The organism is Variovorax robiniae, assembly GCF_037889955.1.
Taxonomy (GTDB): domain Bacteria; phylum Pseudomonadota; class Gammaproteobacteria; order Burkholderiales; family Burkholderiaceae_C; genus Variovorax; species Variovorax robiniae.
The window spans coordinates 338,044-393,350 of sequence record NZ_JBBKZS010000005.1; the positions used below are offsets into that span (position 1 = coordinate 338,044).

Sequence of the window (55,307 nt, forward strand, 5' to 3'; positions counted from 1 at the left end):
ACGCGCGAAGTCGACCTTGCGCCATCTGCGTGGCGAGCAGGCGCCACTGCGCGACATTGCGCCCCAGGGCGCCGGAGCGCTCAAGACCAAACCTAGCCTCCAGCGTCCGTTGCAACACGCCCCGGTCTTCGAAGCTCAGTGGACCAGCTATCTCGGCCATCATCGACGTCGGGCAAAGCCAGCTCCACGCCCAAAAGGATGCGAGGGCATCCTGCACAGCATTGCCGGCATGCCGTCCAGTGATGAGCACGCGCTCCTGATAGCGCACAAACTTCGGCCCCCCCGCCAGTAACTCCAGCCACGTCAGCACTGCCTCGCAGCGAGCATGAAACATTTCACGCTCTTGCAAGAACCCAACAACCATTTGCGCAGCAAGGGCGTCCACCACCACCGGGGTCAGCCCTTCGCGCGCCAAGTCTCCAGACACCGCCAGGACGAGGGCATCCAGTTGTTGCGCATCCACCCAGATGCCCCACGCTTCTTCGGCATGGAGGTGATGCGGGGCATACCAGGCAACAAGTTCGACATGCGAAACGCCTCGCTTTGCATGAGCAGGCGGTGCAGCGTCTGCATTCCCCATGCCGAGCTTCCAATCCTCACCAAAGGCGTTGAGCCACTTCAGATCTCTCGGGTCGAAAGTGCCCACAGTTTGAACCTGCTGGACGAAGGGTGAAGGTTCGCTGTCCAAGTCGGAGTGTTGGACCGCCGCGGCTCGTGGCGAGGCGAAGGCTTTCGGTTGGCCACGCTCCGTGGCTGCGCGAATTTCGCTGTAACCTGGCAATCCAAGATGCGGCTTCCAAGTGACCCAAGCAAGTACGCTTTGCGCCGGGCCCGAGGCCATGGCGACCGTATAGATGCCGTCGCGTGGCGGGGGATGCCTCGCATCGGGTGTGTTCAGGATTTTCTTTGCGATCAGGGCCTCCGCGTCCGCGACGCCCGTCACATTCACCACCAACCCCGGCGGGAACAGGTCTAGCATCGACAAGAGCTGCGAATCGACGCGCGGCCCGGTCGACACAGGCTCGCCCATCAACTGCAAGGCCTCCTGTTGCAGTTCATACGCACGTATATCTGCCATCGCCTTGCTGGCGCGGTTGAGCAGCTTTGGGGGAAGCGTTGAAGTGCCTTCGTCGAACGCAGAAAGTCCAAAGACCAGGGCAATCTCTCTTTCCCCAGGCGGTGAGGCGACACCTCGGCAATGCCACATCCACGCATCCCGCGGGGTAGCACTGGAAGCTACGAGCCCTGCTGAAATTTCGCAAAGTTGCGTTCGAAGTGACTGCTTGTTCTTGGACGAATAGCCGCGAGCAGACCTCGGGCCGGCTTTTTGCAAGGGCACGATCTCCAAGCCGCCATCGGCGATGGCCGGCAAGATGTCAGGATCCGTCAGAGGCACGACCGCGATGAACAGGTCTGGGCGCTTCTGTCGATAGATCGCGACCTCTTGCCAAAGGTTGAGTCGCACTCGAGTCGCACTCACGTGCGCACCTCGTCCGCTACACTCGCCGCCCGCATCGATGAAAATTCTTCTGATAGTTGATGACATGTCTTCATGTCATCATGCTAGCCCGGCACGTGCTGCGCGCTAAGCTCAGCGTCCGCACATGCGCCCGGCCCAAATCTGTACTGCCGAGCTCGCTTGCAGAGCGACCTCAATATCGCGAGGGCGACGGCAAACTCGCGAAGCATCGGCTGCGGGCTCACCACTTCGAAGAGCTCTACGGCCTGCACAGACTGGTTGCCGCCATTTGACCCGAGATGCAAGAGCTTCCGCTAAGCGGCGGATCGCTTTCCACGCCATAAAACACAAGCGCCAGGACCACGAGAACCCCAATCACGGCGAACCGAAAGTGGGGTTTGTGGAGAGTGTGGGATTCGAACCGACGAGGGTTTTGCAGCCCCAGCGCTTTGAAGGCCACTGCCTCAACCCACTCGAGCCAACTCTGGAAAGCAGACGCTTTCCGCAGCTCGCGGTTGGCCATGCTAGAGCCTACCCAGGGGGCAGTTTCCAACTGCAGTCCAGATCAACCGTCAACGAGACCGCGTCTGTCGACACCGCGTAGCGGCGTCTCTGAAGCGAATTCGCCGAATGCGGAAGGCGACCGTTCAGCTGCGAATCTCCTCATGCGCGATCAGGCGGTAAGCTGCAGCTCGATGAGCCACCCCCAAAAACAAGGCCCTCAGGGAGATGCCCGAAGCGCCACATTTCTTGTTAGCAGCGCCACGCGCCGGGGCTCAGCCATCGAGGTGTTCCTGGCCTTCCTGAAGCTAGGCCTGACCTCCTTCGGTGGCCCCGTCGCGCACCTTGGCTACTTTCGCACCGAGTTCGTCGAACGCCGGGCTTGGCTGGACGACAAGAGTTATTCCGACCTGGTCGCGCTATGCCAGTTCCTGCCCGGGCCGGCGAGCAGCCAGGTCGGCATCGCACTGGGACTGGGTCGCGCAGGTTGGCTGGGCGCGCTTTGCGCATGGCTCGGCTTCACCCTTCCATCCGCCGTTGCGCTGATCCTGTTTGCGGTGGGTGTCACCCAGTGGGCTACGCTGGCGCAGTCGGGTGTGATCCATGGACTGAAAGTGGTCGCGGTCGCGGTCGTCGCGCAAGCCGTCTGGGGGATGGCCAAGACGCTCTGTCCGGACCGCTTGCGGGCCGCCGTTGCCATCTTTGCGGCGTTGCTGGTGCTGGCCGTTCCTTCGACGATCGGCCAGGTCGGCGCCATCGTCGCAGGCGGCATTGCCGGTCGATGGGCAGTGAAGCTCGGAGCCCTCCCGGTCACAGAGCACCGGGACTATGGCGTGGGCAGGAAGACAGGCGCGGCGATGCTGGTGTTGTCCGGCTTGTTGCTCCTGCTCCTGCCGCCTCTCGCGGCACTGGCCCAGGTACCGGCGCTGTCGGTCATCTCTTCCTTCTACCAGTCGGGTGCGCTCGTATTCGGAGGGGGCCACGTGGTGCTGCCATTGCTGCAGGCGAGCGTCGTACCCAACGGCCTGGTCACGAACGACGCTTTCCTCGCTGGCTACGGCGCCGCCCAGGCCGTGCCCGGCCCATTGTTCACTTTCGCGGCATACCTCGGGGCGGTGATGACAGGCCCGTTGGGGGGATGGGTCGGTGGACTGACCCTTCTCGTCGCGATCTTCATGCCCGGGTTCCTGATCGTCGTCGGAGCGCTGCCGTTCTGGGAACTGCTGCGCCAGCGCACGGGCGTGCAGCGCGCGATGGCAGGCGTCAATGCTGCGGTGGTCGGGGTGCTGGCCGCCGCTCTGTACGACCCGGTATGGACGAGCGCCATCCATTCGCGTGCCGATTTCGGCTTGGCCCTGGGCGCGTTCGGCTTGCTGGTGTACGGGCGGCAGTCGCCGCTGCTGGTCGTGGCGCTCGCAGCGGTGGCGGGATGGCTGTTCGCAAACTGAGGCCGGCGTGGGACTTGAGCCAGCATGCCACGCACGCATGTGCGGATGTCTCGCCTGGGAAGACTGATCCGATCCGCTGATCTGCGCTGACTGACGCCCGCGTTGCGCGCAGCACAATGAGCGCGATGAAAACGCTCTTCTTGTTGTTGATCACGGCCCTCGCCGAAATCGTCGGCTGCTATCTGCCTTATCTTTGGCTCAAGCAGGGACGGTCGGTGCTTTGGCCGTGCCTGCAGCATTGAGCCTCGCCCTTTTTGCCTGGCTTCTCACGTTGCATGAAACCGCTGCCGGTCGGGTGTACGCCGCGTATGGCGGCGTCTATCGGCGTCGCCTTGATGTGGTTGTGGGCCATTGATCAGGTTCGGCCAACGGCCTGGGATTTGGCTGGTGCGGCTGTCGCGCTCGTTGGGATGGGTCTGATCATGTTCCAACCCGCACGCTAGCCGTCGACCACCGACCGGCTAGGACACGCGACCGAATCAGCCCGTCGCCTTCGCCGCGCCGCGCTCGTACCACCCTTGCGAACGATTGACCACGGAGACCACCAGCAGCATCACGGGAACCTCGATGAGCACGCCAACCACGGTCGCGAGCGCCGCGCCCGACTGGAAGCCGAAGAGGCTGATAGCTGTGGCGACCGCCAGTTCAAAGAAGTTGCTCGCGCCGATCAGCGCCGACGGCCCGGCGACGCAGTGCGCGACGCCCATCTTGCGGTTGAGCCAGTAGGCCAACCCTGAATTCAGGAGCACCTGAAGCAAGATCGGAACAGCCAGGATCGCAATCACCATCGGCTCCTGGATGATGGCCTCGCCCTGGAACGCGAACAGCAACACCAGTGTCAGCAGCAGCGCGGAGATCGACAATGGCCCGAGCCTTGAAGCCATCTTCTGGAGATGTGCCGTCCCCTTCTTCAGCAGGCGCGAACGCCAGACTTGCGCGAGGATCACCGGCACCACGATGTACAGGCCGACCGACGTCAGCAAGGTGTCCCAGGGAACCGTGATCGACGACAACCCCAGCAGGAGCGCGACGATCGGCGCGAAGGCCACCACCATGATCGCGTCGTTCAACGCCACCTGCGACAGCGTGAAGTACGGATCACCCTTGCAGAGCTGGCTCCAGACGAACACCATCGCCGTGCAGGGTGCCGCGGCGAGCAGGATCAGGCCTGCGACGTAGCTGTCGAGCTGGGCCGGCGGAAGCATGGGCGCGAAGACGTGGCGGATGAAGATCCAGCCCAGCAGCGCCATCGAGAACGGCTTGACGGCCCAGTTGATGAAAAGCGTCACGCCGATCCCGCGCCAGTGGGCCTTGACCTGTCCCAATGCGGCGAAGTCGATCTTCAGCAGCATCGGGATGATCATCACCCAGATCAATACGCCCACCGGCACGTTGACCTTCGCCATTTCAAGCGCAGCAATGCCCTTGAACACGGAAGGGAACCACTGGCCGAGCCCGATGCCAGTGACGATGCACAGTGCAACCCACACAGTGAGAAAGCGCTCGAAGAAGCCGATCGACGGCTGCGACGAAACACGGTCGATGGCTTGAGCGCTGCTCATTGGCGGGATCACGTCGTGGAAATGGTTGCCAGCGCCCTCTGCAACTCAGCATCCGTCATCGATTCCAGAGGCAACGCGAGCAGTTGGAGCATTCGGTAGCCAATGGCCTGCCGGGTGAGTTCGAAGGCGATGCGCTTTTCCTCTTCGCCACCAACGGCGTTGGACGGATCGGCGTAGCCCCAGTGGATCTTCACGGGGCTGCCGGGCCAGTAGGGGCAGGCCTCGCGCGCCGCGCTGTCGCACACCGTGATGACGACGCGCATCTCAGGCTTGTCGGCGCCGACAAATTCATCCCAGCTCTTGCTGCGGCAGGAAGACACGTCGACGCCAGCGTTCGTCAACGTTTCCAGTGCGAGGGGGTTGAGCCTGCCACTGGGCGCGCTGCCTGCGCTGAAAGCGCGAACGTCTTTGCCGGCCTTGCCCGCAAGGTGGTTCAACATGCCTTCGGCCAACACGCTGCGCGCGGAGTTGTGGGTGCAGAGGATGAGAACGTTGATGGTCATGTCGAGGGACTTGAAACTGGAGGGCCGACGTTTTCGGCGCTGGCCATCCGGAAGTTCATCGCTCAGCAGCAGGCCGAAGCCGACTTTGCCGGCACTGCGACCGTGCTGCGGGGTGCAGCGGCCGCGCAGCATCCGCCCACAGCGACTCCTTGCTCGACGTCGGCCGGGCGGCGATCGCTGTAGATCTCCGCACGCTCCAGCGTCCTGAACTGCTCCCAGGCGATGCCTTGGGGGTCGGTCACCCAATGCTTCTCGCTTCTCGAATAGCAGCAGACTGTCTCGCCCTCGTCGAGCAGCGTTCGATCGACCGACAGGGCCCGCGCCTTGAGTTCAGCGAGTTCGACCTCGTCCTCTGCCTGGATGCCCAGGTGGTCCACGCCGTGGCCTTCGCCGCGCGTGGAGATTGCAAAGTTGACGCGTGGATCTTCCAGCATCCACTTGGCATAGTCAGTCTCGACCCGCGTGGGTTCGCTCGCGAACAGCTTCGAATAGAACGCGACGCTCTTGCTCAAATCGTCGACGTGAAGATGGATGTGGAATCGCTTCATGGGGTTCTCCTTCAACAAGCACAAGAGGTCGCAGGGTCGACTGCGCAGGCTTGGCCCTGGCAGCAGTTTTCGGTGAGGTAGCCGATCAGGCCGCCCATCCGTTCGAAGCTCGCGCGATAGATCAGGTAGCGCCCATCGCGCTCTTGCGATACCAGCCCGGAGTGCACCAGTTCCTTGAGGTGGAACGACAAGGAGGTGGCCGCAACGCCCAGGCTCTCGACCAGTGCGCCGGGTGTCAGGCCGCCGGGCCCAGCGACGACCAAGGCGCGGAATACCTGCAAACGCACAGGCTGGGCCAAGGCAGCGAGGGATCTGACGACTTCGTTCTCTTCCATGATTCAATAATAGTTGAATCATTGAATGTATGCAACCAGAATCTGAACGGCATGGGTCGGATGATGGATCGCTACAGCGAGCGCCGCGAGAGCGCAGGGGGAACTGTCCATGCGGATGAACCAGCGTTCGATCTGAGCGACAAGCAGGGCAGGCGACGCGAGGGCGTGCAAGCGCCTCCGCGGCCACGGCACCCGCTAATGCGTTCCGTGAACGTGTCGTCGCCCCGTGGCTCTTGCCAACACGGCCGGTGATTCGCTGGAGAGTTCCTTGAGGATGCCGCAACTGGACGCGGCATTCACGTCGCAGCACTGTTCGCGCAGCGACTTGAGCAGTTTTTCCAGCACGCGCAGTTCACGAATACGCTGCGCCACGTGGCCGATGTGGTCGTCCAGCAGTTCGTTGACGCCCACGCAGTTGTCCTCCGGCGAATCCTTGAAGCGCAACAGGGAGCGGATCTCGTCGAGCGCCATGTCCAGGGAGCGGCAATGGCGGATGAAGGTCAAGCGCTCGACGTGCTCCGGGCCATAGGAGCGGTAATTGTTCTCCTTGCGCTCAGGCGCCGGAAGGAGCTTTTCCCGCTCGTAGAACCGGATGGTTTCCACGGGCGTGTCAGTGGCTTGGGCCAGTTCGCCGATCTTCATGTGGACCTCTTCCAGAAAAGGCTTGACTCTATACCGGCTACAGGGTTTCCAATAGTCCTGATGACAAAGACCCCGACAGACATCCTCCCGCTCAACCCCGCTCCCGACAGTTGCGCGGCGGACGCGTGTTGCGCCCCTGCCATTGCGCTTGCCCCGCCCGTCGAGGCTCGCGAAGGCGACGCATGCTGCGCGTCGCCCGCCGCCGCCCCCGGCCCGGCGCGCGCCGCGCCCGCCGGTGCGACCGTTTTGCGCATTCCGGCCATGGATTGCGCGGTGGAGGAAAGCGACATTCGCCGCGCGCTCGACAAGGTGCCCGGCATCCGGAGTCTCAACTTCCAGCTCGGTGCACGCACAGTTGCCATCAGTGCGCCGGACGATGTCGTGGCCCTTGCGGTCAAGGCCATAAAGAGCGCCGGGTACGACTCCGCGCCGCTGCCTGCCGGTGGCCCCGCCGCCGATGCGCCTGCGGGCGCCCATGCCGGGGACGATCACGACGCGCACGACGACCATGGCCATGGCACCGGCGTGAAGCGCCTGGCGGCGGCCCTCGTGCTCGCGATCGGCGCCGAAGGCCTGCATTACATCGCCGGCGACGTGTCGGCCATGAAGTACCTGGGCCTGGCTGTCGCGGCACTGGCGATCTGGTTGTCCGGCGTCGAGACTTATACCAAGGGCATCAAGGCCCTGATGCGCGGTCGGCTCAACATCAACGCGCTGATGAGCGTGGCCGTGACCGGCGCATTCATCATCGGCCAGTGGCCCGAGGCCGCGATGGTGATGGCCCTGTACGCCATCGCTGAATTGATCGAGGCGCGAGCCGCCGACCGGGCGCGCAACGCGATCAAGGGACTGGTGGCGCTCGCGCCTGAAGAAGCCGACGTGCTGCAAGCCGACAAGAGCTGGAAGGCAGTCCCCTCAAAGAGCGTCCCCCTTGAAGCGATCGTTCGCATCCGGCCCGGCGAGCGCGTGCCACTGGACGGCGTCATCACAGAAGGCCGCAGCGCCATCAACCAGGCGCCCGTTACCGGCGAGAGCCTGCCGGTCGACCGCACCATCGGCGACCCGGTCTTTGCCGGAACCATCAACGAGACGGGTGAGCTCCAGTTCCGCGTCACCGCGGCCGCATCCAACACCACCCTCGCGCGGATCATCCATGCCGTCGAGGAAGCGCAAGGCACGCGCGCACCGACACAACGTTTCGTCGACCGGTTCGCTGCGATCTACACGCCTGCTGTCTTCGTTCTAGCGCTGGCCGTCGCCTTGCTGAGCCCGTGGCTGGCGGGCCTGGACTGGCTCGACGCGATCTACAAGGCCCTGGTGCTGCTCGTCGTGGCCTGCCCCTGCGCGCTGGTCATCTCGACGCCGGTGACGGTGGTGAGCGCCCTGGCCGTCGCCGCGCGGCGCGGCATCCTCATCAAGGGTGGCACCTACCTGGAAGAGGCCCGCAAGCTGAAGGCGATCGCGCTCGACAAGACCGGCACGATCACCGAGGGAAAGCCCAAGCTCGTCGAGTGGAAGTCGCTGCGCGAAGGCGACGACGCGGGCCCGATTTCCCGCATCGCAATGAGCCTGGCGGACCGGTCGGACCATCCCGTCTCGAAGGCGATTGCGCAGGGGCTGTCGTTGCCGGTGAGCGCCGTGTCTTCCTTCGCCGCCCTGGCCGGTCGTGGCACGCAAGGCGAGGTCGGCGGTCGCACCTACGTGCTGGGCAACCATCGCCTGATCGAGGAGCGCAAGCAATGCTCGCCCGACATCGAGGCCGTCCTGAAGGCGCATGAGGAACAAGGCCGCACAGTGACCTTGCTGGCCGACGATGATGGCGTGCTGGCCATCTTCGCGGTGGCCGACACCATCAAGGACTCGTCGCGCGAGGCCATTGCCGAACTGAAGGCGCTGGGCGTGGCGCCAGTGATGCTGACTGGCGACAACGTCGCCACCGCGAGGACCATCGCGGCACAAGCTGGCATCGACGAGGTGCGCGGCAACCTGCTGCCGGAAGACAAGCTCGCCGAGATCAAGAGCCTCAAGGAGCGGCACGGCATGACCGGCATGACCGGCGACGGCATCAACGACGCGCCGGCGCTGGCCCAGTCCGACATCGGCTTCGCGATGGGCGGCATGGGCACCGACATTGCGATGGAAGCCGCCGACGTCGTGGTAATGAACGACGACCTGCGCCGCATCCCCGAGACCATTCGTCTTTCCCGCAGGACGCACACCGTGCTGATGCAGAACATCTCGCTCGCGCTGGGCATCAAGGCCGTGTTCATGGTGCTGGCGATCTTCGGCACGGCGACCATGTGGATGGCCGTGTTCGCCGACATGGGCGCGACCTTGCTCGTTGTGGCGAACGGGCTTCGCCTGATGAAGGTCAAGGCAAAGGCATGACAGAAACCGGCCTGCATCGGGGGGTCATCGCCGCGTTGGGCGCGGCGGTGCTCTTTGGCGCGGGCACGCCGCTTGCCAAGCTGCTGCTCGCTCATGCCAGTCCCTGGATGCTGGCCGGGCTGCTGTATCTCGGATCGGGCCTGGGGTTGTGGCTATGGCGTTCGGTGTCGGGATCGCCCAAGGTCGTGATCCAGCCCGGCGATGGGAAGTGGCTCGGCGGCGCGGTGGTGGCCGGCGGACTGGTCGGCCCGCTGTTGCTGATGACGGGCTTGTCCGGCATGGCGGCCACCGATGCCTCTCTTCTCCTCAATGCGGAAGGCGTGTTCACTGCGTTGCTGGCCTGGTTCGCATTCAAGGAAAACTTCGACAGGCAGATCGCCCTCGGCATGCTGGCCATCGTGGCCGGCGCCGTCGTGCTGAGCTGGCCCGGCGAGGCGCGCATGGGTGCCCTCTGGCCGTCGCTGGCCGTGCTCGGCGCGTGCGCGGCCTGGGCGCTGGACAACAACCTGACGCGCAAGGTGTCGGGCATGGATGCGTCGTTCATCGCGATGACGAAAGGCCTGGCCGCCGGCGCCACGAACCTGGCCGTCGCGCTGGCCTTCGGTGCGAAGCTGCCCTCCGTGGCAGTGCTTTCCGGCGCCGCCGTGCTGGGGCTGCTGAGCTACGGCACGAGCCTGGTGCTCTTCGTCATTGCGTTGCGCCACCTGGGCACGGCTCGCACGGGCGCGTATTTCTCGGTGGCGCCATTTTTTGGGGCTGTGCTGTCGATCATGCTGTTGGGCGAGCCGGTGACCCTGCAGCTGATCGTTGCGAGCGCCTTGATGGCCTTTGGCGTCTGGTTGCACATTCGGGAACGCCACGTCCATCCGCATGTGCATGAGCCGATGGAGCACGAACACGCACACACGCACGACGAGCATCACCGCCACCACGCCGATGGCGCGCAGGCCAACGTCCGGCACTCCCACTGGCACCGGCATGAACCGCTGGAACATGCTCATGCGCACCATCCCGACATTCATCATCGCCATGACCATCCGCACTGAAGCGGTCCGCATGGCCCTCCGCGGCGTAAGCCTTCGCGGCGGCCCGTCCTTCGGCCATTGCTAGACTTCCCACCGATGCGCCGCCTGCTGCTCGTCTTCCTGATGCTGCTGATGCCGCTCCAGTCCGTCTGGAGTGCGGCGGCGTCCGTCTGCGCGCACGAGCAGGTCAATGCGGCTACACGCCATTTCGGTCATCACGATCCGCATCACGGCGACGTCGCGACAGCCAAGGCATCGCCCGATGCCACAGGCGACGAGCAAGCCGGCGAGCAGGGCGTGATCAAGGCCATGGACACCGATCATCACCACGCGCTGAGCGTGAACCCGGTGCCCCACATTCCCTTGCTGGTGCCCCCGCTTGTTGGCGCCCAGCGCGATCCCCCAAGCCCTGTCGATTCATTCCACAGTGCCCTGATTGCCTCCCTCGAGCGTCCTCCCAAAGCCTTCGCCGATTCCCTTCGGCAGGGCTTCTGAGGCGGCGCGCGATCTCGACAACCATTCACGAAAGACGCACACCCGCCTCGCCTTGCCGAATTCCCTCGTTCAGTGACCAACGGAGAATTCGATGCGCAGGTTTGTGTTGCCGTTCGCGGCGGCGTTTCTCGTGGTGCCCGGGGCCTTTGCCCAAGGGACACCTTCCCCCTCTTTTTCGCCACCGCCTGAGACGGCCAAGGCCGGCAGCGCGCAGGCCCGTCCGCCGCTGACGCTGGCTGCCGCTGTCGACCTGGCGATGGCCCTCAATCCGGAACTGGCTGCCGCCAGCCTGGAGGTGGACGCGGTCGCCGGCGCGCGACTGCAAGCCGCGGCGCGGCCCAACCCGGAGCTTGCGTTCCTGCTTGAGGACACGCGCCAGGCCACGCGCACCACCACCTTGCAGATCAACCAGCCGATCGAGCTTGGCGGCAAGCGCGATGCGCGCATCGCCGCGGCCGACCGTGGCAGCGATGTGGCCCGCCTTGAACTGCAAACGCGTCGCCAAGCCGTGCGTGCCGCGGTGGCCACGGCGTACTTCGACCTGCTCGCCGTGCAGGAGCGGGTGCGCGTGGCGGAGGCCGCGCTCGCCGTCGTGCAACGCTCCTCCCGTGCCGCGACGCAGCGGGTCGCGGCCGGCAAGGTCTCGCCGGTGGAAGAGACGAAAGCGCGCGTGGCCGAGGCCGGCGTGCGCATCGAACTCACGCAGGTGCGCAGCGAGGAAATCGGTGCGCGTTCGCGGCTGGCGACCGCGATCGGCCAGCCCATCGACGGCTACGCGCTCGATGGCTCGCTCGGCACGCTGCCGCCGATGCCCTCCGACGAGACGTTTCGCAGCAAGATGGAGAACGCCCCGGCCGTGAACCGTGCCGAACTCGAGGTGGCGCGCCGCACGGCGCTGACGGCGGTCGAGAACTCGCGCAAGTTTTCGGACGTCACCGTCAGCTTGGGCGGCAAGCGCAACAACGAACTCGGCCTGAATCAGGCCGTCATCGGCGTGACGGTTCCGCTCCCGCTGTTCGATCGCAACCAGGGCAACATCCTCGAAGCCTTGCGCCGCGAGGACAAGGCCCGCGACGAAGCCAACGCGACCCGCGCCATCGTGCGCAGCGAGTCCACTCAGGTCCGCGAGCGTTTGCTGGCGGCTCGTACCGAGGCGATCGCCCTGGGTGCCGACGTGCTGCCTGGCGCGCAGAGCGCGTTCGACGCTTCCACCCGCGGATTCGAACTGGGCAAGTTCAGCTTCCTGGAAGTGCTAGATGCCCAGCGCACGCTCTTGCAGGCGCGCACGCAGTACCTGCGCGCACTGGCCGAGGCGCATCGCGCGGCGGCCGACCTGAACCGAATCCTCGGCGTCGATGCGATGCCGGCCACCCCCTGAATCGCGGAGCAGCTTCCATGAACAACACCCCACTCAAAAAACAATGGATCGCGATCGTCGCGGTGCTCGTGATCACCGCCGTTCTGGGCGCATTGATCCTGCGCGACAAGAAGCCCGCTAGCGGCGGCGACGGACACGGCCATGCAGAGGCGAGTCACGGCGAAGAGCACAAGGACGAGCACGGAGAAAAGGACGGGCATTCTGAAAAGGACGGCCATGTTGAAAAAGACGGGCATTCTGAAAAGGAAGAGCACGCTCAAGAGGCAGCACCGGCACCCACCAAGGGCCCGCATGGCGGCAAGCTGCTGAAGGAAGGCAACTACGCGGTCGAGGTGACCATCTTCGAAACCGGGCGGGAACCCCAGTTCAGGCTCTACACCTATGTCGACGGCAAGCCGGTCGACCCCGCGCAAAGCCAGGTCCAGCTGACGATCGAACGTCTCGGCCAGCCGCCTCAGGCCTTTGCCCTGGCCAAGGAAGGCGACTACTTGGCAGGCAACGCGACTGTTACCGAGCCCCATTCGTTCAAGGTGAAGGTGACCGCCACCCATGCGGGCAAAACGCATCAGATGGGTTACGAACAGGTCGAGGCCCGCGTGACGATGACGGACGCGCAGATGAAAGCGGCGGGCGTGGACCTGGGCACCGCGGGCCCGGCACTGATCGGCAGCACCCTGCGACTGACGGGCGAGGTGAAATACAACAGCGACCGCACGGTGCAGGTGGTGCCGCGGCTGGCGGGGCTGGTCGAGGAAGTCAAGGCGAGCGCTGGCGATACCGTGCGCAAGGGTCAGGTGCTGGCCGTCATCAGCAGCCAGGGCCTGTCCGATCAACGGGCCGAACTGCTGGCCGCGCAACGCCGCCTCTCGCTCGCACGCACGACCTACGAACGCGAACGCAAGCTCTGGGAAGAAAAGATCTCTGCCAAGCAGGACATGCTGCAAGCCCAAGCTGCGATGGAGGAGGCTTCCATTGCGGTGCAGAGCGCGCAGAACAAGCTCGCGTCGCTGGGCGGAGTCGCCGCGAGCGGCAGCCTCACCCGCTACGAACTGCGCTCGCCGATCGACGGCGTCGTCACTGAAAAGCGCCTGTCGCTTGGCGAGTCCGTGAAGGAAGACAGCGCCGTCTTCACCGTCTCCGACCTGTCGACTGTCTGGGTCGAGGCCGCCGTGGGTGTGCGTGATCTGGGCAGCGTCGTCACCGGCCTGCCGGTGGTGGTCAAGGCCAACGCCTTCGAGGCGCAAGCCAACGCGAAGATCAACTACATGAGCGCGCTCGTCGGCGAACAGACGCGCAATGCCGTGGCGCGCATCGTGCTCGCCAATCCCAAGGGCATTTGGCGGCCCGGCTTGCCCGTCACGGTCGACGTGCTCATCGAGGAGAAGCAGGTCGCGGTCGCGGTGGCGGCCGATGCAGTACAGGACCTGCGCGACTGGAAGGTGGTGTTCGGCCGCTACGGCACGGCGCTGGAGGCGCGGCCGCTGGAGCTTGGCATCAGCGATGGCAAGCACGTCGAAGTGCGCGCCGGCTTGCGCGCCGGCGAGAACTATGCGCGGACCAACAGCTTCGTCGTCAAGGCCGAACTGGGCAAGGCTGGCGCGAGCCATGACCACTGAAGGGGGCAATCACATGAAACAAATCACCGCGGTCATTCGCCCCCATCGCCTCGACGCCGTCGAGGCCGCCCTGCACGGGCTTGCACATCTGCCCGGCTTCACGGTATTCCCGGCGTTCGGCCATCCACGAGGGCATGGCCACCAGCATCGGTACGCAGACGACGAGTGGAAGCCCGATGGGCATCAGCAACTTGTCCTGCTCGTGATGTGCACCGACGCGGATGCACAGGGCGTCGTCGACGCCATCGCAACCGTTGCCCGCACCGGCCAGCCGGGCGACGGCGTCGTCGGCGTGACCGAGCTTGTCGATGTCGTGCGCATCCGCACGGGTGAACGCGCCGACGAAGCGCTCTGAGGCACGACCCAACATGTTTGAACGAATCATCCGTTTTGCCATCGACCAGCGATGGCTGGTCATGCTCGCCGTGCTCGGCATGGTCGGCCTGGGCATCTTCAACTACCAGCGGCTGCCGATCGACGCGGTGCCCGACATCACCAACGTGCAGGTGCAGATCAACACCGCCGCGCCGGGCTATTCGCCGCTCGAGGCCGAGCAGCGCGTGACCTTCCCGATCGAGACCGCGATGGCGGGCCTGCCCCGGCTGGAACATACTCGCTCCATCTCGCGCTATGGGCTCTCGCAAGTCACCGTCGTCTTCAAGGAAGGCACGGACATCTACTTCGCGCGCCAGTTGGTCGGCGAGCGCTTGCAGGAGGCGCGCAGCAAGCTGCCCGGTGGGCTATCGCCCGCCATGGGCCCCATCGCCACCGGCCTTGGCGAGATCTACATGTGGACCGTGGAGGCCGAACCGGGCGCGCGCAAGCCCGACGGCAGCGCATGGACGCCCATGGACCTGCGCGAGATCCAGGACTGGGTCATCAAGCCGCAGTTGCGCACCGTGCCGGGGGTGACGGAGATCAACACCATCGGCGGCTACGCCAAGGAGTTTCAAGTGGCGCCCCTGCCGGACCGGCTGGTGGCGCATGGGCTGGCCATACCCGACTTGATCGATGCGCTGGAACGCAACAACGCCAACGTGGGCGCGGGCTACATCGAACGCCGCGGCGAGCAATACCTGATCCGGGCGCCGGGCCAGGTCAGCGGGCTGGAGGACATTGCCAACGTCGTGGTCGCCACGGTCAAGGGTGTGCCGGTGCGCATCCGCGATGTGGCCGAGGTCGGGCTGGGCAAGGAACTGCGCACGGGCGCGGCCACGGAGAATGGAAGCGAAGTGGTGCTCGGCACCGTCTTCATGCTGCTGGGCGAGAACAGCCGCGACGTTTCCACCGCGGTGGACAAGCGGCTGAAGGACATCAACAAGAGCCTGCCCAAGGGCATCGTCGCCAAGACCGTGTACGACCGGACCATCCTCGTGGAAAAGGCGATCAAGACGGTGCAGAAGAACCTCGTGGAAGGCGCGCTGCTGGTCATCGCCATCCTGTTCTTCTTCCTGGGCAACATCCGCGCGGCCATCATCACCGCGACGGTGATTCCGCTGGCGATGCTCTTCACCTTCACGGGCATGGTCAGCAACAAGGTCAGCGCCAACCTCATGAGCCTGGGCGCGCTGGACTTCGGCATCATCATCGACGGGGCGGTGGTCATCGTCGAGAACTGCATCCGGCGGCTGTCGCATGCGCAGGCGACGCTTGGCCGGACCCTGACGCGCAACGAGCGCTTCCACGAGGTCTTCGCGGCGTCGAAGGAATCGCGGCGCGCGCTGATGTTCGGCCAGCTCATCATCATGGTGGTCTACCTGCCGATCTTCGCGCTCACCGGCGTCGAGGGGAAGATGTTCCATCCGATGGCGTTCACCGTGGTGATCGCGCTGCTCGGGGCCATGATCCTGTCGATCACCTTCGTGCCCGCCGCCGTGGCGCTGTTCGTTACGGGCAAGGTCAGCGAGAAGGATGGTCGGCTGATGGCGTGGGCCAAGCGCGGCTATGCGCCGGCGTTCGACTGGGTGATGACGCGCAAACCGCTCGTACTGACCGCGGCCGCTGCCTGCGTGCTGCTGTCTGGCTTGCTGGCCACGCGCATGGGCAGCGAGTTCATCCCCAGCCTGGACGAAGGAGACATTGCACTGCATGCCTTGCGTATTCCGGGCACGAGCCTGACGCAAGCCATTGGCATGCAGACGCAGCTCGAGAAAGTCATCAAGGAGTTCCCCGAAGTCGACACCACCTTTGCCAAGCTCGGCACGGCGGAGATCGCAACCGACCCGATGCCGCCGAACGTGGCCGACAACTTCGTGATGCTCAAGCCCCGAGACCAATGGCCCGACCCCGGCCGCAGCAAGGAAGACCTGGTCTCAGCCATGCAGGAGGCCGTGAGCAAGGTGCCGGGCAACAACTACGAGTTCACGCAGCCGATCCAGATGCGCTTCAACGAACTGATCTCCGGCGTGCGCAGCGACGTGGCGGTGAAGGTGTTCGGCGATGGCATGAACGAGATGAACGAGAGCGCCGAGCGCATCTCCAAGGTGCTGGAGGGCATACCCGGCGCGGCGGATGTGAAGGTGGAGCAGACCACCGGACTTCCGATGCTGACGCTGCACATCGACCGCGACAAGGTGTCGCGGCTCGGGCTCAACGTCTCCGACATCCAGGAGAGCGTGTCCGCCGCGCTCGGTGGCAAGGATGCGGGTGCCGTGTTCGAAGGCGACCGGCGTTTCGACATCCTGGTTCGCCTGCCCGACGCGATGCGCAGCGACATCGAGGCGATCAAGCGCCTGCCCGTGCGTCTGCCCGCGCCCGAGAACGGCGGCGCGCGCAGCTTCGTGCGGCTGGGAGATGTGGCGACCATCGAGTCGGCGCCGGGGCCCAACCAGATCAGCCGTGAAGACGGCAAGCGGCGCGTGGTGGTCACGGCCAACGTGCGGGGACGCGACATCGGCAGCTTCGTGAACGAGGCGCAGCAGAAGATCAACGCGGAAGTGAAGGTGCCCAGCGGCTACTGGACGCAATGGGGCGGCACCTTCGAGCAATTGCAGTCGGCGAGCAAGCGGCTGCAAGTGGTCGTGCCTGTGGCGCTGCTGCTGGTCTTCACGCTGCTCTTCGTCATGTTCGGCAACGTGAAGGACGGACTGCTGGTGTTCACTGGCGTTCCATTCGCCTTGACGGGTGGCGTGGTGGCCCTGTGGCTGCGGGACATTCCGTTGTCGATTTCCGCAGGCGTGGGATTCATTGCGCTGTCGGGCGTGGCGGTGCTCAACGGGCTGGTGATGATTTCGTACATCCGCAGCCTGCGCGAGGACGGCGTGCCGCTCGACGAGGCGATCCGCGAAGGCGCATTGACGCGGCTGCGGCCCGTGCTCATGACCGCGCTGGTCGCATCGCTGGGCTTCGTGCCGATGGCCATCGCCGTGGGGACGGGTGCGGAAGTGCAGCGGCCGTTGGCGACGGTGGTGATCGGCGGCATCATGTCTTCCACGGCCCTGACGCTGTTGGTGCTGCCGTTGCTATATCGGCTGGCGCACGGGCGATCGGCAAGGCCTGCTTCGATCCAGCCGCGCGGCATGCCCGCCGCGGACGCGGCAACGGGCGGCTGATGCGACGCCGGGACGAGGCCGTCCCGGCGCACAACGCCGGTTCTCGCCTCGCCATTGACGAGTACGATGGTTTCCGCATTCTTGAGGAGTTCACGCATGAACGATCAATCGCATTGGGACCGCGTCTACACGACGCGATCCCCGCAGGAAGTGAGCTGGTTCCAGCCGCATGCGCAGCAATCGCTCGACCTGATTCGACGCATCTCGGGCGACCGGCCAAGCCATGTGATCGACGTCGGAGGCGGCGCTTCCACACTGGTGGACGACTTGCTGCAGCTTGAGCAGTTCGACCTCAGCGTGCTGGACATTTCGTCCGCCGCGCTCGACGTTGCGCGGCAACGGCTCGGGGCGTCGGCCAGCCGGGTGCACTGGCTGGTGGGCGACATCACCCGGGCGACGCTACCGGCCAAGGCCTTCGACATCTGGCATGACCGGGCCGTGTTCCACTTCCTGACCGACCCCGCGCAACGTGAAGCCTATGTCTCCCAAGTCCGGCGGGCCGTGCGCCCCGGCGGACACGTGATCGTTGCAGCCTTCGGTCCCGATGGGCCATTGCAATGCAGCGGCCTGCCGGTGATGCGCTACGCACCCGACGCACTGCATGCCGAATTTGGCGGTGCTTTCGAGCTGCTCGAACACATGACGGAGTCACACCACACCCCGGGCGGGGCGATCCAGCAGTTCGTGTACTGCCATTGCGTCATGCACTGAGCACGCCATGCCATCAACCGGATTCGTCCTCGGTCCCAAGCCACAGGCCGCCGCAGCGCGCGGTTGATCCAGGAGACATGTTGCAAGCGGTCGGCTTTACTTTGATTCCCCTGCTCGCGCTCATCATCGGCGCGGTGGCGACCGTCTGGCGCAGGCCAGGGCCGGGCTTCACGAGCGGCGTGCAGCATTTCGCGGCCGGGGTCGTGTTCGCGGCGGCGGCCAGCGAGATCCTGCCCGACCTCAAGCACGGCACTTCCGCCTGGCCAATACTCGTCGGCGGGATCGTGGGCATCGTCTCGATGCTGGCGATCAAGCATTTTGGCGCCAAGGCCGAAGGGCCCGTCGCGATCGCCGCCGTCACGGGGATCGACATCTTCATCGATGGCCTGGTGCTCGGCATCAGCTTTGTCGCGGGCGCGCGGCAAGGTCTCTTGCTGACACTGGCCCTGACCGTGGAGGTGCTGTTCCTTGGCCTGACGCTGGCCTCGGGGTTCGCCGAGACGATGAAGTCGCGCTGGAAGGTCGTCGGCCTCACTTCGGCGATCGGCCTCGGCCTTCCGCTGGGCGCACTGCTCGGCGGACCCGTAGGCTTGCTCCCGGCGCCCCTGTTGACGGCCTTCTACGCGTTCGGCCTGATCGCGCTCTTGTACCTCGTCACGGAAGAACTGCTCGTCGAGGCGCACGAGCACCCCGATACACCGCTCATTGCGTCCATGTTCTTTGTTGGGTTCCTGGCATTGCTGATGCTGGAAGAGTTGCTGCCGCAATGAGTGCCGGAGCGACTGCGGATCAAGGGGCGGCCTGATCGCGATGCGATCGAACGGCTGCATTGCGAGTTCATGTTCCCCGACGCCTGGATGCATTTTTTCGCGCGATATGCGCTTCGCCGAGGGCGTGTTTCGCTTGCGATGACGTTCATCGTCCTGTCGTTGGTCGGCTGCGCCGGGCTGCCGCCACAGGCTGGCGAGCTTCCACATTCCTACGCCATCGCCGACCATGCGGGCACGTCGCTGGGTCAACTCGCGCAGCGACATTCGGATGGCTCAGCGACGAACTCCGGCTTTCGGCTGCTCCCAGAGGCGGCATTCGCCCTGGACGCGCGTGTTGCGCTCACGCGCAATGCCGAGCGCTCACTCGATGTGCAGTATTACCTTATCCGCAATGACGATGTCGGGCTGCTGTTGCTCAGAGAGCTTCGCGACGCGGCCGCTCGGGGCGTGCGCGTTCGATTGCTCGTCGACGACCTTTACACGGGTGGCGAGGAGGAACTCTTTGCCACGCTGGCGACGTTCCCGAACGTCGAGGTACGGCTTTTCAATCCACTCCCTTCGCGCGCGGCGGCACTGCCCGCACGGCTGACGCTCTCATTCTTTTCCTTGTTGCGCATCAATCACCGCATGCACAACAAGCTCCTGGTGGCCGACAACAGCTTCGCGGTCTCCGGCGGACGCAATATCGGCAACGAATACTTCATGCGTGACCCGTCGGCCAACTTCATCGACGTTGACATGCTCTCGAGCGGCCCCATCGTGCGGGAATTGTCGAAGTCATTCGATGCCTTCTGGAACAGTGCGCAGGTACGGTCCATCGGTGAGCTCGCACCGCTGCCGATCTCGATCAGCATGGCCCAACGCCGATTCGACGAAAGGGCCCGCACCGCGATGTCGCCCGCCGGGCTTCGCCCCCATGACGACTTTGGGCGTTCGCCTGTCGGCGAACAGCTGATGAGCGGGAAACTCGAACTCCACCGGGCATCGGCGCGCTTGTATGCCGACGGGCCGGAAAAGCTGTCGCTGGAACATGAAGCCGCGTACCGCGGCAGTGTTTCCGAGGGGGCCCTGGAAGAGATCGCCGCCTCGACGGAGAGCGTCAAGATTCTCTCGCCCTATTTCATCCCGGGCCCTCGCGGGATGGCTGTCCTGAAGCAACTGGTGGCCAGTGGCGGTCGAGCCATCGTCATCACCAACTCGCTGGGATCCACAGACGAACCGCTCGCCTATGCGGGCTACGAGCGCTACCGGCCCGACCTGCTGAAGATCGGCGTCACGGTCTACGAGGTGGCGCCCGAGGGGCCTGCGCGACGCAAGCGTTTCGGCGATTTCGGCAAATCGATCAGCCGCCTGCATGCCAAGGTCGCGCTGATAGACAACCAGCGGATTTTCGTCGGGTCGATGAATCTCGACCACCGGTCCGCGTCCATTAACACGGAGCTCGGGATCGTCATTCAAAGCCCCGCGATGGTCAAAGAGCTCGACAGCCTGATTACCGCGGAGCGGCATCTGGAGTTCGCGTATCGCCTGCGCTTTTCCCCGGACGGCCGCACGCAGTGGCTGAGCCATGATGCGGAGGGCGAGCACGTCGTGCATGAGGACGTTCCGGGCAGCTTCATGTGGCAGCGAATCAAGAATTGGGTTCTGTTGCCGATCCTGGGAGAAGAACTTCTGTAGTGATCGTTGCCATCCCGAAACTATGAGGATTGCGGGAAGGTCTTCGTCCCCAGCCCCGGCGCCACCTTGACGTACACCAGCTCGCTGACCAACTCCACCAGCGTCTGGGTCACGATCACGGCAGGCACCCAGGGGACCGCTCCGGGGATGGCCAGCCCAAGAGGCAGCACCACCAGGGAATTGCGTGTCGCCGAGCTGAAGGCAATGGCCCTGCATTGATTGGTCGGCAGGCGCCACAGGCGGGCGACAGCCCACCCGAGCATCGGGGCCGCAATGGCGAACAGGAGGTAGCCGGGGGCGACCGCGCGCACGGCGTCCAGCGCCAGGCCCAGTTGCGGTGCAACCGTTGCCACGACCACGAAGAGGACAGCGGCCGTCGTCGGCACCGGCAACAGTCCAAGCCACCCGACGATGTGCTCCCCCGCGCTCGACCGCGCGGCCCAGGCCTGGCACACGGCCGCGAGCGACAGCGGCACCGCGATGAGCCAGATGAAGGCGTGCACGAACGGCTGCCACTGGACCAGTCCAGCGGCTGCGTCGCCCATGAACAGACTCAGATAGACCGGCAGCAGCAACATCTGAGCGGCCAGCAGCAGCGGTGTGGACGCCAACAGCGACTTCGCGTCGGCGTGGCCAAGATGGGCGAAAGTCACCACGTAGTCGATGCATGGCGTGAGCAACACCAGCAGCACGCCGATGCGCAGCAGCGGGTCTTGCGGCATCCAGGGCAACAGGGCAGCGACCAGCAACGGCACGGCCAGGAAGTTGGCCGCCAGCAGCGCGCCGAGGAAACGCATGTTCGTCCACGCCCGGCGCAACTCCGTCAGCGGGACTTGCAGGAACGTCACGAACAGCATGGACGCAAGCAAGGGATCGATGGCCGGTGCCATCCCTGTCGAAGCGGGCCACTGCCAGGCAAGCAGTCCGGCCAGCACCACCGCGGCGAAATAGATCGCGACCTGGCGGGTTTCGAGGAAAGCGCGAAGGGAAGGAAGGGGCATGCGTTGCGGTCGAATTCGATGGGGCTACGAGACAGCTTCAGGGCCGCAGCCGCATCCACCCGGCGGACGTGTGCAAGCGGCCTGCCTGGATACGTCGGAATTGTGGCAGGCGACCTTGCGCCTGCGCTTCATCCACATGACGGCGCCGACACTGACGACCCACACGGCGACGATCAAGACGTTCAGGGCGATTCCCATATCCACCCCCCATGCGGTGAGCAGTGCGGAAGCAGCGGTGCCGCCCAGCAGCGGCAGCAGCAACGGGATCGAGCAGCATGCCACGCAGGCACCGGCCAGGCCCAAGGCCGCGAATAAGGGCTTTGTCATCGTCAATCTCCAGGGCGCGGTACATTCCGCATCCATGAATCTAAAAGCTCAAGCGACTTGAGATGCAAGCCCCGACAGCCGCGCGGTACTTGCCCATTGGTGTCGTCGCGCGTCGCACGGGCCTGGCTGTCTCGGCGCTGCGCTACTACGAGGAAGTTGGCTTGTTGGCACCCGCTGCTCGAAGCGACGGCGGACACCGCGTGTATCCCGAATCCGCGGTGGATGTTCTTGCCCTGATCCGGCATTGCCGCGATCTGGGGTTCAGCATCGATGACACGCGCGAGCTGCTGTCCCTGTCCGACAACTCCGAGCGGGACTGCCAGGACGCCCGCGACATCGCCAAGTCACAGCTCGCGGCCGTGCGCGACAAGATGGTCGAGCTTCGGCAACTGGAGCGAAGCCTGGCGCGCTTCGTCCACGACTGCGACCGGGAATGCGCGGGCGGTCCGGCAGCCCAATGCTGCATCTTCCGGGACCTGCGCAAGGGACAAACAGAGCCCGCCGGCGGCAGCTGCTGTGCTGTCGACCAGGGCCAGGGATCGCGACCTGCGCAAGCCGGGTGCGCTGGCAGGGTTACTTGCTGTTGACGGCGCGGACTTCCTGCGACACAAGGGCCTTGAGCTGCTCCACGCCAAAGTCCGCGAGCGGCTTCCCGTTGACAAAGAAGCCGGGTGTCCTGCGCACGCCGAGGGCGCTGGCGTCCTCGATGTCCTGAGCCAGGATGCGCTGGATGCGAGGGTCGTTCACATCCGATCTGGCCTTCTCGACGTCCAGCCCCGTGCCCTGAAGATGGTCCCAGATCAGCGCCGGCTGTGGCGCATCGTGCGAGGCCCAGATCGGTTGCGCGGCCAGGACGGCTTCCACGACCTGCCAATACTTGTCCTGCAGGCGGGCCGCCTCGAGAATCCGCACGGCATCGTCCGACCCCTTGTGCAGCGGCACGTACCGGACCACCAGGTTCACCTGGCCAAAGCTGGCATTGACGATGGACTTCACGACGGGATAGAAGGCCCTGCATGTCTCGCATGCGGGATCAAAGAATTCCACGATGGTGACTTTGGCACTCGGGCTGCCGTACATCGGCGAGCCAGGCCGCGCGAGAGCGTCACCATGGCTCTGTGCCAACGTCGCCGTTTGCCGCTCCTGGGTCCCGGCATAGAAGAAGGCGCCGACCGCGAAGGCGCCAACCAGCAACAGTGCCGTACCGATGACCCATGTGGTCCGTTTCATTCGCGCGTACCTTTCGATGCGTAGGACAGAAGCACGATAACGATGGAGAAAGCAACAAGCGAGAGCACGGGAATCGGGATGAAACCCGCAACGGTCAGTTGACCCTCCGTGCATGAAGGGCCTTGGCCGCAAGGCACCAGGCCCTTGGGCACCGCGCCCCAGTAGAGCAGGCAGTGATAGACGGCAACGAGGCCGCCCGGCACTGCCAGCGCAAGTCCGTAGCGGGCGCTGCGGAAGTCAGCCCACAGCAGGCCCATGCCCAGGACGATCACGAGCGGGAACATCGCGATGCGCTGGTACCAGCACAACACGCAGGGCCGCAAGCCCATGACCTCGCCCAGGAACAACGCGCCCAGCGTCGACACGAAGGCGGCGGCCCAGGCAATGAAGAGGGCCAGCCATCGCGGATCGTCCGCAGGCGCGGTCGTTGTCGTCATCGGTCAGGAGCGTAACGCGGCCTGCATCGGCGTGGACCACGAGACCCTCGCCGACGAAGGGAGACCGGTGGCGATCAGGCCGGTCCGCGCGCGCGCTCGATCTGCTTGACCAACGCTTCGTATTCCGGACCGCTGCGCATGCGCGCATACCGCTCCTGCGCCTGTCGGTAGGCTTGTCGCGAGGTGTCCGCCCCGGCTTCGCCATTCTGTGCAGCCGCAAGGCCGGAGCGGACCCACAACATGGTGTCCGCCAACACGGCGGCGCGGCTGATTGTCGAGGTCACCGTCTGCGTGCGGGGATCGCCTTCCGGATAGCCTTGGGTCGGCGCCGTCTGCATCCAGCGCTGCGTGTCAGCCGCTACTTGCGCGGACGAGGTCGTCGAAGTGCGCGCGACGGGACGCGGATCGCCCTCCGCATAATTGCCCGCCATCGCGGACGTGGCGCCTGCGAGCAAGGCTGCTGCAACGAGGTTGATCTTCAGTGTGCGGTTCATCAGGATCCTTTCGGGACTAAGTGGTAACTCCTTCGGCAGTCGGCACCGCAATGGCGCCGTTGCTTGAGTGACTTCACTGTAGGAGGCGAAACGATCAATCCCTGGACGCCAGCATTACGACTGTGTAATGCGAGGCCTTCCATCGGCCGCTGGCGGCATGAGGGAGAAGCAGATCTCGGTGAATCCCGCGATCGAGCGCACTCTCGTCTCTCCTCCATGCATGCGGGCGATGGCCGAGACGATGGCCAGCCCGAGCCCGTGATGCTCGGCGGAGCCGGCTCGCGACCGGTCGGCCCGGAAGAACCGTTTGAAAAGGTGGGGAAGGGCTTCGGGTGCGATCGTCTCCCCGCGATTGGCCACCTTCAGCCAGACCGCCTCCCCCGCGCGTTCAACGACGACCGCGATGATGGTCGCAGGCAACGCATAGCGGATGGCGTTGCCGACGAGGTTGGAGATGGCGCGCCGTACCAGTGCGACATCGACGCTCATGCGCGCGTCGCCGGACACCTGCACGCGCAGGTTCGCCTGTTCCAGCGCCGCTTCATGGAATTCAGCGACCGCCTGCACCTGCTCCGCAAGACTGACCGGATCGGACCGCCGCGCCAGCGCACCGCGGTCCGACTTCGACAAGAAGAGCATGTCGCTCACGATGGCTGAGAGGCGTCGTGCCTCTTCAAGGTTCGAGGCCAGCCCGTCACGCAGCGCGTCCGGTGTCCTGGGCCGGGCGAGTTCGATCTCGACCTCCGCGATCATGTTGGTCAGCGGCGTCCGCAGTTCGTGCGCGACGTCGGCGTTGAAGGACTCCAGTTGCTGGTAGGCCTGCTCGGCACGTTCCAGCACCGCGTTGAATTGCGAGATCCACGGCAGCAACTCGCTCGCGTATGGGCCCGCATCGACGCGCCGCCCGGGATGTTCGGGGCCCGTCTCCGCGGTTTGCGCCGCCAGCTTCTGCAAGGGCTTCAGTCCTCGGCGCACCAGCAGGACGCCGGTCAACGAGACCAGCAAGGATCCCAGGAACACGGCGCCTACCAGTGTCCAGGCCAGCCGTCTCAACAGCCTGGCGTCTTCCTGCACGTCGATACCCAACCGCAGTTGCGTGTTCAGCGTGCCAGCCGACACGTTCGCCAGATCGACCGGCGTCCAGACCCACTCCGCTGCCTTTCGCTTCGGCGTGGAGGCGTAGAGCAAGCGGGAATCCTCCATGAGGACGATGCCGATGTCGTCGTGCGAAAGGAAGAAGTCGTCGAGCTTGTGCTTGAGTTCAGACCTGTTCGCGATATTGGCGGGCTCGCTCAGGAGATGGGTCACGAACTCCACATGCCGATCGAACTCGCTGGCCTGCTTGAGTTGGAAGCTCCACATGGTCAGTGCATAGATGGCACCGCAGACCAGGCTCAGTCCGACGAATGTTTGCAGCGCGAACCAGCGAGAAAGCGACGCCTGTATCGAGCGCGAGTTCACGGGCCATCGCCCTGGCGGTTTTCAAGCAGGTAGCCCATGCCACGAACCGTGTGAAGAAGCTTGTGCTTGAAGGGATCGTCGATCTTGGCGCGCAGCCGCCTTATCGCGACTTCCACCACATTGGTCTCGCTGTCGAAGTTCATGCCCCAGACCTGTTCGGCGAGCAAGGTGCGCGACAGGACCTGTCCCTGGCGCCGCATCAGAAGGGCGAGCAGGGCGAACTCCTTGGCGGTCAACTCCAGCCTCTGGCCGGCTCTGGATGCCCTGCGCGTGCCCAGGTCGAGCGTGAGGTCGCCCAGCACATAGTGGGTGAGTTCATGAAGCTTGCCGCGACGCAGGAGCGCCTGGATGCGGGCGAGCAGTTCCGAGAATGCAAAAGGCTTCGCCAGGTAGTCGTCCGCGCCGCTTTGCAGGCCTCGCACGCGATCGACAACATCGTCGCGGGCCGTCAACATCAACACGGGCATCGACTTGGCTTGGCGAACGGCCTCCAGCACCGCGAAGCCATCGATGCCCGGAAGCATCACGTCAAGCACGAGCGCGTCGTAGGCACCGTCGAGAGCCATGTTGCGGCCTTCCGTTCCCGTGCGCGCAAGGTCTACGGTAAAGCCACTCTCCGAAAGGCCCTTGCGGAGGTAGTCGCCCAGCTTGGGCTCGTCTTCGATCACAAGAATTCGCACGCCGCGATGGTACGGCCAGCCATGCGCGCGACGGATTACATATTTGTAATCGCGCGGTTCGCCAATTGCATGGCGCCATTCCTAGAGTCTTCCACATGCCGATCAGTGATCGGCTCGACGACCCGGCCCCATCCGGGCCGAGGCATCAACCTTTGGAGACGCTCTCATGAAACACCAAGCCATTGCACTGTCGATCCTCGCGGGCGCAGCCGTCGCCGTGCCATTCGCGGCCTTTGCCGCGGGTCCCTATCACCCTGCTCCGGGCGAAGCCGGGGTGACCTACGTGCCGGAGCATGACAAGCGGGAAAACAGCCGACAGCAAGTCGTGGCGGATCTCGAAAAGGCGCAGAAGCAACCCGCCTGGAATGCGGCCAGCCGCGGCGCGCCATGGCCGGTGGCGAAAACGGGCGCCCCCAAGACGCGCGACGACGTCAGCAAGGAAGCTGCCAATGCGATGCGTGCGGGGACGATTCCCTCTGGCGAGCGGTAGCGCACACGGACACCCTCGTTCATCGCTGGCGCTGCCGCAATGGGCGCCGGCTCGAAGCTGCTCACCCGCCGGGCTGCGCTGCGGCCAACGCGGCCCTCGCCCAGTAGTAGCCGCAACCCACTTTGACTACACTCTGCGAGATGCGCAAGCTGGTGTTCCTGCTGCTCCTGGCGATCCTGCCGCTCCAGTTTTCCTGGGGTGCGGCTGCCGCGTATTGCAGGCACGAAGCGGGCGCGGGTGCGCCGCATTTTGGCCATCACGAACATCAAGCCAAGGCAAGCTCTACCGACCACGTCAAGGACGGCAAGCTGAAGACGATCGCCGACGGAGACGACGATTGCGGCATGTGCCATGCAAGTGCCGCCGAGCCTGCGCCCTCTCGCCAGGCAACCCTTCTGGTGCCTTGGGACGGAACCGCTCCGGCCTATCGTGCGCCAAGCTATCAGTCCTTCATTCCTCACGGGCTCGAACGCCCGGCGCGCCCGCTCGCCTCCTGATCGGCGAGCTCGCAAACACCCCCCCGGACCACTGCAGCCCGCTCGCCGAATCCCCCTTCGCTTGTTCAACAACGCCAGGAGAATTCGATGCGGATCAAGACGCTGGTCATCGCCAGTGCAATGGCTGTCGCCGCTTGGCCCAGTCTCGCGCAAGAGGCAGCGCCCGCGCGCATCGCCGAAGCCGCTGCCCTGCGGGATTTGACCTTGGCGGACGCCTGGCGGCTTGCCGAGGCGGCCAATCCGGCGATACGGGCCAAGCAGGCTGAACTGGCCTCGGCCGAGGGTGTTCGCACCGACGCCAATGCCTTGCTGTTCAACAACCCCGAACTTGCCGCCGAGCGCACGCGACGCGACGTTCCCCGGGAAGGCCTGCCCGATGAACGTCGACAGGAATGGTCGGCAAGTCTCCAGCAAACGCTTGAAATCGCAGGACAACGGGGACATCGAAGGGACGCTGCCGACGCGGCAATGACCGCCTTGCAGGAGGAGATCGCGGAGGTACGCGCGCAGGTGCGAATCGAAGTGGCCCAGCAGTTCTATCGCATCCTGGCGTTGCAGCAGCGAGCGGAGGTGGAGGAGCAGGCGCTGGGCCTCTTCGAAAGTACGGCCACCGCCGTGCAAAAGCGGCGCGCTGCCGGCGAGGACACGAAACTCGATGCGAATGTGGCCACGGTCGAGGCAGAGCGTGCACGCAACCAGTTGGCGGTCGCGCGGGAGCAATTGCTCGATGCCCGCTCCGACCTGGCTGCCAAGCTTCAGTTGTCGCCTGACCGGTTGCCCAAAGCAGGCGGTGACCTGCGGCCCGTCGCACTGGCCCCCTACACCCTCGAGACGCTTCTGGGTCAGAGCGCAACCCAACCCCGGCTGCGCGCCCTCGGTGCGCGCGAGGAGTCGGCCCGCGCAAGGCTGAAGCTGGAAAACGCGGCCCGCTACCCGGACGTGACGGTCGGCGTCGCGGTCGGCCGGGAAGGACCGACGAGCGCGCGCGAGAACCTGACCACGGTGCGGCTCTCGGTACCGCTGCCACTGTTCAAGAGAAACGCGGCCGGCATCGGCCAGGCGAGCAGCGCGCTCACGCAGGCCGAGATTTCGCGCAGTGCGGCCTTGAGGGATACGCAAGCGCAGGTTCGATCCCTGTGGAGCAAGCTGGAGAGCCTCAAGGCCCGCGTGAACCGCCTGCAGGACCGTGTGCTTCCCGCGCTGCTCGACAACCAGCAGTTGTCGGTCAAGTCGCAGCGGGCCGGCCAGATCGGCTTGCTCGAACTGATCGTTGTCAACCGCCAGGCGCTTGACGCGCGACGCGATCTGATCGACGCGCTTGGCGACTACCAAACAACCCGTCTCTCATTGGAACTGGCCGCTGGCTGGATGGAAGGAGTCTTGCCATGAAGTCGAACGAACCCGTGGGCGCTGCAAGCAGCTTTGGACCATCGAACCCGAAGCGACTCGTGTTGGCCATCAGCGCCGCGCTCGCACTGGGCCTGCTCGTCGGCTGCAGCGACGCCAGCAATACCGCCTCCGCCGAAAAGCCGCCGACGGAGGAAAAGGCGCAGGAGAAGGAAGGAATCAAGTTGACAAGGGAGGAGGCCGAACGCGCAGGCATTGGCCTTGAGGAGCTGAAGGCACAGACGCTCTCCGACTCCGTAACGGTCACCGCCACGATTCACGCGGATCAGGATCGCATGGTCCGGATTTCGCCGCGGGTCGAGGCGCGCATCGCGACCGTCAGCGGAAAACTCGGAGACACCGTCCGCCCCGGCCAGGTCCTCGCCACCCTGGACAGCCTGACCGTGGGCGAGGCGTCTTCGGCGCTCAGCCAGGCACGGTCCGCAATGCGCGTCGCGGAGGCCGACTTCAGGCGCGCGAGCGCGTTGCAGGCCGAAGAGATCATTTCGCAGAAGGACTATCTGCGCGCAAAGGCGGAGCACGAGAAGGCGGACTCCGCATTGAGGGCGGCGGAAGATCGCTTGCGCCTGCTCGGCGTGCCACCCAGCCAGGCGGGACAGGTCGTCTCCCTCTTTCCCCTGCAGACGCCACTTGCCGGCACCATCATCGAAAAGAAGGCGACGGTTGGCGGCCTTGCCGGCCCCGCCGATGCGCTGTTCGTCGTGGCCGACCTGTCCCGGCTCTGGATCGAAGCCAATCTCGGAGAGGCCCAGCTGTCCAAGGTACGCGTGGGTGCGGGCGCCACGGTCACGGTGGGCGCATACCCCGGCGAGCGCTTCGGCGGTCGCGTCACCTACGTGGCCGGCGTCATGGACAAGGAAACCCGCTCCATAGCGGCTCGCATCGAAGTCGACAACCAGGACGGCCGGCTCAAGCCCCAGATGTTCGCGACGGCCACCATCGAAAGCGCGGCGGCATCATCGGCCGCGCAACGTGAGGTGCTCACGGTGCCGGATGCCGCGATCGTCCTGATGCAGGGCCAACCCAATGTGTTCGTCTACGGCAACGGCGCCTACGAACAGCGGGCCATCGATCCGGGTGAACGCATTGGCAACCGCACGGTTGTCAAGTCCGGCGTGCGTGCCGGCGAGCAGGTCGTGAGTGCTGGAACCTATGCACTCAAGGCACGGGTACTGAAGTCCCAAATCGGCGATACGCATTGAGGATCGGAAAGTAACCCATGCTTAATGCGATCGTCGATGCATCCCTGCGCTACAAGGTCCTCGTCCTTGTCTTCTTCGCCGTCCTCATCGGGTTCGGCGTGCAGGCCTTTCGCAACGTGCCGGTGGACGCTTTCCCGGACGTCACGCCGGTTCAGGTCAACGTCTACACCGAGTCCGCCGGCCTGGCGGCCGAGGATGTTGAAAGGCTCTTGACGACGCCCATCGAGGGCGCCATGGCGGGATTGCCGGGGGTCGAGGAAGTGCGCTCCGTCTCGCTGTTCGGCTTGTCCTATGTCGGCGTGTACTTCAAGGACAACGTCGACACCTATTTCGCGCGGCGCCTGGTCGGCGAAAAACTCCAGGAAGCCAAAAGCCGTCTGCCCCAAGGCTACGGCGAACCGGTGCTCGGTCCGAACAGCTCGGGATTGGGGCAGGTCTTCTGGTACACGGTCGAGTCGGCTGACCAGAAGCTCAGCACGATGGACCTGCGCACCTTGCACGACTGGACGGTGCGCTTGATCCTGCGGACCGCTCCGGGGGTCGACGACGTGATCTCGTGGGGCGGCGACCAGAAGCAATACCTCGTGCGGATCGATCCGCGCAGCCTCATCAAATACGGCCTCAGCTTCAAGGAGGTGATGGAGCGCCTTGCCGCGAACAACAAGCAGGTGGGTGGCCAGTCCATCAACCTCGGCGCCGAGCAGTACCTCGTGCGCGGGCTCGGCCTGGTGGCGACGACCGGCGACATCGAACAGATCGTGGTTGCCGAGCGCAATGGCGTGCCCGTCCACGTGCATGACGTGGCTTCGGTGAAGGAAGCGCCGGCGCCACGCTTCGGCGCCGTGACGCGCGACGGCAAGGAGGTGGTGTTGGGCATCGCGCTGGCCCGCCTCAATGAAAACGCCAAGAACGTCGTCGATGCGGTCAAGACCAAGCTGGCCGTGGCCCAGGCGGCGCTGCCCAAGGGCGTGACCTTGCAGGCCGTCTATGACCGCACGGAACTGGTGAAGAAGGCGCTGAGCACCGCGCAGAGCTCGTTGGTCGAAGGCGCGGTCCTGGTTGCGATCATCCTGTTCCTCTTTCTGGGGGAATTGCGCTCGGCCATCGTGGTTGTCATCACGCTGCCAATGGCCATGCTCATTGCGTTCATCCTGATGGAGCAGTTCGGCGTATCGGCAAACCTCATGTCGCTGGCCGGCCTGGCCATCGGCACCGGGATGATGGTCGACGGTGCGGTGGTGATGGTCGAGAACGCCTTTCGCCTGCTCGCGCAGGCCAAGGAATCCGGCAGGCCGATCGCCAAGACCCATCTGATCCTGGAAGCGGCGCGCGAGGTGGTGAACCCCATCGCCTTTGCCATCCTGATCATCATCGTGGTGTTCCTGCCGCTCTTCTCCCTGACCGGCCTGGAGGGGAAGCTGTTCAAACCCATGGCCTACACCATCACCTTCGCCATGGCCGGCTCCTTGCTGTTGTCGCTGACCCTGGTGCCGGTGCTTGCGGCGATGATCCTGAAGCCCAAGGAAGAGCGGGACACCTTCCTGGTGCGACAGGCCAAGCGTATCTACCTTCCATTGCTCGACTGGGCGCTCGAGCGCAAGAAGCTGGTGATCGGTGCGGCGGTCGTGCTGCTGCTGGGGTCGCTCGCCCTGTTTCCCTTCCTCGGCAAGGAGTTCATGCCGCAGTTGCAGGAAGGAACGATCCAGTTCCGGGTGACCGGGATTCCCTCGACTTCGCTGGACGAATCGATTCGCGTCTCCAACCAGGTCAGCGCCGCGCTCCACAAGCAGTTCCCGCAGATTCGGTCGGTGCTGGCAACGATCGGCCGCGCCGAGGCTGGCGAAACCTCCGATGTCAACTACATGGAGGTGAATCTCGACACCAAGCCCCCTTCCGAGTGGCCCGAGAAGATCTCGTACGGCAAGCTGGCATTCGAGATGCAGGAGGCGCTCGAAAAGGTGGTTCCGACGGTGGTGTTCGGCGCGACGCAACCCATCCAGTCGCGCGTGGAGGAACTGATCTCCGGGGTTCGCGCCACGCTGGCCTTGAAACTCTATGGTGAAGACCTCGCCACGCTCGACAGCTTGACGGCCAGGATGCAGGCCGTGCTCGCCAAGGTGCCGGGCATTGCCGACCTCTCGGCGGAGGCGAACAAGGGCAAACCGCAACTCGTCATCAAGGTCAATCGCGAGGCCGCGGCACGCTTCGGCATCAATGCCGACGAAATCCTGGAGGTCGTCCAGTCCGGCATCGGCGGGACCGCGGTCTCGACGCTAATCGATGGCACCAAGCGCTTCGACATCGCCGTGCGCCTGTCGGACGAGTACCGGCTCAACGCGGCCACGATCGCAAGCATCCCGCTACGAACGGGCGAGGGCGCACTGGTGCCGTTCTCCCAGGTCGCGTCGATCGAGCTGGACGAGGGCTATTCCTTCGTGCGTCGGGAATCGCTCCAACGGTATTCGGTGTTGCAGATGGATGTGAAGGGGCGCGACGTCGACAGCTTCGTCAAGGAGGCGGACGCGAAGCTCAAGGAGAAGGTCGAACTGCCCACCGGCTACTGGATCGAGTGGGGTGGGTCTTTCGAGAACCAGCAACGCGCGATGCAACGCCTCGGCGTCATCGTGCCGCTCACGATCGGCTTGATTTTCATCCTGCTGTACACGGCCTTCAACTCGGTGCGGCACGCCACGCTCATCATTGCCAACGTGCCTTTCGCGATCATCGGAGGCATCGTCGGCTTGTTCGCCAGCGGTCAATACCTGTCTGTGCCCTCGGCCATCGGTTTCATCGCGGTGTTCGGCGTGGCCATGCTGAACGGCATCGTGATGGTCACCTTCCTCAATGACATGCGGCGGCAGGGATTGACCGTGCGCGAGGCGGTTCGGCAGGGCGCCGCCTTGCGCCTGCGGCCGGTGCTCATGACGGCATCGGTCGCCATCCTTGGGCTGGTTCCGATGCTGTTGTCGACCGGCGTGGGGGCGGAGACACAGCGGCCGCTCGCCACGGTGGTGGTGGGCGGGCTTTTCACGTCCACGGCGCTCACACTGCTCATCCTCCCGCTCATCTACGAATGGGCGGAGGTGCGCGCCGAACGACGCAAGGGCCTATCGGAACCCCGGCAGCAAGGACAAGGAGACCCGCCATGAAGGAAATCAAGGCCTATGTGCACACCAACCGCGTGGCCGCTGTCGTCGCGGCCCTGAAGAGCTCGGCACCCTGGGGTGACGAGGCGGGTGGACGCCGGCACAACCTCACCCTGTACGTAGTGAAGGGCTCGTTGATGCCGCTGGACCAGTCGGAACGGCGCTATTCGATCGAACTCGGCGACGAGGTGGTGAACGAATACAAGCTCGAACTCCATTGCGAGGACGAACAGGTCGACGAGCTGGTGCGGGTCATTGCCGATGCGGGCCGTACCGGTCAGACAGGCGCGGGGTGGATCTATGTCATGGATGTCCAGAATGCCCAAGCGATCGTGTGAAACGCGCCTCGGCGGCGCATCGCTGGTGGCGACGGTCCGGGCACTCGCCGAACGCCGCGGCCTGTGGATCCTTGGCGTTTGCCTTGCGGTGGCGTTGCCTGGATGCGGGGCGTTCATTGAGGAGTCCCAAGCTTTCAAAGAGGGATGGCGCACCGCCGAGATTGTCGAAATCGGTTCGGCAAATGAAATCAAGCTTGCCGGCACGACGGATTGCCGCAAGAGCGCGAGCGCAGCCGAACTGGCAACGCAGCGCTTCGTGGCGCTCAGGTATCGCTTGGGTGGCCGGAACCATACGCACATCGTGCCGATCGGTGGCGAGAATTTCAAACCAGGCGACCGGGTGTACACCAACGTCCTGGTTTGCGGAACGCCGCTGGAATTGCGATCGCAAGCGCCATGAGAGCGACCGACCGCGCTATCCGCCCTGCAGAGACCATATCCCTCACGATGTGTGGGTCATTGGCGCTGCTTGACCTTGCCACGGTGGCAAGGTCGACACTGACCTCGTTTCCACCTTCTTTCGACCCAATACCTGCAGAGTGCCTTGCAAGCACCGCCACGACGAATACCATATCGACATGTTGCTGATTCGAGCGCTACTTGTTTGGGCTGTCATGCTCGCGGTCCCCTTTCAAGGGTTCGCGGCTGCGTCCATGCTGTACTGCGCCACGACGGAAACGCCGCTCAGCGAATCATTGGCGGCAGCGACTGCGGCGTCGCATGATCATCACGATCACTCGTCGGCGGCGCCAGAGGCCGGCCCGGGTCATGGCCATCATGACCATGACGCCAGCGATGACGGCAGTTCTCATAAGTGCGGCACCTGCGGCGCTTGCCATTCAGTGGCGCTGACCAGCACCCTCCCTGCGATACCGCCCGACGCCCTGCCGCCGGCGGATCTTGCGGAACCCATCATTGCCGTGGCCGAACTGCCGCCACGCGTCCTCGACAAACCTCCTCGCGCCTGAAGCGTTCGTGCGCCCGTGACCTCGTCGCGGGAACAGCCGCGAACGCCCCCTCATGTCCATCTTCGTCACGCCCGCTCGCGGGTGGCTCTGACGCATTCCGTTCATGATCTTGCGAGGACTCGATGTTCCATTCATTGCCGGCCGCTTGGCTGGCCGCACCGCTTGCCGCCCTGGCGGTGGGCACGGCAGCGCAGCCCGCGCCTGACCCGGCCGGCGCGCCGCCTTCCGCCTCCCTGCCCGCGCCTCTGCCCTACGTCTCTGCCTTCGAGGGCTACAAGCCCTTCAAGGAAGAAAAGCCCATTGCGTGGCGCGAGGCCAACGAGACGGTCTACCGACGGGGCGGTTGGCGCGCCTATGCCAACGAGTCCGCCGAATCGAAGGCGCCGGAAGGCGAGCCGAAAGACCCGCATGCCGGGATGGGCCACGCAATGCCCATGCCGACGAACAAGGAGCGGCCATGAAGCGCGCCATGCGTCTCACGGCTGTGGCGTTGGGCGTTGCGCTCCTGGCAGGATGCGCGACGGTCAGCATCGACGATGCCCTGCAGGAGACGAACAGCAATGCGAAGCAGTTCACCCAGGGCAAGCTGGAGATCAGTCGCACCCAGGAGCAGCGCGACCGCCGCCGCCAGCTGACGCAAGAGCTGTTATCGAAACCGCTGTCTCAAGACGACTCGGTGCAGGCAGCCCTTGCCAACAGCCCCGCCGTGCAAGCTCTGCTGGCCGAGAGCTGGGCCGACATTGCGTCGGCCAACCAGACCGGCCGCCTCCCGAACCCGATCTTCAAGTTCGAGCGCATGCAGCTCAACAGCGAGCTGGAGATTGGACGCCTCCTGTCCGTCGGTCTGGTGGATCTCATCCTGTTGCCGCGCCGCCTCGCGATCTCGAAGAGCCAGGCGGATATGGCCAAGCTCCAGCTCACCAGCACGGTCGTCGACCAGGTGACGCAGGTCAGGCAAAGCTGGGTCCGTGCGGTCGCGGCGCAGCAGTCCCTGCAGTATTCGCGGCAAGTCGATGAATCCGCGCAAGCCAGTGCGGAACTGGCGCGGCGCATGCAACTCATCGGCAACTTCAGCAAGCTGCAGCGCGCCCGCCAGCAGGTCTTCTACGCCGATGCGACAACGCAGCTTGCCTCGGCGCAACATGTGGCCACATCCACGCGCGAAGAGCTGATACGGGCGTTGGGCCTGGACGACGCGCAGGCAGCAAAGCTCGTGCTGCCCGAGCGCCTTCCCGATCTCCCCAAGGCGCCTCGTGATCCTGGCCAGGTCGCCGCCACGGCGACCGAACAACGACTGGACGTCCAACTCGCCAAGGCCCAGCTCGACGTCGCGGCCAGGTCGCAGGGCATCAACCTGCTGACGACCTTCACCGACATCGAAGTGGGTGGCCGACGGGACACCGTGTTCGATAACGCCGGCGGCACCAGCAGCACGCGGCGCGGCTACGAAATCGACATACGGCTTCCGCTGTTCGACTGGGGCACGGCGCAACGCGACGCGATGAACGCTCAAGCGATAGCCGCGGCGAACCGCTATGACGCCACGACTCGGGGCGCCTCTTCGCAACTGCGCGAGAGCTACTCGGCATACCGCACGGCCTACGACATCGCGCGGCACTACCGCGACGAGGTCGTGCCGCTGCGCCAGGCGATGGCCGACGAGAACGTCCTTCGATACAACGGGATGCTCATCGGCGTCTTCGAACTCCTGGCCGACGCACGCGACCAGGTCGCCAGCGTGATGAACGCCATCAATGCCCATCAGCAGTTCTGGCTCGCGGACGCGGCGCTGGCTGCGACCGTGATCGGCAAGCCGACCATGCCTCCCGCCTCGATGGCCGCAACGGGCGTCAGCCCAGCGTCTGCCGCCGCGCATTGAACAGGCATCTCCACAAGACAACGACATGAACAACAGACGCAACTTTCTGAGCGGCGCGGGCGCCATCACCGGCGCCATTGCGGCCGCGACCGTGAGCAAGGTGGCCATGGCTGCGCTGCCCGAGCCGATGCTGCAGACGAAGCCGGACACGATGGCTCCGTTGATGCCGGCAACCGGCCGCCCCTACAACCCGGTCGTCACGCTCAATGGCTGGACCCTGCCTTGGCGCATGAACAACGGCGTGAAGGAATTCCACCTCGTGGCGGAGCCTGTCGTGCGCGAAATGGCACCCGGATTCAAGGCCCATCTCTGGGGCTACAACGGCCAGTCGCCCGGCCCGACCATCGAAGTGGTCGAAGGTGACCGGGTTCGAATCTTCGTAACCAACAAGCTGCCCGAGCACACCAGCATCCACTGGCACGGGCAGCGCCTTCCCAATGGCATGGACGGCGTGACCGGGCTCACGCAACCCGCGATCCGGCCGGGCAAGACCTTCGTCTACGAATTCGTGGCACGCCGACCCGGCACGTTCATGTACCACCCGCATGCCGACGAAATGACGCAGATGGCAATGGGAATGATGGGTTCCTGGGTGACGCACCCCAAGGGCGAGCACCCGCTCATCGACAAGGTCGACCGCGACTTCGTGTTCCTGCTCAATGCCTACGACATCGAGCCCGGCAGCGCCACGCCAAAGATCATGACGATGCTGGACTTCAACCTGTGGTCGTGGAACAGCCGCGTGTTTCCCGGCATCGACTCGCTCAACGTGCGGCAGAACGACAAGGTGCGTATCCGCGTCGGCAACCTGACGATGACCAATCATCCGATGCACCTGCACGGCCATGAATTCCAGGTCACGGGCACCGATGGTGGCCCGACGCCGCGCAGCGCGCGCTGGCCGGAGGTCACAACCGACGTGGCAGTGGGCCAGATGCGGCAGTTCGAGTTCCTCGCGGACGAAGAAGGCGACTGGGCTTTTCACTGCCACAAGAGCCATCACACGATGAACGCGATGGGCCACGATGTGCCCACCATGATCGGCGTCGACCACAAGGACGTCGCGAAGAAGATCACGCGCCTCATCCCCGACTACATGGTCATGGGCGAACGCGGCATGGCCGACATGTCCGAGATGGAGATGCCCATTCCCGACAACACAGCGCGAATGATGTCCGGCAAAGGCCCCTTCGGCTCCGTCGAGATGGGCGGCATGTTCAGCGTCATCAAGGTTCGCAAGGGCCAGAAGGCCGGCGACTACAGCAACCCGGGATGGTTCAAGCATCCCAAGGGCACGGTGGCGTACGAATTGGCGGGCGATGCGCCAGACGCACCGCGACTCCACGGCGCGGGCGCGGCAGCACTGCCCGCCGAAAACATGCCTGCGCAAAACATCGAAGTGCAGGTCAGAAAACCCACAGGCCATTCCGGCCACTGATTCCCTTTCAACCTCAAACAAAGGAAAACATCCATGAACTCCATTCGTTCCAGCGCAATGCTTGCACTGGCGCTCCTTGCGAGCAGCAGCGTTTTCGCCACCGGCAACCACGCAGGCGGCCACGGCCACGATGCCGACGCCAACATCGGCAAACCGGGCGTTGCCACCAAGGTCACGCGCACGGTCAACGTCGACATGGGCGACACGATGCGCTTCACACCAGCCGACATCAGCGTCAAGCAGAACGAGACGGTTCGCTTCCTCATCAGGAACTCGGGCGCGCTGAAGCATGAACTGGTGCTAGGCACCGAGAAGGAGCTCAGGGAGCACTACGAGGTCATGAAGAAGAACCCCGAGATGGAACACGCCGATCCGAACATGGTGACGCTTGCGCCAGGCAAGAGCGGCGAGATCGTGTGGCAGTTCACCAAGGCCGGAAAGGTCGACTTCGCATGCCTCCAACCCGGTCACTACGACGCAGGGATGAAGGGCGCTGTGAACGTAACGAAGGCCGCCGCCAAGTGACGCGGCAAGCCGGCTAACTCCCAAACAAATTTTCGATCACCCACAAGGACACTTCCATGCTCAACACCCGCATCGCAATCACCTCGGTCATCGCCGCGTTCGTCTTCGCGTTCGGTAGCGCTGCCCATGCCCAATCCACTCCCGCCGCACCGACGCCGGCGGCAAGCGCCTCGGCTGATCTGTCCGATGGCGAAATCCGCAAGGTCGACAAGGAAGGCAAGAAGCTGACGATCAAGCACGGCCCACTCAAGAACCTCGACATGCCCGGCATGACCATGGTGTTCAGCGTGAGCGACGAGGCCGTGCTCGACAAGCTTCAGGCCGGAGAGAAGGTCCGGTTCAGGGCCGAAAAGCTCAACGATGCGATCACCGTGACCCGTATCGAAGCGGCTCGGTGATCGCTCCTTCGACGACAACCAGACAGGTGCAACGATGACCCTGCTCAGCTTTGCTCGACATTTTCGCGAGGTGATGAACGGCCCGCTCGTTCGTCCCGCGCTTCTCTATCTGAAGCAAAAGGAGTTTTTCACGCCCGTTGCCGCGGCCAACTGCTTCGGGGTGTTCGACTCCTTCGACACGGCGCGTGCATGGCTTCCGCCGAACGAGGAGTTCGACCATTCGGCGCTTGCAAAGGAATACGTCGAGGACCGCACTCAACATGTGTTCACCTATGACTACCCGGTGATGTGGTGGCTCGAACGCGCCTTCAACGATGGAGCCACGAGCGTGTTCGACATCGGCGGCTCCGTTGGTGTTCACTACTATGCTTACCGACACTATTTCAAGATGCCTGCCGACCTCCGGTGGGTGGTCGCCGAAGTGCCGGCGATGGTGGCGATCGGCCGCGATCTTGCGGAGAAGAACCAGGTCACGGCCTTGCAATTCACCGAGAACCTCGAAGGCGGAAAAGACGCCTCCGTGTGGCTCTCGGCAGGCGCGTTCCACTACCTGGATGTACGGTTCGACCAACTGCTCCTCAAGTCCTCCGCCCGGCCACGACATATCCTGCTGAACAAGCTCCCGCTCTACGACGGCGAGGACTTCGTCACGACGCAGAATCTCGGGGACGGTTGCTACGCGCCAACGCACGTCTACAACCGGGCGCGTTTCATCAGGGAGATCGAGGCGCTGGGCTACACGTGCGTGGACGCATGGAAAGTTCTCGAACGCTCCTTGCACATCCCGGGCCATGAGGAGCGATCCATCGCGGCCTTCACCGGCCTTTACTTCTCCCGTTCGTCGTCGCCCGCCCCTGGCGACGCAGGCGAAGTCGGCAAGCCGGTCCCACTCCCCCCAACCAAGGAAGCCTCATGAAGAACTCACAGACCGTGAGCACGATCGAGCTTGCTCAATAGGCAACTTCGTCCCATGCGCTCGCCCGCCTGCCCAAACGTGAAGGCCATGTGCACTTTGTGCGCCGACCTCTGCAAGGCCTGCGGCGACGAATGTGCGAAACACAAGGAGGCGCACTGCCAAAGCTGCGCAACCGCGTGGCGGGCTTGCGCCACCGCATGCCTGGAGATGGCGTAAGCCCGAGAACCTCAAGCCAGTTTCCCCTCACCTCAACCAAGGAAGACCAATGACCTCCTCACGACGCAAATCTATCGGTGTGATCGCCTTGGCGTGCGCGATCTTTTCAGGAGCGGCCTACGCGCAGGCGCCTGCGGCGCCCCCTGTTTCGGGCGGCATGAAGCAGTCAATGATGGCGGGCATGGACATGATGCAAAAGATGCCCATGTCGGGCGACACCGACAAGGACTTCGCAATGATGATGAAGATGCATCACGAGCAAGCGGTTCAGATGGCCCAAGCCGAGTTGGAGGCGGGTAAGTCGCAGCAGATGAAGGCGATGGCGAGGAAGATCATCTCGGCGCAGAAGAAGGAGATCGCCGAGTTTGAGCGCTGGCTTGCCAAGTCAAAGTGACCACCTGGACGGCTCCAGCGCGCGAGGGACGGTCGCGTCTCGGCACGCACGTCCGCTCGCGTCCCCCGAAGGCCGACGCATTCGCTGAAGGAATTTCCGATGATGGACTCAGATACTGCTCTGCCGGACCGCCCGGAACACCCCGGTCGGGCGCCCACGGCATCCCCACCGAGCACCGCGCACCACATGTCGTTGACGCCCCCTGCGGTCGATTCGCTCGAACTGAGGGATCCGGTCTGCGGGATGGCTGTCACCGATCGCTCCCCGCACATGGTCCAGCTCGTGGACCGCCCGGTCTACTTTTGCAGCGCAGGCTGCATGGCCAAGTTCATTGCGGACCCGGCCCGCTACGAGCCCGCTGAATTGCGTGCGAGCGAGCAAGTGCACCCCACCGAAGTCTCGACAGCTCCGGGCACGGTCTTTACGTGCCCCATGCACCCTGAGATTCGCCAGGATCATCCGGGCAACTGTCCGAAGTGCGGGATGACCCTCGAGCTGGAGACGCCAACGCTCGACGAAGGCGAGGACCCGGAACTGCGCAACTTCAAGCTGCGCTTCCTCTGGACTTTGCCTTTGACAGTCGTCGTCGCTTTTCTCGCGATGGCGGGCCATCGCTTGCAGTGGTTCGACATGGCGACGCAAAGCTGGATCGAACTGGCCCTCAGCTTGCCGATCGTCCTCTGGGCCGGCTGGCCATTTTTTGAGCGCGCTGTGCAATCGGTGGTGCATCGCAGTCCGAACATGTGGACGCTGATCGGGCTGGGCACGTCAGCGGCATTCGTCTACAGCGTTGCCGCAACGGTGGCGCCCGAGGCGTTCCCCGCCACCTTCCAATCGATGGGGCGCGTGGCGGTCTACTTCGAGGCGGCCGCCGTGATCATTTCGCTGACGCTGCTCGGTCAAATCCTGGAACTCAAGGCGCGTTCGCAGACTTCGGCGGCGATCAAGTCTCTTTTGGGTCTTGCCCCGAAGACCGCGCGCAGGATCAACGCCGACGGCGGCGAAGAGGACATACCGCTCGGCCATGTGCACGTTGGCGACAAGCTGCGCGTGCGTCCCGGCGAAAAGATTCCGGTCGATGGCGTGGTGGTGGAAGGCGCAAGCGCGGTCGACGAATCCATGCTGACCGGCGAGCCCTTACCCGTGAGCAAGCGGGCCGGCGACAAGCTCATTGGCGCCACCCTCAACACCAGCGGTGCGCTGGTCATGCAATCCGAACGGGTGGGCTCGAAGACGGTGCTCGCCAGCATCGTCCAGATGGTGCTTCAGGCCCAGCGCTCCCGGGCGCCGATGCAGCGCATGGCCGATCACGTGGCAGGCTACTTCGTCGTGGCCGTGATCGGTGTCGCCGCGCTCTCGTTCCTGGCGTGGGGCATGTTCGGTCCACAGCCAAGCTGGGTCTACGGCCTGATCAACGCCGTGGCGGTGTTGATCATTGCCTGTCCATGCGCACTGGGACTCGCTACGCCGATGTCGATCATGGTGGCCACCGGCAAGGCCGCGACGCGGGGCATCCTGTTTCGCGACGCCGCGGCCATCGAGAACCTGCGCAAGGTCGATACGCTCATCGTCGACAAGACCGGCACGCTGACGGAGGGCAAGCCGCGATTCGAACGCGCCATTGGCGTCGGCGGTTTCGGCGAGGAGGAAGTCCTTCGCACGGCTGCGAGCCTCGATCAGGGGAGCGAGCATCCGCTGGCGGATGCGATCCTGCGGGCAGCACGCGAGCGCAAGCTGGAACTGGACACGCCGGATGGGTTCGAGTCCGGCAGCGGCATCGGTGTCACCGGCGCCGTGAACGGCAAAAAGACGGCGCTTGGGAATTCCGCCTTGATGGCGCAGATCGGCGTGGATGTCGAAAAGCTCAAGCCTCAGGCCGAGGTGTTGCGCGCCGAAGGGGCGAGCGTGATGTTCCTGGCGATCGACGGGCAAGTGGCAGGGCTGTTGGCCGTGTCCGATCCGATCAAAGGCACGACGTCGGAAGCCCTCGGTGCCCTGAGGGCCCACGGCATGCGGGTCATCATGGCGACCGGCGACGGGTTGACCACCGCGAAGTCCGTCGCCGCCAGGCTCGGCATAGACGAAGTGCATGGCGAAGTGAAGCCTGCGGACAAGCTCGCACTCGTGACGCGACTCCAAGGTGAAGGCCGCATCGTCGCCATGGCCGGCGACGGCATCAACGACGCGCCTGCGCTTGCCAAGGCCGACGTGGGCGTTGCCATGGGCACCGGTACGGACGTCGCCATGAATAGCGCGCAGGTGACGCTGGTCAAGGGCGATCTGCGAGGCATCGCGCAGGCGCGCGTCATCTCGGAGCAGACGATCGCCAACATGAAGCAGAACCTGGGCTTCGCGTTCTTCTACAACGCCCTTGGCGTACCGCTCGCGGCGGGCGTGCTCTACCCCCTGACCGGTTGGCTCCTGTCGCCGATGATTGCCGCGCTGGCGATGAGCCTGAGTTCTGTTTCCGTCATCTTCAATGCTTTGCGACTGCGCCGGGTAGAGAGCTGATCCAACGTGAGCGTCTCGGCATCCCATCTTGCTGCGCCGTGATGGGACCGTGGGGGTGGTGCCCACCTATTTGATTTGGTGGTCACCTGTGAATCCCAATTCACAGAAGCTTCGGCGCAGGCATGCTGCGGAGTTCAAGGCGGCGGTCATCGCCGAATGTCAACAGCCCGACGTCTCGGTCGCAGCGGTGTCGCTTGCACCCCGCGCTCCACGCTCGCGGCGTGGGCGGGGTACGCCGGGTCGGCGCTGGAGCCGCTGTACGACGCGCACAAGCGCTTCGTGCGCGGCGCCCGGGTACTGCACGCCGACGAGACGCCGGTGGCGCTGCTCGATCCTGGGGCGGGCAAGACCCGCAGGGGCCTACGTCTGGGCCTATGCGCGCGGCGAACTCGACGCGCAGCGCGGCGTGATCTTCGAGTTCTGACTGGGCCGTGGCGGCCCGTAACCGGTGGCGTTCCTCGGCGGTGAGGACGGTGCGTGGAACGGGACGCTACTGACGGACCAGTACGCCGGCTACGACTCCGCCATGGATGCTCGCGTGTACGCCGCAGGATGCGTCGTGCACGCCCGACGCAAGTACGACGAAGTGGCCAGGGCTGGGACGAGCCCAGTGCCGAAGCGGCGATCAAGCTTCTGGCTCAGATCTACCACCTCGAGGGAAGCCTGGCGAACATGCCCGCGGAACATCGACAAAGGGGCCGGCAGGAATTGACCAAGCCGCTGTGGGCGGAGTTCAAGCTGTGGCTCGAACTCGAACGGCGCCGCGTACCCGTTGGAAGCAGCATCGCCGCAGCGATCGACTACAGCCTCAACCTCTGGCCACAGTTCACCTGTCATCTCGACGACGGCGAAGTCCCGATGGACAACAACTTCCTGGAGCGGCAGATCAAGCCCTGGCAGATGGGCCGCAAGAACTGGCTCTTCGTCGGTAGCGCATTGGCCGGCCAGCGCGCTGCAGTGGTGATGAGCCCGGTTCAGTCGGCCAAGCTCAATGGACACGATCCTTGGCAATACCTGCGCGACGTTCTCGCGAGGCTGCCGACCCACTTGAACCGCCGGATCGAGGAGTTGCTGCCCCACCGTTGGCGGCCATCAGGCGCCGCAGCTTGAGCAGCCCGGCTGCATCTGCACGGGCGGACACTTGACCGAGCCGTACGAGCAGAACACGCAGCAGTCGCCAGCCTTCGGCCTCAACACGGTCCTGCAGCGCTCGCACTCGTAGAAGAATTGGCAGGCGTCGGTCGGCATGACTTCGAGCTTGGCGTGGGCGCAGACGGGGCAGGTCAGCACTGACTCCAGCATAGGGGCGGTCGTCATCACTTGTGAACCTTCGAGGGGTAGCCCGCGTCCGTCGTGGCCTTGACCAACGCCGCGGTACTGGCCTTGTCGGTGTCGAACGTCACAGTTGCAGTCTTCTTAGCGAAATCGATCCGGGCCTGGCTCACGCCAGGCACCTTCTCCAAGGACTTCTTCACCGTGACCGGGCACAGCTCGCAGGTCATGTTCTGGACATCGAGCACGGCGGTCTGCGGCGCCGCGGCGAGTGCGGCCAATGGCATCAGCGAGACGAGCGTTGCAGCAAGCAAGTTGCGCATGGTTAGTCCTTCAGAGGAAATAGGGCGCCAGCCAAGGCACCGACAACAAGGCGAGGAGCGCCAGCGCGACAACCCAGAAGGTCAACCGCTGACGCTTGAGGACGATCGGTTCGGCGCACACGGTGCCCGACTCGCAGACCTGCGGTTGCAGGTACAGACGCCGGAACGCCAAGCCCAGGAACAGCAGCGTCACAGCGATGAACCCAGGCCGCAGCGGCTCCAGCGCAGTCAGGTTGGCGATCCAGGCGCCGCTGATGCCTAGCCCCAGCAACACCAGCGGCCCGACGCAGCACACCGACGCGCCGACAGCCGCAAACACTCCGGCGACCAGCGAACTCTTGACTCTGAACATTGCCAACAAAGGTGAACCTATTTCGATGAAGGGTAGTCTAGAGTCCGTACCGTAGTACGGAGTCAAGGGGTAGAGATGACAACCGAGTTGACGATAGGGCGACTGGCCGACGAGGCCGGCGTGAACGTCGAAACGATCCGCTCCAGCGCCGTGGCTTGATGCCCGAACCCGATAGGCCGACGAACGGGCATCGCCGTTATGACGTGCACGCGATCAAACGCGTGCGCTTCATCAAGCGAGCACAGGTGCTGGGCTTCACGCTGGACGAAGTTGGCAGCTTGCTCCAACTCGATGAGGTCGGCGCCTGCGCCGAAACGCGCGAGCTGGCCGCGCACAAACTGCAGGTCATCGGAGAAAAGCTTGCCGATCTGAAGGCGATGCGCAAAGCGCTTACGGCGCTGGTACGCCAATGCGATGCTGGGGCGACCAAGGGCAACTGCCCGATCATCCACGCACTGGCCGCTGACTGATCACGTGTCAAGACGGGATTGCCGGACGCTCACGATCCAACTGCCAGCGCGCCGGAACAAGGCTCGCACTCGCCGGGTCGCATCCCGCCGGGAGGTATCTCTACCCATTTCGTCATGCAACCTTGGCCGACGGCCGCCACCCCAGGCCCACCAGGGCCAGCGCGCAAAAGGCAGCGCCGGCATGGAAGGTTGCGGATGCGCCGAGCTGGTCCCACAGCAAGCCGGCGATCATGCTGGCGACCAGCATGGCAAGGCCGCTGACCAAGTTGAAGAATCCGAAGGCCGTGCCGCGCAGGTCCGCGGGCGCGGCATTCGCCACCATGGCGGACAACAGGCCTTGCGTCATCCCCATGTGAACGCCCCAGAGCGCGACGCCGGCCAGCACCACGCCCCAGTGATTGCTGGCGGCCAGAACCAGGTCGGCCGCGATCAGCACGGCGAGGCCGAAGGCCAACATCCGGGTGTGGCTCGTGCGGTCGGACAGTTTGCCAAACGGATAGGCCGACAACGCATAGACCAGGTTCATCGCGACCATCACGAGCGGCACCAGTGCCATCGGAATGCCGCCTTGCTCGGCTCGCAGCACCAGGAATGCCTCGCTGAATCGGGCCAGCGTGAACATCGCGCCGATGAGCACCACCCACCAGTACGCGGCGCCGAGGCGCCTCAGGTTCTCACGGCGGATCGGGTTGATGCGCTTCTCGACTTGCAGATACGCCGGCTCCCGCAGTCCGAACGCAAGCAGTGCGACGGCCATCAGTCCCGGGATCACCGCGACCCAGAACACGGCCCTGAAATCATTGGCCCAGAGCAGCATCAAGCCGACAGCCAGCAGCGGCCCGAGGAAGGCCCCGAGGGTGTCGATCGACTGGCGCAGTCCGAAGGCTGCACCGCGCAGATGCAAGGGCGTGATGTCGGCGACCAGGGCATCGCGCGGGGCCCCGCGAATCCCTTTGCCGACCCGGTCCAGCAGCCGCGCCGTCAGCACGATGCCCAGGGAGTGGGCGAGCGCGAAAAGCGGCTTGGTCAGTGCCCCCAGGGCATAGCCGAACAAGGTCAAGCCCTTGCGCTTGCCGAGATAGTCGCTCAACGTTCCCGAGAAGACCTTGACGACTAGCGCTGTGGCCTCGGCCAGCCCTTCGATCAGCCCGATCGCGAAGGCGCTGGCTGCGAGGGTGGAAACCATGAACAGCGGCAGCAGGCTGTGGATCATTTCCGAAGAAATGTCCATCAGCATGCTGACGAAGCCGAGGACCCAGACACCGCTCGGAATCTGACGCAAGGTTGACCTACGTGTCCTAGGCATTTCAACGGCAATCGCCACGAAGGGCAGGCAAAAACCGGCGGGTCGCGGCCGCATAGCTTCGCCAAGCCTCCCCTCGTTCACGAATCAATTCCTGCTCTTCGGATCTTGCGAGCCGGACGTACATCACAACCAGCAGAGGAAGCAGCAACGTTGAAGGCAGCGTTGGCCAGTAAAACAGCAAGCCAAGCATGATGATGATGAGGGCGCCATATTGAGGATGCCTGATCCGGCGATACGGGCCGGTCGACGCGATCTCTTCGCGTCGCTGAGCGCGCTGCAACGCGTGCCATGCCATGGCCAGAAGCAAGAAGCCTGCGAACACAATCGCGAAGCTGAGGAAGCGCAAGGCTCCCATGTGCGGGTCGGAGCGACCCCACAGAAGCCACCAAAGGTGCCTCGCCTCGTGGCCGAACATGTCGACGTCCGGAAACGCGGCCGACAGCCATGCGCGGAAAAGAAAAATCGTGAGCGGAAAGCCGTAGACCTCGGCAAACAAGGCCGCGACGAATGCGGAGTAGGCGCCGAAGACCTTCCAGTCCCTCGCCGTGTAAGGCTTGAAGAAGCTGTATGCGAATCCGACGAACACGCCCGTGTTCAAGAAGGCCAGACTCCACTGCGCCTGGCCGCTGTCGACACCGTTCACAGATCGTCATCCGATGGATAGCGACCCTGACGGCCTCGTCGACGGTAGCGCCCATGGTGCATGACCTCGTGCATCAACGGACTGGCAACGATGAGCAGGAACGGAAGAATTCCGAACAGGTGGGCACCGTTTTCCGTGTACAGGAAGAACGCGCCGACAAGCGCCGCCACAAGAAAGGTGGCCGCGCCAGATGACCGCCAGAAGCTTGGATCATCATTCTGAAACCTCATTGCAACGCTCCGAACTGAAAATGGACAAAGGCAATGCGCCATGACAGCCCATCGCTTCGATCGTGTGTGGTTTCGATCTGCCACCGAACTGGGTTCCGCGCAGTGAGGGGGAACTTTCGTCAGTGCCGATATGGAGCGCCGACTTGTTGGAGCCGCGTCGCTATCGAGTCGCTTTCCGTAAAACGGAAAGAGCGCAGGCCAGCAAGGAAGCCAGCCGTCCGCACCACTGCCCCGGCCATCGGGCGGACGTGTGAGTCCGACCGTGCGTGGCGGTGAATGCGATCTTCAGGTTGGCAGGGATGGCGGACGCATCGGCCCGTCGAGATATGGCCACGGCTTCGCAAGCTCATCGTGGCTCGCGGGCGGCACAAGAGGGTGCGGCCCAAAATGAACCAGCAAGTCGCATTGCATCGCGATGGCGTTCAGGCATCCATCGAGACTGACGTGCTGATAGGACTCGACCGAATGATCGCTTCCTATGGAGCCATCATCGTGATGATGATGAGGTGTCCCTTGCCAATGCAGCAGCGCGTGCTGCGCACCGGAACGCGCTCCAAGGAAACTGGAGAGGTGGACGACCGCGGAGAGTTGGCTGAATGCAAAAGCAAGCAACATCGCGAGAACGATTACCTCTCGTCCCGATGCCAACCGCATAGCCAAGCGCGTACTCATTGTTGCATCTTAGGCCCAAGCTCAACCAATGAACAGATGGCGAAATTCGCTTCTGTGGTGTCCTTCACGGGTAGAGCCGTATCGGCGAGCCGCGTCAGTATTGGCGAGGCCCAAGCGCCCCGTTTCTCAAGTTCCGGCGTTTCGCCCTTTTTTGTCTTGCTTCAACCGCAGGCACTGGCGCGCTAAACTCCCTCAACCATGACCCGCCGTCGCTCCATGCATCGCTGCGTCACCGCGTTCGTGGTGATGCTGTCGCTGCTGTTTTCCCAGATGGCGCTGGCTGCCTATGTCTGCCCAGGCATGGCGGACAGCCAAGGCATGGCAGAAGCGATGGCATCGGGCCAACCCTGCGAAGGCATGGACACCGAACAACCGGTGCTGTGCCATCAGCACGCCAACGGCGCGTCGCTGTCATTCGAGCAGATCAAGGTTGCGACGCCTTCGCTGCCAGCAGTCGTGCAGGTGCTGGTGGTGCCGCTGGTGCTGGCGTCCCAAGGACACGAGGTCCCGCCGCAGAGCGTGCCCGAACTGCATCCCCCTCCCGACCCCGTCTTCCTCGCGACTCGCAGACTTCGAGTCTGAAATTCCCATCGACTGACCCCGGGTGCTGGCGCGGCTTGTCCGCTTGCCGGCGAATACCTCGTTCGTCTTTGGAGAAGTTTCATGTTCACCCCGTTTTCGCGCGCGGCCGTTTGGGCCGCCGCACTGCTGCCTGGCTTGGCAGCGGCTGCGCCGCTGTCCTTCGACGCGGCGCTGCAATTGGCCGTCCAGCGCTCCGAGGCAGCGCGTGCTGCCCGCGCTGGCGTCCAAAGCGCCAGGGATGCCTCGGTTGCCGCAGGGCAACTTCCCGATCCCGTCTTGAGAGCAGGTATCGAAAACCTGCCCATCACCGGGCCGGATCGCTTCAGCACAACCAACGACTCGATGACCATGAAGCGCATCGGCATCAGCCAGGAGTGGGTCTCGCAAGACAAACGTTCTGCGCGACAAGCTGCTGCGCAGGCATCAACGAGCCGGGAGGCGGTACAGGCCCAGGCTGCGATCGCCAACACGCGGCTGCAGACAGCGCTCGCCTACGTCGATGCCTTCTACGCCGATGAGATGCTCAAGCTCACAACCCTGATGGAGCATCACGCCCATGAGGAGTTTGAAGCCGCGCGCGCCCGGCTGTCTTCTGCGACTGGCAGCAGCCAGGAACTGCTCCAGCTCAGCGGCGGCAAAGGCATTGCGGAAGACGATTCAGCCGAAATCCGGCAGCAGCAAACCGCTGCGCGATTCGCCTTGCAGCGCTGGATCGGCCTGAGGCCCGACGAGCTGGTGACCATGCCAGTCGAGTCCGTCCCCACTGAAGAGGTCTACGTTGCTGGCCACCCTTCGGTGGCAGCCATGCGGCAAGACCTCGAAGTGGCAAGGCAAGCTGCGGCCGTGGCAAGCACCAACCGCGACCCCAACTGGACGTGGGAAGTCGCCTATGGGCAGCGCACGGGCTATTCGGACATGGTGACGGTCGGGGTGAGCATTCCGCTGGCCATCGCGCGTGGCGATCGACAGGATCGCGAAACGGCCGCCAAGCTCGCGTTGGTTGAGAAGTCCGAGGCCGAGTTGGCCGAAGCAACCCGCGCCGCCACCGCCGAATACCAGGTGCTTTCCAGCGACATCGAGCGCGTGTGGCAACGCATCGAGCGCCTTCGCGCGGGCGTCGTCACGCCCGCGGCGCAGAGAACGGCCGTCGCCACCGCGGGCTACCGTTCCAACCAGACGAGTCTGGTGACGCTGTTTGAGGCGCGGCACGCCGAGGTCGACGTGCAACGCAAGCTGCTGGCACTTCAGCGTGATCTGGCCAAGGCGCAAGTCCAGATGAAGTTTCGTCCCCTTTCCGGCGAGGTGGCACCATGAAACGATCAAATGTGACGATGCTGGGCCTGATCGCCCTCACGCTGGTCGCGGGGGCCGCCTTCTATGTTGGCCGCACGACGGTGCAGTCCGCACCTGGCGCGTCCATGACGCCAGGGACCACGCCCGGCAACGATGGCCGCAAGGTCCTCTACTGGCACGACCCGATGGTGCCCGGCCCACGCTTCGACAAGCCCGGCAAGTCTCCGTTCATGGACATGCAGCTGGTGCCCATGTATGCAGACAGCCAACCGACAAGCTCGGGCGTGACGATCAGCCCCGGCGTGCAGCAAAACCTCGGCATCCGCTACGCCACCGTGCGCCGGGCCGATGTCTCCTCGTCCTTCGACGCCATCGGCACCGTGCAGTTCGACGAGCGCTTGAATGTGGCGGTCCAGACGCGCGTTGCCGGCTACGTCGAGCGCCTTTCGGTGCGCGCGCCGATGGAGCGGGTGCGCAAAGGCCAAGCTCTTGCGACCATCTTCGCACCGGAGTGGCTGGGCCCGCAAAACGAACTGATAGCACTCCAGCGCGCCGGCGTTTCCCCTGACCTCGTCGCGGCTGCGCGCGAGCGAATGCGGGCCATGTCCATCCCGGGCGAACTCATCCGCCAGAGCGAGAAGGCTGGCGTGGCGCAAGCACGCTTTGTGCTGACGGCGCCGGTCAGCGGGGTCATTGCGGAACTGGGCGTGCGCGAAGGCGTGGCCGTCGCGTCCGGCGTGACCCTGTTTCGGATCGCCGGGCTCGAGAAGGTTTGGGCAACCGCAGAGGTTCCCGAAGCACAAGCGTTGCGGCTTGCGGCGGGCCAGAAGGTGCAAGCCGCGTTGCAGGCAGATGCCTCACAGACCTTTGCCGGCGAACTGAAGGAAATCCTTCCGGAGATCAGCAGTTCCACACGCACGCTCAAGGCGCGCTTCGAGGTCGACAACGCGCAGGGCAGACTCACTCCCGGCATGCTGTTGCGGCTCCAGGTGGGGGGCGCCAGGAGCTCACGCCTGCTCGTGGCCTCGGAGGCGGTCATTCGCACAGGCAAGCGCTCGGTCGTCATCGTTTCCAGGGAGGGCGGAGCCTTCGAGCCGCGCGAGGTGTCGCTCGGCGCAGACCTGGGTGACGACGTCGAGGTGGTCCAGGGGCTGGCCGAGGGCGCGCGAGTTGTGGCGAGCGGGCAGTTCCTGATCGACTCCGAAGCCAGGCTGCGGTCGGTGCTGGGGAACATGACTGCGAGTGCGGCTCCACCCCCGACTGCGTCGGGATCCCCTGTCTCGTCGACGCCGGCGACCACCGGAACATCGCATCGTGCGGAGGGCAAGGTCGAAAGGGTCGAAGCGGACGGCATCACCATTTCGCATGGCCCCGTCGCCTCGCTGAAGTGGCCCGCCATGACCATGGGCTTTTCCAGGCCAACGCCGGGCGCCTTTGCTGACGTCAAGCCAGGCGACACGGTCCGGTTCGAGTTCAGGGAAGGCGGGCCACTGGGCTACGAGCTGCTCTCGGTCGAACGCCTTCAACCGGCGGCAAAGCAATGATCGCGGCCCTCATCCGGTGGTCGGTCGGCAACCGGTTCCTCGTATTGATCGCCACCTTGTTCGTCGTGGCGGCAGGCCTGTGGTCAGCGGCCCGGACGCCGCTCGATGCGCTACCCGACCTGTCGGACACGCAGGTGATCATCCGCACACCCTTTCCCGGCAAGGCGCCGCAGGTGGTTGAAGACCTGGTCACCTATCCGCTGACCACAACGATGCTGAGCGTGCCCGGCGCGAAGACGGTGCGCGGGTATTCGTTCTTCGGCGATTCCTTCGTCTATGTGCTGTTCGACGACAAGACCGATCCCTATTGGGCGCGCTCGCGGGTCGTTGAATACCTCAACCAAGTGCAGGCACGGCTTCCAGCAGGTGCCAGTGCCTCGCTGGGCCCCGATGCGACCGGGGTGGGCTGGGTCTACGAGTACGCGCTGGTCGACCGCACCGGCAGTCGGGACTTGGGTCAACTGCGCGCGCTCAACGACTGGTTCCTGAGGTTCGAGTTGAAAACCGTGGCCGACGTGGCGGAGGTGGCCAGCATCGGCGGCATGGTGCGCCAGTACCAGGTGGTGCTCGACCCGGATCGCATGCGTGCGCTCGGCATCACGCAAGCGAGCGTGGTGCAGGCCTTGCAGAAAGCCAATCAGTCCAGCGGAGGCTCCGTCGTCGAACTTGGCGAAGCCGAATACATGGTCCGATCCCGCGGCTACCTGCGATCGCTGGAAGACTTTCGCTCCATTCCCGTGTCGATCTCAGGCGCCACGCCGGTGCTGTTGCGCGACGTGGCGACGGTTCAGATCGGACCCGAGATGCGGCGCGGCATTGCTGAACTGGATGGCGAAGGCGAGGTGGCCGGCGGTGTGGTCGTCATGCGCTCCGGCAAGAACGCACGCACCACCATCGAGGCGGTGAAAGCGAAGCTGGAAACGCTGAAGACGAGCCTGCCTGCGGGCGTCGAAATCGTACCGACCTATGACCGCTCCCTTCTCATCGATCGCGCGGTGGACAATCTGCGCGCCAAGCTGGTCGAGGAGTTCATCGTCGTGGCGCTGGTGTGTGCCGTGTTCCTGTTCCACCTGCGCTCGGCGCTGGTCGCGGTGGTCGCGCTGCCCATTGGCGTACTGGCCGCATTCATCGTCATGCACTGGCAGGGTGTCAACGCCAACATCATGTCGCTGGGTGGCATTGCCATTGCCATCGGTGCCATGGTCGATGGCGCCGTCGTGATGGTCGAGAACGTGCACAAGCACATCGAGGCCTTCGAGACGGGGCATGGGCGGCAGCCTGATGGCTTCGAGCGATGGCAACTCGCGTCCGATGCGTCGGTGGAGGTCGGGCCGGCCCTGTTCTTCTCGCTGCTGGTGATCACGCTTTCTTTCGTGCCGGTGTTCTCGCTGGAGGCGCAGGAGGGCCGGCTGTTCGCGCCCCTGGCATTCACCAAGACCTACGCCATGGCGGCAGCGGCAGGTCTTTCGGTGACGCTGATTCCGGTGCTGATGGGTTACCTCATTCGCGGTCGAATCCCGCATGAAGCGGCGAATCCGGTCAATCGCTTGCTCATGGCGGCATACCGGCCAGCGCTCGAATGGGTGTTGCGCTTTCCGAAGTGGACGCTGATGCTGGCGGGCGTGCTGCTCGCGCTGACGGTGGTGCCGATGGCGCGGCTGGGCGGCGAGTTCATGCCGCCGCTGGATGAAGGCGACCTGCTCTACATGCCGTCTGCCCTGCCAGGGCTTTCGGTGTCGAAGGCGGCGCAACTGTTGCAGCAGACCGATCGCCTCATCAAGACGGTGCCGGAAGTGGCGCGGGTGTTCGGAAAAGCCGGCCGTGCGGACTCGGCCACCGACCCGGCGCCGATGGAGATGTTCGAGACCACCATCCAGTTCAAGCCCAAGGATCAATGGCGCGCCGGCATGACGCCAGACAAGCTGGTCGAGGAACTGGATCGCGCCGTCAAGGTGCCGGGACTGTCGAACGTGTGGGTGCCTCCCATACGCAATCGCATTGACATGCTGGCCACGGGAATCAAGAGTCCCGTGGGTGTGAAGGTGGCGGGCGCCGATCTGGCCACCATCGATTCGCTGACCACACAGATCGAGGCGGCGGTCAAGAACGTACCGGGGGTGTCGTCGGCGCTGGCCGAGCGATTGACGGGCGGGCGCTACATCGATGTCGATGTCGATCGCCTGTCTGCGGCACGGTTCGGCCTCTCGGTGGCGGATGTTCAGTCCGTTGTATCCACCGCCATCGGCGGCGACAACGTCGGCGAAGTGATCGAGGGGCGGGAGCGCTATCCGATCAACGTGCGCTACCCGCGCGAGATCCGAGACTCGCTGGAACGCTTGCGGCAATTGCCCTTCGTGACCGACAAGGGCGCGACCGTCTTGCTGCAGGACGTCGCCAAGATCCATATCGAGGCCGGCCCGCCAATGCTGCGCAGCGAAAACGCACGGCCCTCGGGCTGGGTGTATGTCGACGTACGCGGGCGGGACCTTCGTTCGGCGGTCACGGACATGCAAGCCGCGGTGGCGCAGGCCGTGAAGATGCCAGCCGGCTATGCCGTCTCGTGGTCCGGCCAGTTCGAATACCTTGAGCGTGCAACCGAGCGCCTGAAGCTAGTGATTCCCGTCACGCTGGCCGTGATTTTCGTGCTGCTCTACCTGCTCTTCAAATCGCTCGCGGATGCGGCCCTTGTCATGGCGGCGGTGCCGTTCTCGCTGATCGGAGGCTTCTGGCTTGTGTGGGCGATGGGGCACTCGGTTTCCGTGGCCACGGCGGTGGGCTTCATCGCGCTGGCCGGGGTTGCGGCCGAATTCGGCGTGGTGATGCTGGTCTACCTGAAGAATGCGCTCGCTCGGCGCCTCGCGGCAGGTGCAGCGATGAACGACGAGACCCTGCTGGCCGCTATTCGGGAGGGGGCCGTCCTGCGGGTGCGGCCGAAGGCCATGACCGTTGCCGTGGTGATGGCGGGCTTGTTGCCTATCCTTTGGGGCAGTGGCACCGGATCGGAGGTGATGACCCGAATCGCCGCGCCCATGGTGGGCGGGATGGTGACAGCACCACTGCTCAGCATGCTCGTGGTGCCTGCCGCCTGGTATCTGCTGCATCGTCGCAAGAACGTTGCCGCGCCTGCTTTCAATCCGATTCCCCCAAATTCAGGAGCACTCGAATGAAACCCCTGCATGTTCTTGCGATTTCACTGCTCGCCGCCAGTCTCGGTGTCCATGCCCAGTCCAAACAGCCGAACATGCCGATGCCCATGAAGGAGCCCGCGCAAAGCCAGAATGCTTCGAACGCGCTGACCGATGCGGTGGTTCAAAGAATCGACATCGCCACCGGCGAGGTCGTGCTCAAGCATGGCGATATTCCGAATCTCGCCATGCCGCCGATGACGATGGCCTTCGATGCGGACAAGAAGACGCTCAGCGGCTTGAAGGTCGGAGACAGGGTGCGCTTTCACGCGGAGATCATTGACGGAAGGCCGAAGCTGACGCGGGTCGAGCATGTTCGGTAGCGGCGCTCTCCATCAAGGGTTGGCCGTCTCTTCGATTGATCATTCCCACTCCGGTGAGGGTGAGCCTCAATGAAATGCTCCCATCAGCGCATGGAAACGGATCAGGGATGAGGCTGGCCCATCAGACTGGAGGAAGCGTCAGGACCGCGTCGGCGATGGCCTCGATCCCCGTGTCGGAAAGATCAGTCGCAGCGATGCGGCGGCGCGCCTCCCATTTCGCAAAATGACGCGCCTGCGAGCGTGCGTAGTGCGGGTCGTAGTGCAGGCGCATCAGTTCCTCGAACAGAGGTGACAACGCATGCGTGCGCGCCCATCCTTGCCAGCGCGCAACCGTCTCCTTGCCCTGCATTTCCTTGAGCATCCCGAGCTGCGTCGCAAGCGATTCGCCGTTGTCGCCAAGGTAGGCGTAGTCGCGCAGCAGGTAGTCGAGCCGCGCCTCAGGCGTGGCGACCACTTCAATGCAATTGCCTCCGCGCATCCGCTCCACCAATGGGATCGGCAGCGAGATGCGCCCGATGCGCGCGCTTTCGCCTTCGACATACACCGTG

At 64.5% G+C, this 55,307-nt stretch carries 58 protein-coding genes and 2 pseudogenes (2 of these 60 only partly in view); 41 read left to right on the forward strand and 19 right to left on the reverse strand.

Annotation, left to right across the window (positions count from 1 at the left end; translation table 11 throughout):
- On the reverse strand, positions 1-1,546 hold the 5' portion of the coding sequence (locus WKW79_RS14900; protein WP_340335942.1) for a hypothetical protein. The gene continues 383 nt to the left of window position 1, outside the view; 1,546 of the gene's 1,929 nt are visible here — the first part of the coding sequence; it begins with the start codon at positions 1,544-1,546; its stop codon lies beyond the left edge, outside the window.
- A gap of 608 nt (positions 1,547-2,154) precedes the next feature.
- Here WKW79_RS14900 and chrA point away from each other — a divergent pair.
- Together chrA and WKW79_RS14910 are read left to right on the forward strand one after the other, a co-directional pair.
- Positions 2,155-3,408 carry a chromate efflux transporter gene (gene chrA / locus WKW79_RS14905; protein ID WP_422823894.1) on the forward strand — a complete coding sequence of 418 codons (1,254 nt, stop codon included), beginning with the start codon at positions 2,155-2,157 and terminating at the stop codon, positions 3,406-3,408.
- 116 nt (positions 3,409-3,524) lie between these two features.
- Positions 3,525-3,851 (forward strand): annotated as a pseudogene (locus WKW79_RS14910) (YnfA family protein).
- A gap of 36 nt (positions 3,852-3,887) precedes the next feature.
- Here WKW79_RS14910 and arsB read toward each other — a convergent pair.
- From arsB to cadR, 5 genes are all read right to left on the reverse strand, one after another.
- Positions 3,888-4,970, reverse strand: coding sequence for an ACR3 family arsenite efflux transporter (arsB, locus tag WKW79_RS14915; protein ID WP_340335944.1), 1,083 nt, complete (start codon positions 4,968-4,970; stop codon positions 3,888-3,890).
- Between the two features lie 8 nt (positions 4,971-4,978).
- A complete protein-coding gene (locus WKW79_RS14920; RefSeq protein ID WP_340336057.1) occupies positions 4,979-5,473 on the reverse strand; it encodes an arsenate reductase ArsC in 495 nt (164 codons plus the stop codon).
- Between the two features lie 62 nt (positions 5,474-5,535).
- Positions 5,536-6,021: an ArsI/CadI family heavy metal resistance metalloenzyme gene (locus WKW79_RS14925; protein ID WP_340335945.1), complete on the reverse strand. Its 486-nt coding sequence runs from the start codon at positions 6,019-6,021 to the stop codon at positions 5,536-5,538.
- A gap of 11 nt (positions 6,022-6,032) precedes the next feature.
- Complete coding sequence (locus tag WKW79_RS14930; RefSeq protein WP_340335946.1) at positions 6,033-6,356, reverse strand: ArsR/SmtB family transcription factor; 324 nt, start codon at positions 6,354-6,356, stop codon at positions 6,033-6,035.
- A 195-nt stretch (positions 6,357-6,551) separates the two neighbouring features.
- Complete coding sequence (gene cadR / locus WKW79_RS14935) at positions 6,552-6,998, reverse strand: Cd(II)/Pb(II)-responsive transcriptional regulator (RefSeq protein WP_340335947.1); 447 nt, start codon at positions 6,996-6,998, stop codon at positions 6,552-6,554.
- A gap of 60 nt (positions 6,999-7,058) precedes the next feature.
- Here cadR and WKW79_RS14940 point away from each other — a divergent pair, with 60 nt between their 5' ends.
- The 10 genes from WKW79_RS14940 (at position 7,059) to WKW79_RS14985 (ending at position 20,609) form a co-directional block, all read left to right on the forward strand.
- Positions 7,059-9,386: a heavy metal translocating P-type ATPase gene (locus tag WKW79_RS14940; RefSeq protein WP_340336058.1), complete on the forward strand. Its 2,328-nt coding sequence runs from the start codon at positions 7,059-7,061 to the stop codon at positions 9,384-9,386.
- Positions 9,383-10,432: a DMT family transporter gene (locus WKW79_RS14945; protein ID WP_340335948.1), complete on the forward strand. Its 1,050-nt coding sequence runs from the start codon at positions 9,383-9,385 to the stop codon at positions 10,430-10,432. The genes WKW79_RS14940 and WKW79_RS14945 overlap by 4 nt, the downstream gene beginning before the upstream one ends.
- Positions 10,433-10,507: 75 nt before the next feature.
- On the forward strand, positions 10,508-10,906 hold the full coding sequence (locus tag WKW79_RS14950) for a hypothetical protein (RefSeq protein ID WP_340335949.1): 399 nt from the start codon (positions 10,508-10,510) through the stop codon (positions 10,904-10,906).
- Positions 10,907-10,997: 91 nt separating this feature from the next.
- The gene (locus WKW79_RS14955) at positions 10,998-12,284 is read left to right on the forward strand and encodes a TolC family protein (RefSeq protein WP_340335950.1); all 1,287 of its coding nucleotides are present in this window, start codon (positions 10,998-11,000) and stop codon (positions 12,282-12,284) included.
- Positions 12,285-12,301: 17 nt separating this feature from the next.
- A complete protein-coding gene (locus WKW79_RS14960) occupies positions 12,302-13,900 on the forward strand; it encodes an efflux RND transporter periplasmic adaptor subunit (RefSeq protein ID WP_340335951.1) in 1,599 nt (532 codons plus the stop codon).
- Between the two features lie 13 nt (positions 13,901-13,913).
- Entirely contained in the window at positions 13,914-14,255 is a 342-nt protein-coding gene (locus WKW79_RS14965; RefSeq protein ID WP_340335952.1) for a P-II family nitrogen regulator, read from the forward strand.
- Positions 14,256-14,268: 13 nt separating this feature from the next.
- Positions 14,269-17,451 carry an efflux RND transporter permease subunit gene (locus tag WKW79_RS14970; RefSeq protein ID WP_340335953.1) on the forward strand — a complete coding sequence of 1,061 codons (3,183 nt, stop codon included), beginning with the start codon at positions 14,269-14,271 and terminating at the stop codon, positions 17,449-17,451.
- Positions 17,452-17,547: 96 nt separating this feature from the next.
- Positions 17,548-18,162 (forward strand): class I SAM-dependent methyltransferase, encoded by a 615-nt coding sequence (locus WKW79_RS14975; RefSeq protein WP_340335954.1) that lies wholly within the window; start codon positions 17,548-17,550, stop codon positions 18,160-18,162.
- An 80-nt stretch (positions 18,163-18,242) separates the two neighbouring features.
- A complete protein-coding gene (locus WKW79_RS14980) occupies positions 18,243-18,932 on the forward strand; it encodes a ZIP family metal transporter (protein WP_422823888.1) in 690 nt (229 codons plus the stop codon).
- Positions 18,933-20,609, forward strand: coding sequence for a phospholipase D family protein (locus WKW79_RS14985; protein WP_340335955.1), 1,677 nt, complete (start codon positions 18,933-18,935; stop codon positions 20,607-20,609).
- Between the two features lie 20 nt (positions 20,610-20,629).
- On the opposite strand, the gene WKW79_RS14990 is transcribed toward WKW79_RS14985, so the two are convergent.
- A complete protein-coding gene (locus WKW79_RS14990; RefSeq protein ID WP_340335956.1) occupies positions 20,630-21,610 on the reverse strand; it encodes an arsenic resistance protein in 981 nt (326 codons plus the stop codon).
- Positions 21,611-21,710: 100 nt separating this feature from the next.
- Here WKW79_RS14990 and WKW79_RS14995 point away from each other — a divergent pair, with 100 nt between their 5' ends.
- Positions 21,711-21,998 carry a hypothetical protein gene (locus WKW79_RS14995; RefSeq protein ID WP_340335957.1) on the forward strand — a complete coding sequence of 96 codons (288 nt, stop codon included), beginning with the start codon at positions 21,711-21,713 and terminating at the stop codon, positions 21,996-21,998.
- A gap of 1 nt (position 21,999) precedes the next feature.
- Positions 22,000-22,524, forward strand: coding sequence for a MerR family transcriptional regulator (locus tag WKW79_RS15000; RefSeq protein ID WP_340335958.1), 525 nt, complete (start codon positions 22,000-22,002; stop codon positions 22,522-22,524).
- Here the strand turns inward: WKW79_RS15000 and WKW79_RS15005 are convergent.
- The 5 genes from WKW79_RS15005 to WKW79_RS15025 form a co-directional block, all read right to left on the reverse strand.
- Entirely contained in the window at positions 22,511-23,167 is a 657-nt protein-coding gene (locus tag WKW79_RS15005) for a DsbA family protein (RefSeq protein ID WP_340335959.1), read from the reverse strand. The two genes, WKW79_RS15000 and WKW79_RS15005, sit on opposite strands and share 14 nt — an antisense overlap.
- Complete coding sequence (locus WKW79_RS15010) at positions 23,164-23,604, reverse strand: disulfide bond formation protein B (protein ID WP_340335960.1); 441 nt, start codon at positions 23,602-23,604, stop codon at positions 23,164-23,166. Before WKW79_RS15010 ends, WKW79_RS15005 begins: the two co-directional genes overlap by 4 nt.
- Positions 23,605-23,678: 74 nt before the next feature.
- A complete protein-coding gene (locus WKW79_RS15015) occupies positions 23,679-24,098 on the reverse strand; it encodes a hypothetical protein (protein WP_340335961.1) in 420 nt (139 codons plus the stop codon).
- 114 nt (positions 24,099-24,212) lie between these two features.
- The gene (locus tag WKW79_RS15020) at positions 24,213-25,559 is read right to left on the reverse strand and encodes a heavy metal sensor histidine kinase (protein ID WP_340335962.1); all 1,347 of its coding nucleotides are present in this window, start codon (positions 25,557-25,559) and stop codon (positions 24,213-24,215) included.
- A complete protein-coding gene (locus WKW79_RS15025) occupies positions 25,556-26,239 on the reverse strand; it encodes a heavy metal response regulator transcription factor (protein ID WP_340335963.1) in 684 nt (227 codons plus the stop codon). Before WKW79_RS15025 ends, WKW79_RS15020 begins: the two co-directional genes overlap by 4 nt.
- Before the next feature lie 166 nt (positions 26,240-26,405).
- On the opposite strand from WKW79_RS15025, the gene WKW79_RS15030 reads away from it, so the two are divergent.
- The 20 genes and pseudogenes from WKW79_RS15030 (at position 26,406) to WKW79_RS15120 (ending at position 43,674) form a co-directional block, all read left to right on the forward strand.
- Positions 26,406-26,729: a DUF4148 domain-containing protein gene (locus WKW79_RS15030; RefSeq protein WP_340335964.1), complete on the forward strand. Its 324-nt coding sequence runs from the start codon at positions 26,406-26,408 to the stop codon at positions 26,727-26,729.
- Between the two features lie 140 nt (positions 26,730-26,869).
- Positions 26,870-27,226 carry a cobalt-zinc-cadmium resistance protein gene (locus WKW79_RS15035; protein ID WP_340335965.1) on the forward strand — a complete coding sequence of 119 codons (357 nt, stop codon included), beginning with the start codon at positions 26,870-26,872 and terminating at the stop codon, positions 27,224-27,226.
- 87 nt (positions 27,227-27,313) lie between these two features.
- Entirely contained in the window at positions 27,314-28,615 is a 1,302-nt protein-coding gene (locus WKW79_RS15040; protein WP_340335966.1) for a TolC family protein, read from the forward strand.
- Positions 28,612-29,835, forward strand: a complete 1,224-nt coding sequence (locus WKW79_RS15045; protein WP_340335967.1) for an efflux RND transporter periplasmic adaptor subunit — start codon at positions 28,612-28,614, stop codon at positions 29,833-29,835. Before WKW79_RS15040 ends, WKW79_RS15045 begins: the two co-directional genes overlap by 4 nt.
- Before the next feature lie 17 nt (positions 29,836-29,852).
- Positions 29,853-32,984: an efflux RND transporter permease subunit gene (locus WKW79_RS15050; protein WP_340335968.1), complete on the forward strand. Its 3,132-nt coding sequence runs from the start codon at positions 29,853-29,855 to the stop codon at positions 32,982-32,984.
- Positions 32,981-33,319, forward strand: coding sequence for a P-II family nitrogen regulator (locus WKW79_RS15055; RefSeq protein ID WP_340335969.1), 339 nt, complete (start codon positions 32,981-32,983; stop codon positions 33,317-33,319). The genes WKW79_RS15050 and WKW79_RS15055 overlap by 4 nt, the downstream gene beginning before the upstream one ends.
- Positions 33,300-33,719 carry a hypothetical protein gene (locus WKW79_RS15060; protein ID WP_340335970.1) on the forward strand — a complete coding sequence of 140 codons (420 nt, stop codon included), beginning with the start codon at positions 33,300-33,302 and terminating at the stop codon, positions 33,717-33,719. The genes WKW79_RS15055 and WKW79_RS15060 overlap by 20 nt, the downstream gene beginning before the upstream one ends.
- Before the next feature lie 178 nt (positions 33,720-33,897).
- Complete coding sequence (locus tag WKW79_RS15065; protein ID WP_340335971.1) at positions 33,898-34,287, forward strand: DUF2946 family protein; 390 nt, start codon at positions 33,898-33,900, stop codon at positions 34,285-34,287.
- Positions 34,288-34,409: 122 nt separating this feature from the next.
- Entirely contained in the window at positions 34,410-34,748 is a 339-nt protein-coding gene (locus tag WKW79_RS15070; protein ID WP_340335972.1) for a hypothetical protein, read from the forward strand.
- A complete protein-coding gene (locus WKW79_RS15075; RefSeq protein WP_340335973.1) occupies positions 34,745-36,166 on the forward strand; it encodes a TolC family protein in 1,422 nt (473 codons plus the stop codon). Before WKW79_RS15070 ends, WKW79_RS15075 begins: the two co-directional genes overlap by 4 nt.
- A gap of 25 nt (positions 36,167-36,191) precedes the next feature.
- A complete protein-coding gene (locus WKW79_RS15080) occupies positions 36,192-37,604 on the forward strand; it encodes a multicopper oxidase family protein (RefSeq protein ID WP_340335974.1) in 1,413 nt (470 codons plus the stop codon).
- Between the two features lie 57 nt (positions 37,605-37,661).
- A complete protein-coding gene (locus tag WKW79_RS15085) occupies positions 37,662-38,129 on the forward strand; it encodes a cupredoxin domain-containing protein (RefSeq protein ID WP_422823895.1) in 468 nt (155 codons plus the stop codon).
- A gap of 56 nt (positions 38,130-38,185) precedes the next feature.
- A complete protein-coding gene (locus tag WKW79_RS15090) occupies positions 38,186-38,527 on the forward strand; it encodes a copper-binding protein (protein WP_340335976.1) in 342 nt (113 codons plus the stop codon).
- Positions 38,528-38,561: 34 nt separating this feature from the next.
- Entirely contained in the window at positions 38,562-39,443 is an 882-nt protein-coding gene (locus WKW79_RS15095; protein WP_340335977.1) for a methyltransferase, TIGR04325 family, read from the forward strand.
- A gap of 87 nt (positions 39,444-39,530) precedes the next feature.
- On the forward strand, positions 39,531-39,659 hold the full coding sequence (locus WKW79_RS15100) for a four-helix bundle copper-binding protein (protein ID WP_422823896.1): 129 nt from the start codon (positions 39,531-39,533) through the stop codon (positions 39,657-39,659).
- Positions 39,660-39,708: 49 nt separating this feature from the next.
- Positions 39,709-40,053 carry a DUF305 domain-containing protein gene (locus WKW79_RS15105; RefSeq protein ID WP_340335978.1) on the forward strand — a complete coding sequence of 115 codons (345 nt, stop codon included), beginning with the start codon at positions 39,709-39,711 and terminating at the stop codon, positions 40,051-40,053.
- Between the two features lie 186 nt (positions 40,054-40,239).
- On the forward strand, positions 40,240-42,564 hold the full coding sequence (locus tag WKW79_RS15110) for a heavy metal translocating P-type ATPase (protein WP_340335979.1): 2,325 nt from the start codon (positions 40,240-40,242) through the stop codon (positions 42,562-42,564).
- Positions 42,565-42,720: 156 nt separating this feature from the next.
- Entirely contained in the window at positions 42,721-43,032 is a 312-nt protein-coding gene (locus WKW79_RS37035) for an IS66 family transposase (RefSeq protein ID WP_422823889.1), read from the forward strand.
- Positions 43,013-43,452, forward strand: a pseudogene (locus WKW79_RS15115) (IS66 family transposase); the annotation flags it as partial. The gene WKW79_RS37035 and the pseudogene WKW79_RS15115, both read left to right, overlap by 20 nt.
- Before the next feature lie 75 nt (positions 43,453-43,527).
- On the forward strand, positions 43,528-43,674 hold the full coding sequence (locus WKW79_RS15120; protein WP_340336060.1) for a transposase domain-containing protein: 147 nt from the start codon (positions 43,528-43,530) through the stop codon (positions 43,672-43,674).
- On the opposite strand, the gene WKW79_RS15125 is transcribed toward WKW79_RS15120, so the two are convergent.
- The 3 genes from WKW79_RS15125 to WKW79_RS15135 are packed head-to-tail and all read right to left on the reverse strand — an operon-like array spanning position 43,657 to position 44,511.
- A complete protein-coding gene (locus WKW79_RS15125) occupies positions 43,657-43,881 on the reverse strand; it encodes a GDCCVxC domain-containing (seleno)protein (protein WP_340335980.1) in 225 nt (74 codons plus the stop codon). The two genes, WKW79_RS15120 and WKW79_RS15125, sit on opposite strands and share 18 nt — an antisense overlap.
- Entirely contained in the window at positions 43,881-44,159 is a 279-nt protein-coding gene (merP, locus tag WKW79_RS15130; RefSeq protein WP_340335981.1) for a mercury resistance system periplasmic binding protein MerP, read from the reverse strand. Before merP ends, WKW79_RS15125 begins: the two co-directional genes overlap by 1 nt.
- Positions 44,160-44,169: 10 nt before the next feature.
- Positions 44,170-44,511 carry a mercuric transporter MerT family protein gene (locus tag WKW79_RS15135; protein WP_340336061.1) on the reverse strand — a complete coding sequence of 114 codons (342 nt, stop codon included), beginning with the start codon at positions 44,509-44,511 and terminating at the stop codon, positions 44,170-44,172.
- A 158-nt stretch (positions 44,512-44,669) separates the two neighbouring features.
- Here WKW79_RS15135 and WKW79_RS15140 point away from each other — a divergent pair, with 158 nt between their 5' ends.
- Positions 44,670-44,981, forward strand: coding sequence for a MerR family DNA-binding protein (locus tag WKW79_RS15140; RefSeq protein ID WP_479694195.1), 312 nt, complete (start codon positions 44,670-44,672; stop codon positions 44,979-44,981).
- 112 nt (positions 44,982-45,093) lie between these two features.
- On the opposite strand, the gene WKW79_RS15145 is transcribed toward WKW79_RS15140, so the two are convergent.
- Genes WKW79_RS15145 through WKW79_RS15155 form a run of 3 tightly spaced genes read right to left on the reverse strand, consistent with a single transcriptional unit; the run spans position 45,094 to position 47,160 of the window.
- Positions 45,094-46,287 (reverse strand): MFS transporter, encoded by a 1,194-nt coding sequence (locus WKW79_RS15145; protein ID WP_340336062.1) that lies wholly within the window; start codon positions 46,285-46,287, stop codon positions 45,094-45,096.
- A gap of 1 nt (position 46,288) precedes the next feature.
- Entirely contained in the window at positions 46,289-46,930 is a 642-nt protein-coding gene (locus WKW79_RS15150) for a methyltransferase family protein (RefSeq protein WP_340335982.1), read from the reverse strand.
- Positions 46,927-47,160, reverse strand: coding sequence for a DUF2933 domain-containing protein (locus WKW79_RS15155; protein ID WP_340335983.1), 234 nt, complete (start codon positions 47,158-47,160; stop codon positions 46,927-46,929). Before WKW79_RS15155 ends, WKW79_RS15150 begins: the two co-directional genes overlap by 4 nt.
- A 387-nt stretch (positions 47,161-47,547) precedes the next feature.
- Here WKW79_RS15155 and WKW79_RS15160 point away from each other — a divergent pair, with 387 nt between their 5' ends.
- The 6 genes from WKW79_RS15160 (at position 47,548) to WKW79_RS15185 (ending at position 54,759) form a co-directional block, all read left to right on the forward strand.
- Positions 47,548-48,018 (forward strand): hypothetical protein, encoded by a 471-nt coding sequence (locus WKW79_RS15160; RefSeq protein ID WP_340335984.1) that lies wholly within the window; start codon positions 47,548-47,550, stop codon positions 48,016-48,018.
- 12 nt (positions 48,019-48,030) lie between these two features.
- Positions 48,031-48,414, forward strand: coding sequence for a hypothetical protein (locus tag WKW79_RS15165; RefSeq protein WP_340335985.1), 384 nt, complete (start codon positions 48,031-48,033; stop codon positions 48,412-48,414).
- 135 nt (positions 48,415-48,549) lie between these two features.
- On the forward strand, positions 48,550-49,728 hold the full coding sequence (locus WKW79_RS15170; RefSeq protein ID WP_340335986.1) for a TolC family protein: 1,179 nt from the start codon (positions 48,550-48,552) through the stop codon (positions 49,726-49,728).
- The gene (locus WKW79_RS15175) at positions 49,725-51,251 is read left to right on the forward strand and encodes an efflux RND transporter periplasmic adaptor subunit (protein ID WP_422823890.1); all 1,527 of its coding nucleotides are present in this window, start codon (positions 49,725-49,727) and stop codon (positions 51,249-51,251) included. The genes WKW79_RS15170 and WKW79_RS15175 overlap by 4 nt, the downstream gene beginning before the upstream one ends.
- Positions 51,248-54,418, forward strand: a complete 3,171-nt coding sequence (locus tag WKW79_RS15180) for an efflux RND transporter permease subunit (protein ID WP_340335987.1) — start codon at positions 51,248-51,250, stop codon at positions 54,416-54,418. The genes WKW79_RS15175 and WKW79_RS15180 overlap by 4 nt, the downstream gene beginning before the upstream one ends.
- Positions 54,415-54,759: a copper-binding protein gene (locus WKW79_RS15185; protein ID WP_340335988.1), complete on the forward strand. Its 345-nt coding sequence runs from the start codon at positions 54,415-54,417 to the stop codon at positions 54,757-54,759. The genes WKW79_RS15180 and WKW79_RS15185 overlap by 4 nt, the downstream gene beginning before the upstream one ends.
- 121 nt (positions 54,760-54,880) lie before the next feature.
- Here WKW79_RS15185 and mnmH read toward each other — a convergent pair whose 3' ends face one another.
- Positions 54,881-55,307, reverse strand: the final stretch of a protein-coding gene (gene mnmH, locus WKW79_RS15190; RefSeq protein WP_340335989.1) for a tRNA 2-selenouridine(34) synthase MnmH. 629 nt of this gene lie beyond the right edge of the window; 427 of the gene's 1,056 nt are visible here — the last part of the coding sequence; its start codon lies beyond the right edge, outside the window; its stop codon occupies positions 54,881-54,883.

What these genes read in the sequence shown, in the direction of transcription:
- cadR (WP_340335947.1), bottom strand. Translation starts at nt 6,998, where the DNA reads ATGAAGATCGGCGAACTGGCCCAAGCCACTGACACGCCCGTGGAAACC.
- WKW79_RS15000 (WP_340335958.1), top strand. Translation starts at nt 22,000, where the DNA reads ATGCAAGCCCCGACAGCCGCGCGGTACTTGCCCATTGGTGTCGTCGCG.
- WKW79_RS14930 (WP_340335946.1), bottom strand. Translation starts at nt 6,356, where the DNA reads ATGGAAGAGAACGAAGTCGTCAGATCCCTCGCTGCCTTGGCCCAGCCT.
- WKW79_RS14940 (WP_340336058.1), top strand. Translation starts at nt 7,059, where the DNA reads ATGACAAAGACCCCGACAGACATCCTCCCGCTCAACCCCGCTCCCGAC.
- WKW79_RS15070 (WP_340335972.1), top strand. Translation starts at nt 34,410, where the DNA reads ATGTTCCATTCATTGCCGGCCGCTTGGCTGGCCGCACCGCTTGCCGCC.
- WKW79_RS15165 (WP_340335985.1), top strand. Translation starts at nt 48,031, where the DNA reads ATGACCCGCCGTCGCTCCATGCATCGCTGCGTCACCGCGTTCGTGGTG.
- WKW79_RS15015 (WP_340335961.1), bottom strand. Translation starts at nt 24,098, where the DNA reads ATGAACCGCACACTGAAGATCAACCTCGTTGCAGCAGCCTTGCTCGCA.
- WKW79_RS15030 (WP_340335964.1), top strand. Translation starts at nt 26,406, where the DNA reads ATGAAACACCAAGCCATTGCACTGTCGATCCTCGCGGGCGCAGCCGTC.
- WKW79_RS15080 (WP_340335974.1), top strand. Translation starts at nt 36,192, where the DNA reads ATGAACAACAGACGCAACTTTCTGAGCGGCGCGGGCGCCATCACCGGC.
- WKW79_RS15100 (WP_422823896.1), top strand. Translation starts at nt 39,531, where the DNA reads ATGTGCACTTTGTGCGCCGACCTCTGCAAGGCCTGCGGCGACGAATGT.
- WKW79_RS14990 (WP_340335956.1), bottom strand. Translation starts at nt 21,610, where the DNA reads ATGCCCCTTCCTTCCCTTCGCGCTTTCCTCGAAACCCGCCAGGTCGCG.
- WKW79_RS15185 (WP_340335988.1), top strand. Translation starts at nt 54,415, where the DNA reads ATGAAACCCCTGCATGTTCTTGCGATTTCACTGCTCGCCGCCAGTCTC.
- WKW79_RS15155 (WP_340335983.1), bottom strand. Translation starts at nt 47,160, where the DNA reads ATGAGGTTTCAGAATGATGATCCAAGCTTCTGGCGGTCATCTGGCGCG.
- WKW79_RS15075 (WP_340335973.1), top strand. Translation starts at nt 34,745, where the DNA reads ATGAAGCGCGCCATGCGTCTCACGGCTGTGGCGTTGGGCGTTGCGCTC.
- WKW79_RS14950 (WP_340335949.1), top strand. Translation starts at nt 10,508, where the DNA reads ATGCGCCGCCTGCTGCTCGTCTTCCTGATGCTGCTGATGCCGCTCCAG.
- WKW79_RS15110 (WP_340335979.1), top strand. Translation starts at nt 40,240, where the DNA reads ATGTCGTTGACGCCCCCTGCGGTCGATTCGCTCGAACTGAGGGATCCG.
- WKW79_RS15090 (WP_340335976.1), top strand. Translation starts at nt 38,186, where the DNA reads ATGCTCAACACCCGCATCGCAATCACCTCGGTCATCGCCGCGTTCGTC.
- WKW79_RS37035 (WP_422823889.1), top strand. Translation starts at nt 42,721, where the DNA reads ATGTCAACAGCCCGACGTCTCGGTCGCAGCGGTGTCGCTTGCACCCCG.
- WKW79_RS15140 (WP_479694195.1), top strand. Translation starts at nt 44,670, where the DNA reads ATGCCCGAACCCGATAGGCCGACGAACGGGCATCGCCGTTATGACGTG.
- WKW79_RS15050 (WP_340335968.1), top strand. Translation starts at nt 29,853, where the DNA reads ATGCTTAATGCGATCGTCGATGCATCCCTGCGCTACAAGGTCCTCGTC.
- WKW79_RS14960 (WP_340335951.1), top strand. Translation starts at nt 12,302, where the DNA reads ATGAACAACACCCCACTCAAAAAACAATGGATCGCGATCGTCGCGGTG.
- WKW79_RS15120 (WP_340336060.1), top strand. Translation starts at nt 43,528, where the DNA reads ATGAGCCCGGTTCAGTCGGCCAAGCTCAATGGACACGATCCTTGGCAA.
- WKW79_RS15105 (WP_340335978.1), top strand. Translation starts at nt 39,709, where the DNA reads ATGACCTCCTCACGACGCAAATCTATCGGTGTGATCGCCTTGGCGTGC.
- WKW79_RS14925 (WP_340335945.1), bottom strand. Translation starts at nt 6,021, where the DNA reads ATGAAGCGATTCCACATCCATCTTCACGTCGACGATTTGAGCAAGAGC.
- WKW79_RS15060 (WP_340335970.1), top strand. Translation starts at nt 33,300, where the DNA reads ATGCCCAAGCGATCGTGTGAAACGCGCCTCGGCGGCGCATCGCTGGTG.
- WKW79_RS14965 (WP_340335952.1), top strand. Translation starts at nt 13,914, where the DNA reads ATGAAACAAATCACCGCGGTCATTCGCCCCCATCGCCTCGACGCCGTC.
- WKW79_RS15135 (WP_340336061.1), bottom strand. Translation starts at nt 44,511, where the DNA reads ATGTTCAGAGTCAAGAGTTCGCTGGTCGCCGGAGTGTTTGCGGCTGTC.
- WKW79_RS14975 (WP_340335954.1), top strand. Translation starts at nt 17,548, where the DNA reads ATGAACGATCAATCGCATTGGGACCGCGTCTACACGACGCGATCCCCG.
- WKW79_RS15010 (WP_340335960.1), bottom strand. Translation starts at nt 23,604, where the DNA reads ATGACGACAACGACCGCGCCTGCGGACGATCCGCGATGGCTGGCCCTC.
- WKW79_RS15180 (WP_340335987.1), top strand. Translation starts at nt 51,248, where the DNA reads ATGATCGCGGCCCTCATCCGGTGGTCGGTCGGCAACCGGTTCCTCGTA.
- WKW79_RS15005 (WP_340335959.1), bottom strand. Translation starts at nt 23,167, where the DNA reads ATGAAACGGACCACATGGGTCATCGGTACGGCACTGTTGCTGGTTGGC.
- WKW79_RS15035 (WP_340335965.1), top strand. Translation starts at nt 26,870, where the DNA reads ATGCGCAAGCTGGTGTTCCTGCTGCTCCTGGCGATCCTGCCGCTCCAG.
- WKW79_RS15040 (WP_340335966.1), top strand. Translation starts at nt 27,314, where the DNA reads ATGCGGATCAAGACGCTGGTCATCGCCAGTGCAATGGCTGTCGCCGCT.
- WKW79_RS15145 (WP_340336062.1), bottom strand. Translation starts at nt 46,287, where the DNA reads ATGCCTAGGACACGTAGGTCAACCTTGCGTCAGATTCCGAGCGGTGTC.
- merP (WP_340335981.1), bottom strand. Translation starts at nt 44,159, where the DNA reads ATGCGCAACTTGCTTGCTGCAACGCTCGTCTCGCTGATGCCATTGGCC.
- WKW79_RS15175 (WP_422823890.1), top strand. Translation starts at nt 49,725, where the DNA reads ATGAAACGATCAAATGTGACGATGCTGGGCCTGATCGCCCTCACGCTG.
- WKW79_RS14970 (WP_340335953.1), top strand. Translation starts at nt 14,269, where the DNA reads ATGTTTGAACGAATCATCCGTTTTGCCATCGACCAGCGATGGCTGGTC.
- chrA (WP_422823894.1), top strand. Translation starts at nt 2,155, where the DNA reads ATGAGCCACCCCCAAAAACAAGGCCCTCAGGGAGATGCCCGAAGCGCC.
- WKW79_RS15065 (WP_340335971.1), top strand. Translation starts at nt 33,898, where the DNA reads ATGTTGCTGATTCGAGCGCTACTTGTTTGGGCTGTCATGCTCGCGGTC.
- WKW79_RS14945 (WP_340335948.1), top strand. Translation starts at nt 9,383, where the DNA reads ATGACAGAAACCGGCCTGCATCGGGGGGTCATCGCCGCGTTGGGCGCG.
- WKW79_RS15095 (WP_340335977.1), top strand. Translation starts at nt 38,562, where the DNA reads ATGACCCTGCTCAGCTTTGCTCGACATTTTCGCGAGGTGATGAACGGC.
- WKW79_RS15160 (WP_340335984.1), top strand. Translation starts at nt 47,548, where the DNA reads ATGAACCAGCAAGTCGCATTGCATCGCGATGGCGTTCAGGCATCCATC.
- WKW79_RS15125 (WP_340335980.1), bottom strand. Translation starts at nt 43,881, where the DNA reads ATGACGACCGCCCCTATGCTGGAGTCAGTGCTGACCTGCCCCGTCTGC.
- WKW79_RS15085 (WP_422823895.1), top strand. Translation starts at nt 37,662, where the DNA reads ATGCTTGCACTGGCGCTCCTTGCGAGCAGCAGCGTTTTCGCCACCGGC.
- arsB (WP_340335944.1), bottom strand. Translation starts at nt 4,970, where the DNA reads ATGAGCAGCGCTCAAGCCATCGACCGTGTTTCGTCGCAGCCGTCGATC.
- WKW79_RS14955 (WP_340335950.1), top strand. Translation starts at nt 10,998, where the DNA reads ATGCGCAGGTTTGTGTTGCCGTTCGCGGCGGCGTTTCTCGTGGTGCCC.
- WKW79_RS15045 (WP_340335967.1), top strand. Translation starts at nt 28,612, where the DNA reads ATGAAGTCGAACGAACCCGTGGGCGCTGCAAGCAGCTTTGGACCATCG.
- WKW79_RS14920 (WP_340336057.1), bottom strand. Translation starts at nt 5,473, where the DNA reads ATGACCATCAACGTTCTCATCCTCTGCACCCACAACTCCGCGCGCAGC.
- WKW79_RS15055 (WP_340335969.1), top strand. Translation starts at nt 32,981, where the DNA reads ATGAAGGAAATCAAGGCCTATGTGCACACCAACCGCGTGGCCGCTGTC.